Here is a 57671-nt window from a genome sequence, read left to right as displayed (position 1 = left end):
CAGGAGACGGAGAAGGTTCTGCGGATCGGGGTTGTTCGATCGCCGGAGACTCCTTCTGTGAACCGCTGCTCGGTGCCGCAGGCGCGGTTTGAGGGGCTGGAGCGACGGGTTTCGGAGCCTCAATTTTTATGTTTGGAGCGGGAATGACAGTCGGTGAACTTTGCTGCGGTTGCGGTACAGGCACAATGCGATCGCGCTCGATGACTCGTTCTTTCACTTCGGGAGAGGGGGACGGGGAAGGTGCCGCAGAGGGAACGACGATTGTGCGTTGAACAGGAGTCTGATTGCGCTGAGTTGCAAAATACGCCAGTGCAGCACCACCTAAGACTAATCCTGTGAGCAAAATGCCAATCAAGAAACCAGTTGCACTGTTGTTTTCGTCTCTGGTTTGCTGGGTAGCTTCGTAGCGTCGCCGTTCGACCGTTTGACCATGTACATAACCACTACCATAGCTTTCTGGATTCGGTTGAACGCCGGGAGTTTCGTTAGAATTTGAGCCAGTATAATTTGTGCGATCGTGTTGATCACCAGGATTTGTATTCGCCATTTTGAATTTTCCTTTAAGTAATTTTGTCGATCGCTCAGCGATCAGGGGTGTGATAAAAATTTCGGTAGATGCTCTGATGTGACCAAATTAACCGAAGCCTATCGCGATATCACTCTGTCCAGAGAAGGGAACGGCAGTATCAAAAGCGTCTATCCACTGATAGAGCTATTTCAATGCTTCTTCTAGTTTGTTTTGTTCCCAGAGCGATCGATACAGTCCGGCTTGGTTAATCAGTTCAAGGTGAGTGCCGATCTGCACAATGCGCCCTTGATCCATCACAAAGATGCGATCTGCCATTGCTGCGGCGGAAAGTTGGTGCGAAATGAATACCACCGTTTTGCGAACGGTTCCTTCAGAGAGGTTTCTTAAAATCCGCGTCGCAGTCTGATTGTCCACGCTCGATAACGCATCGTCCAAAATCAGAATTGGGCTATCGACTAAAAGCGCCCGCGCCAAGGCTGTTCGCTGGCGTTGTCCGCCGGATAAGGTAATGCCGCGCTCTCCAACGATCGTGTCGTACTGCTGCGGAAAGTTCAGCACTTCGCCGTGAATTTGAGCAATTTTCGAGGCAAGTTCGACCTCAGACTGATCCGCCATTGGCTTACCGTATCGAATGTTATTGCGGATCGTGGTGCTGAATAGGAAGCTTTCTTGGGGCACGTAAGCGATCGCGCCACGTAAGTCTTCTAATCGCAGTTGAGTAATGTCGTATCCGTCTACAAATAGCTGATTTGGTGAGATGTCTAACAGTCGCGGTAATGCGTTCGCTAAAGTTGATTTACCGGAACCGATCGCACCAACGATCGCAACCGTTTCACCTGGAGAAATTACAAAATTAATCTGATTCAAATTAGGACGAGACACGCCGGGATAGCGAAAGGTTAAATCCTGAGCGCTTAGCTTTCCTTTTACTTGCGCTAACGGTAAGGGAATCGCATCTGAAGCATCTTTAATCGTGGGTTCAACCGAGAGAATGGCTTCGATACGATCGATACTCACTTCTCCGCGCTGATATGCCGTAATCGTAAATCCAAGGAGTGCAGTCGGAAACGCCAATCGCTCGACGAAAATCAACAGCGCAATAAAATCTCCAACCGTGATTTCGCCCCGCGAGATTAACCCACCCCCAAACCACAGCAAAATTAATGCACTGCCATACGAGATCGCCTGCAAAATTGGGAATAACGTAGTCCGGGTCAGTGCCAGTTTGAGATTGGCATTCAACAGCGATCGATTGTATTCCCGGAATGCGCGGCGCTCGTTTTCTTCCTGACCGTAAATTTTAATCAGAGCGATGCCGCTCATGTCTTCCTGCACCAGTTCGCTCAGCGTCGAGAGTTCTTCCTGGACGGTTAACTGTTGCGATCGCAGTCTGTTACTAAACAAACTGACCAAGAGCAACATAAACGGATACACCGAAAGCGCTAATAAACTCAACTTAGCGTTGATTGTAACCATTGCAGGCAGCGTTAACGCATACGCGAATAGTGTATTTGCCAAACTGAGAACCGCAAAACCTAAAAGACGACGAATGTTATCGACATCACTAGTAGCACGGTTAATTAAATCACCAACGGTATTCGCTGCAAAGTATGCGGGTTCTAACTTTAGGAGGTGATTAAAAATCTTTTGCTTCAGGTCAAACTCAACCTGACGACCGACACCGAATAGCAGAATTCGGGATGCCATTCGCACTGCCCACATCACCGATGCCAGCACCAGGATCAGCACAGCGTAAAACAAGATCTGGTTCACGCTGAAGGCAACACCGAGTTTATCGACAGCATCGCGAATCTGGAGCGGAATATAAATCCCGATCGCATTCACCACCAACAGCGCCAAAACTCCTAAAGTTGCATCCCGCCAGTGTGGGCGAAGATATGACCCTAGTTTTTGCAGCGGGGAACGCGATCGCGCCATGATTCTACCTACCATCGAAACTTTCTCATGGTAGCGCGAATAAAAAAGCAAATTCCACGAGAAAAAAGGAGAAGCTTTCGCCTCTCCCCCTAGCTTTCAGCCTTTGGAGCGTTTAGAGCGTCGTCCGAACCGGACGAATCCAACCTCGTAAGAAATAGTAGATAGAAGTCAGATACTCGTTAATCACTTTAGAACTGAGCGATAGCGCATCAATACTGGGTAACAGATCGGCAATCTGCAAATTGCGCTCGACCACATCCCGCCCTTGCGCCCGACCTCGGAATGCTTCTCGCGGCGGCAGCGTAAAGAAATTCGTTGGACGGGGAATCACCGTGAGCGGCACGTTATTGCTATTGAACTCGCGATTAAACGTCAAGGCTGCTCGATTCATCTCGATCGCAGAACTAATTAACACCAACTGATTGCCGAAATTGATACCTCTACGCCGCAGCTGCTCACGCACATTCACAGCGCTATTTTGAACCGTTGGGCTGTTGGGGTCGGCAATAATATCTTCTGCCGGAACCCCCAATCCTTGCAGAAATCGCCGCGCATCTGCGGCTTCTGAAACATCATCGTTGGTTTCTCCAGCTTTACGCACCCGCTCCGGTCGGCTCCCGGCGCTGACGATGACGATCGGATCAGTTCCGCGTCCTCGCTCTTCTCGATAGACCTGATTTGTATAAGTCAAAATATCGCCGCGCTCGGTCAGTTGCACGGGCTGATCGGCGAGGACTGGAAATGCGCCCGCAGGAATCTGGGCAGGCGGCGGAAACAAGCCCGGAGTAGGAGGAGCCGGAGCTGCTGGAACGGGTTGCGATCGCGGTCGAACTTGCAGTTGAGTCGTATCCTGCGCTAGGGCAACGATGACGCGCCGCGCTCCCGGTGGTAGGGCGGCAGTGGCAGCAGGGCGGGCAATGTCGATCGCTTCAGCTTCGGCGCGTTGTGCCAGAAAATACGACACGGCTGGAATACTCAGAATTAACAAGGCTGGAATCGCAATTCGCAGCAAGACTAATCCGGTTCTCGATAATTTTCCACCCCGCAGCAGTTCTGAAAATGCGACTAGGAGCAAAATTAGGATAATTCCGAGGGGACTAAACGGAATCGCAATAATCCGAAAAATATCGCCAACTAGCCCTTCTTGGGGCGAACCCCGATAAAACGTGAATGCTGCTACGCCCACTAGCAGCAGCAGCACCAATCCACCGAGAAAGGGTCTGGGTAGCACCCGTAAGAGAACATACCAGGCAAATAGACCCACCACGACCCAGAGTAATACCTGAGTCAATAAAACAAATACATCAGTGACTAATAGAATCATCTATTCAATCCCTTATATCGCGCTACTCCTCCTCACCCCTAAATACGATCGTTAAACGATTAAATTTAGGGACACACTTTATCGCTTCAAGATTACCCGTAAGTAGTAAATTTCATACGTAGAGTGGTTGATCTGTTGAATGATTCGATCGTCACCCATCGAACTCTCTAATCTTAGACTTGGGCTGGAAAATGAACTGTTTCAAGACTAGGATTGTACCTAAAATTGCTAGATTGTAGGAGGTTTTCGGGCTGAGCGATAGATTTCTTCTCGAATTTGCTGACAAGGGAACCTCTGTGTTCTGAAAATGAATCTAAACGGCTCTGAAACGATCGCAGCATTGTTTCAATCGGGTTGCAAGCGCCGAAGGGTGTATGGGAGGAATCTTCAAATGGAGCTAATTTTGGCAGGAATTGTATTTACGGTGATTTTGTTTTTGGTGACTCGCGATATCTTCAGATAGGACGATGGAGTAGAGAACCGGATGAAGTTTGCGTCTTTCTAGCTGAATCTGAAAGCGCAGTTTGAAATAAAAATAATTCTAAAACTGGGCGAGGGTTTATTATGTCATCTCAAAAGCCGATCGTATTAGTCACAGGGGGAGCCGGATATATCGGTTCTCATGCGGTTCTTGCTCTGCAAAATGCAGGGTATGAAGTGGTTGTTTTCGATAATTTGGTTTACGGGCATCGCGATATTGTGGAATCGGTTCTGAAGGTGGAACTGATCGAGGGGGATACGAACGATCGTGAGCTGCTGGATCAGGTGTTTGCCTCGCGTCCGTTTAGTGCGGTGATGCACTTTGCGGCGTATGCCTATGTGGGTGAGTCGGTGACGCAACCGGGTAAGTATTATCACAATAATGTGGTGGGGACGCTGACGCTACTCGAAGCGATGGTGGCGGCGGGAATTAAGCGTTTTGTCTTTTCTTCGACTTGTGCGACTTATGGAGTGCCACAGGTGGTGCCGATTCCCGAAGATCATCCCCAAGATCCGATTAATCCCTATGGCGCAACGAAGCTGATGGTGGAGCGGATGTTGGCGGATTTTGATCCGGCATATGACTTTAAATCGGTGGCGTTTCGGTACTTCAATGCGGCGGGGGCTGATCCAGAAGGTCGCTTAGGCGAAGATCACCAACCGGAAACGCATTTGATCCCGCTGATTCTGATGACGGCTTTAGGACAGCGCGATTCGATTTCGATCTACGGCACGGATTATCCGACTCCGGACGGGACTTGCATTCGGGATTATATCCATGTGACGGATTTGGCTGAGGCGCACGTTTTGGGCTTGGATTATTTGCTTAAGGGCGGCGATTCTCAACTGTTTAATTTGGGGAATGGGAATGGGTTCTCGGTGCGGGAAGTGATCGAAGCAGCGCGATCGGTGACGGGGAAACCGATTCCGGCGATCGAGTGCGATCGTCGTCCGGGTGATCCGCCTGCATTGGTCGGGAGTGCAGAAAAGGCGCGATCAATGTTGGGATGGAATCCTCAATATGCAGATATCGAAACGATCCTGACCCACGCTTGGGCATGGCATCAAAAACGACACGGGTAAGATTACCGAAACTTAGATTCCGCACGATCGCTCTCGATGAGCAGATCTGCGGATTTTTTGTGCGATCGCGATCAAAACTGTGCCGCCTACAGTTTCTCTCAGTACACTGCTAGTGTTCATCAGCACAACGCTCTACCCAACCTCGTTGACAATGGGGATGACAGCCACGGCGAATGCACTTGACGATAACACTAAGGAGAGACGATGAGATATGCAATTCTAGGCGCAGTCGCGATCGTCCGCCCTGCAAGCCCAACGATGAACTAAAATTGCTCATCGGATCACTAAAAGAGTTCATCGGATCGCTAAAACTGCTCAGTGATGAACTGAAATTGCTCATCGGATCACTAAAATTGCTCGTTGATGAACTGAAATTGCTCATCGGATCACTAAAATTGCTCGTTGATGAACTGAAATTGCTCATCGGATCACTAAAACAGTTCATTGATGAACTAAAATCACTCATTCAACGAAAAAAAATCCTCCGCTCGCGTTTGCCGCAGCGATCAACCCATTCGATCCGGGGAACGATAGATTTATCGTTTAGCGATGCAAAAGCTTGCATCTACCCGAATGACCCTAGTAAAAACCGACAGCAGCACCAACAGCAAAGAACTGAGTACCCCTTCGATTTCCCTTCAATTGATTGAATCCAGCGCTTCTGCCATCCCTGAAGGCTTAAGTCAACCCGATCGCGATGTCATTCTCAACGTGATTGCCGAGATCCGCAAGATGATGCCCTATTTGCGGGACATTAGCGCCGAAGAGCGCAAAGCGATGCTGGGGATGGCAGATGCTAATCGCGTCTTTGCCGGAAAAGTCTTAGAAGTGATTCAGCAAAATGCAGATTTTCTGCCACGATCGTTTGATGTCGCAAAATTCGATCGCGACTTAAGCACCTACGATCGCCTCAACACCGTCTTGATGGCATTGACGCAACTACGCGATCTCGTCGATGCCACCACCATTGCGATCGGCTCAGAAGCCTATGAAGATGCCCTCACCGCTTATCGTCATGCCAAAGCCAGCGGTCAAGGAGCCAGCCTAGAAGCGATGGTCGCAGACATGGGGCAGCGCTTCCGCAGAACCAAAAAGAAAGCCACTAAACCCAGCGAAACCGCCTAGAAATGACACCAGGGATCGAGCTTCGATCCCGATCGACTGTTCCCCTGCAAATCGCGAAAACACCCCCAGAATCTTACCCCCGTTTTCATCATCGATTCCTCACTTTCCCGGAGATGCACAAAACAGCGAAGTAGAAAGACCCCAGTACAATACAGATACGAAATTTGTGTGAGAAGAGGAACCAACGTGGAAACCGCAGCATTAACAACGATCGTCCAAGAACTCGCAGAAACCACGATCGCTGCCACGGAAACGATCGAGCAACTGTCAGGGCGCATTGACACGATCACCACGCAAGTTGATCAGCAAGGTGAACAAATCTTTGCATTAACCAACGCGCTGCAAACCTTAACCGACAACCAATCCACGCTAGTTTCCCACATTGCCCACCTCACCGAAACCCTGGAGCGAATCGCCACGTCGTTAGAGTCAAGAAGCATGTCGTAAGTGAGTAGAAGCCCCTAAGAAACGTTTTATACTAAAAACCTCAGTCAATGGGTCAAGCTGAGCGAATTTAGATCACAGCCTTACCCGATCGGGTAAGTGATTTTAGGGTCAACTCTGCGGCACACTCTATATCAGGGTAATGAGGACGGCAACCATGACACGAGCAGAACAAATCGCATCCGACTTGCGATCGCGGCTACAAACCGAACTTCCACGCAGCAACGAAACCACCCGCGAGAGCATTATCCGATGGTTGCTCGGTGAGGATCTCGATCGCTTCGATAGCTACACGCCAGAGCGCCTTGATATCGAAATTCAGGCAATGGATTACCGCTATCGCATTCTAGTGCAGCGCTACTATGAAACGCCCCCCCAGCGCGCTTATAAGAACTTAATCCAGCGTCTAGGAAGCATCTTTGTCATCAGAAATAAAATTAGTACCTGGATTGCCTTATCCCGCGATCGTCAAACCACCGTGATCGATGTTCTGCAAGAAGTGATTCAGGACTTATTGCAGAACGATAAATATATGCAGGAGCAGGTCAGTTGGATTGCTCAATGCACCAACGATCCCCGGCTTCGCAACGCGATCGTTCTCACCGCCACCGAGGAATATTGTCTCCGTCCGATTCGCAATCAGCCGCTACTCGTCTATCGCTTTGTCAATTACCAGAAGCGCACCCAGCGCGGCGGCATGACTCAAGTTCCAGCCGCCGACTTTATCCGCCTAGTCTCCGAAGAGATTGCACCGGATGATTCCGAAGGTTCAGTCAGCTTGCTCGATGGGCAGGCGGTGGCTCAGTTTCAGGAAGAGCAGAGCCTCCAGCAGCAGCAAGAACTCCGAAGCGAGATCGTGCTGCAGTTTGAGAGCTATCTCACCGAAAAAATTGGAGCGGAAGCGGCGCAGTGGCTGCGACTGTATTTGCAGGGTAAAACGCAAGAAGCGATCGCGCAGCGTCTCGATATGCCGATTAAGCAAGTGTATCGATTGCGCGAGAAGGTGAATTACCATGCGGTGCGAGTGTTTGCCCAGAAGAGTCAGCCGGAACTGGTCACAGAGTGGCTGGGGCGTTGAGTCGATCGAGGGGTTCGCTGCGGTTGCTTCGGCTAAATGCCTGTTAAATCCCCCACTCGTGGAGGGCTTTGAAGAAAGGAAACTTGCTTGCAATTCAATGACAAACCCCTGAGTCAACAAACGAGTTGTTTCCCAGGGCCTTAGGAACAAGGTATGCCTTTCGATTAAGGTATTTTCTCTTCCTCAAGGTCCCCCACGAGTGGGGGATTTAGGGGGCAGCTATCCGCCCCAATCGCAGCGCGCTAAATATCCACAGGTTGCTTCCCAGCCACCACAGGCGCGATAGCGCTCAGCTTCAACTCCGGATGATCCCCTTGAAGCTGCTGACAATTCCACTCGTTGCGGAAAAGCAAGACCGGACGCTCCCAGCTATCTTTTACAGCAAGCGTGTTAAAAATCCGCCCCACTTTTTGCAGGGCTTCCCAACCGCCATCCACCCAGCGCGCCACCGTATACGGCAGATACTCAACGGTCGTCTCTACCCCGTATTCGTTTTGCAGCCTGAATTGCACCACTTCCATCTGCAACTGTCCAACCGCTGCCAAAATCGGATCGCGTTTCGCTTCATCCGCCGAATACATGATTTGAACCGCACCTTCTTCGCGCAGTTCAGAAACACCCTTACGAAACTGCTTGAACTTCGACGGATTCGGATTTCGCAAGAACGCAAAGAGCTCCGGTGAAAAGCAAGGAATGCCCTCGTACTCTAGTTTCTGTCCCATGTAAATCGTGTCCCCGATCGCGAACACCCCCGGATTATTCAACCCGATCACATCTCCCGGATACGCTTCTTCGATCACCTCGCGATCTTGAGCGAATAGCTTCTGAGGACGCGATAACCGCACCGTTTTCCCGGTTCGCGCATGGCTCACCACCATATCTTTCTCAAACTTGCCAGAACAGACCCGCACAAAAGCGACACGATCGCGGTGTTTCGGATCCATATTCGCCTGAAGCTTAAACACAAAGCCAGAGAACTCCGGATACGTTGGTTCGATCTCACCTTTGGTACTGTGATGCGTTCCCGGTTTCAGCGCATAATCCAAGAACGAATTTAAGAACAACTCCACCCCGAAATTCGTCATCGCACTCCCGAAAAAGATCGGAGTCATTTGACCGCTGTGAATCGCATCGAGATCAAATTCTGAGCCGATCCCTTCAATCAGTTCCAATTCGTCCTTGAACTGATAATAAAGATCCTTCTCCAAAAGCGCTTCGATATTCGGATCACCTAAATCAACCACCGTATTCGCCGCTTCTCGCTTTCCGTGCAGACTGCGCTCAAACAAGTGAATCTGTCGAGTGCGACGATCGAACACGCCCTTAAACTGATCGCCCATACCGATCGGATAATTCACCGCATAAGTCTGCATCCCTAACTCTTGCTCAATCTCATCCATCAGTTCGATCGGAGAGCGTCCAGGACGATCGAGCTTATTCACAAAGGTAAAAATCGGCAGCGATCGCATCCGGCAGACTTCAAACAACTTGCGGGTCTGAGGCTCCAAGCCTTTTGCCGCATCGATCAGCATCACCGCATTATCTGCTGCCGCTAGAGTGCGATACGTATCTTCACTAAAATCTTGGTGTCCGGGCGTATCGAGCAAATTAATCTGACACGCCTGATACTCAAATTGCAGCACCGTTGAAGTGATCGAAATTCCCCGCTGTTGTTCCATCGCCATCCAGTCGGAGGTCGCGTGGCGTTGAGCACGACGCGCCTTGACTGCGCCCGCTTCGTGAATCGCTCCTCCGTACAGCAGCAGCTTTTCGGTCAGAGTCGTCTTTCCGGCATCTGGGTGAGAGATAATCGCGAAATTTCGTCGCCGCTCTACGGCTTTTTGCAATTCGGATTCAAGTTCGATCGCCATGCTGTTGTCTCTAAGTTAATGCGGGAAATGTTAGTGCGGGAAATGTTAGTGCGGGAAATGTTAGTGCGGGAAATCCCAGTACATCACAATACTTTAAAGATAGCGACAAATTCAGCGCGATTGTAGCTAGATTCAGAAGCGATAAGTTGAATCTGAACTCATGCAAACCACTGATCGCCAAAAACTCCTCTCTGCACTCTGTCACGGCTCGATTTTCTTCAGCGCCACGATCGTATCCATTGGCATCCCGATCGTCATTCTGCTCATCACCGACGACTGGGTAATTAAAGACAACGCCCGCGAAGCACTAAACTTTCATATCAATTTGTTCGCTTATGGCATTCTGGCAAGTCTTTTCTTCGCCACTGTCATTGGCATCCCGATCGCGCTCATTATTGGAGGCGGACTGCTGATCTGTAGCTGGCTACTGCCGATTCTCGCGATCGTTAAGGTGCTTGATAATCCAGGTCAACCGTATCGCTACCCATTTATTCTCCGATTACTGTAACTTCACCTACTATTTGTAATCACTTCGTGAAATCTTCATCGAGTGAGCTTAAAAACTAAACAGTTTTGCGAATAGAATGTTCGCCAAGGGTACGTGAATCTACCAGCCTTCTTTGGTTAATTGTTAAACCTCGCAAAAAACTAGGTCGTGGAGATTCCGAACGATCGCGCTCCAGCGTGGTTTCTCTTGGTCAGTTATGAGTAAACGAGTGAATAACGGGATTGGGCAACGGTGTTGCCTTATTTTTAGTGAAAATATGTCCGAACGGAAAAACCTGAGCGGTAGGAGAAGCAACCATGTGTACTAATTCTTTGCCGAATCTGGTCGATTCGTCGGCATCCCTGCTGGGTTTAAGCTCTACTGCTGAAAAAAAAACGTTGCAGACCTCGATCGCGCCACAAAATCAAGGACTTCGATCCGCGCTCCAACTCAGCAGTGCTTCTACAGTTGCGACTCTACTTTCTCGCAACGCCGCAACGGGCGCATCGCAAATCTGGTCGGTGAATGGCTCTACCCCCGTCATTCGTCAAGACTTGCCCACCGAAACCGATGACAACTGGCAAGTTTCGGGCATTGCTGATTTTAACCGCGACGGACAGCAAGACTTACTGTGGTTTAACTCCCAAACTGGAGCTGTCAGAATCTGGCAACAGAATAACGGGGCAGTTCAATCGATCGCGCTTGGCACCGCCGGAGGCGGAGGTTGGTACATCGGAGGCTTAGCCGATTTCAACAGCGACGGCTCTACGGATATCATTTGGCACAATCGACGTGACGGACAAGCAGCCCTTTGGTTTCTCAACAACACAAGGCTTGCATCTGGAGCATTTATCGGCTCCAGTGGAGCAGGCGACTGGCGGGTTCAAGGCATCGCAGATCAGAATGCCGATCGCGCTCCCGATCTAGTTTGGTTCAATCCCAGCACAGGAGAAACCGCGACCTGGTTACTCAATCAGGGAAAACTGGCTCAGGGAGTATTCTTGAATCCGGCTCCCAGCAAAGATTGGAAGCTGACAGGCTTGGGAGACTTCAACGGCAACGGCAGTTCCGACTTGTTTTGGCGTAACGATCGCACCGGTGAAACACAGTTCTGGTTATACAACGGCACACAGCGCACGGGAATTAGAACCGGAAACTCAATCAGTTCCGCTTGGCAGGCCTTAGCCGCAGCCGATCTTAACCGCGACAACACGATCGATTTACTCTGGCGCAATTCCTCGACCGGAGAACTACTTGCCTGGTTTGTGCAAAACGGCAGTGTAAGCAATTCTGCGACCGTCCTGACCGAATCCGAATTAAACTGGCAGCCGATCGCCGCGCTCGAACGCTCGACCTCCCCGCTCATCACGCCCACACAAACGGTTTCGCCCCCCAAAGCCCCCATCAGCAACAGCAGTCTAGCCACCGCTGAAAACCAAGCGCCAACCTTCTCTCGCCGCGATCGCGTCGATGCAAATAACCTCAATGATTTCTATCGCTTTACGATCGGTCAGTCTGGCATTTTCACGGCTGGGCTGACTGGACTTACAGGCGACGCAGACGTGCGTTTGATTCAAGACGCAAATGGCAATGGCGCGATCGACAACGGCGAAATTCTGGCATGGCAATGGGAACGCGGCTTAAAAGACGAATCAATTCGCAGATTCATCGCCCCCGGCGCTTACTTTGTACAGGTGCTGAGCTACAACAATCAAGCCGCTGATTTTACCGTTTCTACAAACTTCACCGCCGCTGCCAGTGATGATCAGCAGTTTCGCATTCAGCTCAATTTTGCCGACTCTCTGAACGGACTCACCTCCGCAGCGCGAGATGCGATTAATCAAGCCGCAAAGTTTTGGGAAAGCGCAATTCTCAGCCGCAGCGCCATCACTCAGTCAAATATCCTGCCGATCGCGCTCATCGGACAGAACCTAATGGCTCAAGACGGCACAGCAGATGCCGGAACGCTAGCGCTATCTGGGCCTTCGCTGACACTCGATGCCGCAAATAATCTTGTAATCACTCGCGGCAGTAGCACCTTAAACACACGCAGACTCGCCGAATTTAACGCCAATCCGCTCTATCTGCGTGACATCATGATTCATGAATTCGCGCATGTTCTCGGCTTCGGCACGATTTGGCAACCGTTACGCTTCTCGTTTACGGACGGCTCAACCGAAACCGCTGGAAAAGACTGGATCGATCGCGCCACTGCCACCTATCGTGCAGACAGCTACGCAGGCGCAGCATATGGCGACCTGATTGGCAGCTTTACGCCGACTGCAATTCCGATCGAGCCGCAAATCTTCTACCACTGGGATGAAACGCGATTTGATACCGAACTGATGACCCCATTCGCTGAAGTCGCTGGCACATTAATGCCCTTGAGCAGTTTGACGCTCGGATCGCTGCGGGATTTGGGCTGGAACGTGAATTTTGGCGCAGTCCAACCCTATTCACCACCCATAAACGCCGCAATCACCGCCTCTACCCCTGGAACTCAATCTACTTCTCAAAAACCCTCTGCCCGACTTGCTGCTTATAAATGTGGTTGCGGTCGTTGTCTTGCCGCAGCCCGGACAGAATTGATTGCACCGAAATTAACCGACCAGATTGCGGCTTAAAACAAAACTGCCCTGCACTCGAATGAGCAGCAGGGCAAGGGACAGTTAAACGCTGGGTTTATTATGGCTAGGCAAAACCCGGATCAGGCAGGGAATCTGGGACGGTTATTAGAGTGTCCATTCTGCGCGGGGAATTGCTTCAAGAGAACGCACACTAGAAATCGCCAGTGTGGGCTGGAGTCCTGAAAATCCATCATTTTATTGACGTGACGATCGCGCTTTTAGCAGCGCTGATCTCTTTATTTAGACCATTCTTGATATCTGAGATCGCAGCTTTCGGGCTGCTTTTTTTTGGCAAATTGTACTGACCTGGAACTTTACCAGTACACTAGACGCGAATCGAGTTTTCGGGCGCTATGCAATTTCTTTCCCCGCTGTACGCCGTTTTTCTGCTGTGTGTGATCGGAGTGTTTTGGTCGGCACGATCGACGTGGCTGCGATCGTGGCTGCTGTTTCTCACCAGTTTGGTCTTTTATGCGTCGCTGCAAGCGCAGTATATTCCGCTGTTGCTGGTGGCGACAGGGGTTAACTACTGGTTAGGGCGAGCGATGTCCGTGCCGCTTGATTGGAGAATCGAAGATTGGCAGTTTGCTCAGGCAGATTGGAGTCGGCGGCGACTGCGGGTATTGTGTGGCGGCATCTTTCTCAATGTACTGTTGCTGCTTGGATTTAAGTATGTGCCGTTTATTTTTTCGACGATCGGCACGACGTTTAACCTTCCGAACCTCCAGCAGAACGCAAATTGGGCAGATGTGCATTTGATCGCGCCGCTGGGAATTAGCTTTTTTTGTTTTGAGTGTATTGCTTACCTAGTGGATGTTTATCGTGGTGCGCCTGCGGCAAAAGGATTTCTCGATTTTGCAGCGTACAAACTATTCTTTGCGAAATTAATCTCAGGCCCGATTACGCGCTACCACCCATTCGCAGCTCAGTTCAGCGCGATCGCAGCGCCAAAAATGCCCCAAATCACCGAAGGACTCTGGCTCATTGCCTGCGGTGCGATTAAAAAGGGGTTGGTTGCTGATCGTCTGAATGGGTTGGTCAACCTCAGTTTTGACAACATCCAAAGAGCCGGGAGTACAGACTTGTGGATCGCGATCGTCGCCTATGGCTTTCAGCTTTACCTCGATTTCAGCGGGTATGTCGATGTGGCGCGGGGGAGTGCGTTGCTGTTAGGGATTGAGCTACCGGAGAACTTCAATTTTCCTTACCTAACCACAAGTTTGGCTGACTTTTGGCGGCGTTGGCACATGACGCTGGGCGATTGGCTGCGGAACTATCTTTATTTCCCGCTGGGTGGATCGCGTCAGGGATTGATACGGACTTGCCTGAATTTGATTCTAATCATGCTGATTGCGGGAGTTTGGCACGGAGCAGCCTGGGGATTCATTGCTTGGGGTGGAATTCATGGCTTAGGACTCGCGATTCATCGGATTAATCACACGATCGCTAAACAGTTCACCTGGATCGAGGTGTTCTGGTCAAGTTTGCCTGGTGTACTGGTGGGATGGGCACTGACACAAGGATTGGTGTTTGTGTCCTGGGTGTTCTTCCGCCTGCCGAATGTCGATTCAGCTTGGCAAGTGTTGCAGCGCTTATGGGGCTACACTGCCGACGTGCAGTATGCCCAGAAGGTTTACGGGGAAGCAGTCGGACTGTATCCACTGCAAATTGCCATTCTGTTTGCGGCGATCGCGCTGGTAATGCTGCTGACTTATACCTTGCAGCGGGGATTAAAGCTAAATCTGACTTGGCATCTGAAATTGCTGCTAATTCCGATCTACTTCTACATCGTTTGGCAGCTTGCCCCAGAGGCAGGAAGCCGATACATTTACTTCGACTTTTAGGCGGATAATGCTGTTTTTTGCTGCATGATTTAGACAGTGGAGTACCTAGACATTTCTATTTTCTATGAAGAACCAACGCTCTGAAGACACAGTGAGCGATCGCGCTGCTGAGGACGTAACGGAAATTCGGCATTGGGGAACGGTGACGCTTTTAGAAGATGCGAAGCGCTATCGGATCAACCGAATTGAGATCAAGCCGGGAGCGCACATCAGCACTCAAATGCACTATCACCGCAGCGAACATTGGATCGTGGTTTCTGGAACGGCAAAAGTAATCTGCAACGGCGAAGAGAAAATGGTGATGCAGAAGCAGTCCACCTACGTACCGATGGGAACGCCGCATCGAGTGGAAAATCCAGGTGTGATTCCGCTCGTGATGATCGAAGTGCAGAACGGTGAATATCTGGGTGAGGATGACATTGTTCGATTTGAAAAAGACTCGAACGTTTGATGCGCCTGAGCAATTGAGTTGCTCGGTTGATTCGTCGAATATGCTTGTAGAGCGGGTGGCACTGAAGCGGCACCTAGTTTTTTCGATCGCCAATCCGACAAAATAAAATAATGTCTTTAGGGTGGCTAAATTAGAATGACTATCTTCATATCGTCGCTCCTTACACAACGGTCTACTACCTATGGTTTCTACTTTTTTGAGTTCACCTTCGGTTGATCTCTCTCAGATTCGACTTGAGATTCGATCACTCCAAGCCCAACTGGTCACTTGGCGCAGACAATTACACCAGCGTCCAGAACTCGGTTTTCGAGAAGAGTTAACCGCCGAGTTTATCACCGAAAAACTCAAGCAGTGGGGGATTCCCCACCAAACCGGAATTGCAAGAACGGGAATTGTCGCAACGATCGCGGGAAATCGCCCCGGTCGCGTGTTAGCGATTCGCGCCGACATGGATGCGCTACCAATTCAGGAGCAGAATGATGTTTCGTATAAATCACAGCATGACGGCGTGATGCACGCTTGCGGACATGATGGGCATGTGACGATCGCGCTTGGAACTGCTTATTACTTGTCTCAGCATCGCGATTTTCCGGGTACCGTTAAGTTCATTTTTCAGCCTGCGGAAGAAGGGCCAGGTGGGGCAAAACCGATGATCGAGGCAGGCGTTCTCAAAAATCCAACGGTTGATTCGATTATTGGATTGCATTTGTGGAATAATTTACCGCTCGGAACGGTTGGCGTTCGGACAGGCGCATTAATGGCAGCCGTTGAGACGTTTGAGGTGATTATTCTGGGTAAAGGTGGACACGGCGCAATTCCGCAGCAAACGATCGATTCGATCGTCGTCGGGGCGCAAGTGGTAAATGCGCTGCAAACGATCGTGGCGCGAAATATTGATCCGATCGAGCCTGCGGTTGTCACGGTGGGTGCCTTTCACGCCGGAAATGCTTGTAATGTGATTGCCGCCTCAGCCCACCTTAAAGGAACTGTGCGCTATTTCAATCCGAACTATGCAGGCTACTTTAAGCAGCGGATTGAGCAGATTGTAGCGGGTATTTGTCAGGCGCATGGAGCGACTTACGAATTGAATTATCAGCCGCTGTATCCGCCCGTGATCAATGATGGTGCAGTTGCGGACAGGGTGCGATCGGTGGCTGAAACTGTAGTCGAGTCGCCGATCGGCGTTGTGCCAAACTGTCAGACGATGGGCGGCGAGGATATGTCATTCTTTTTGCAGGAAGTTCCAGGCTGTTATTTTTTCCTGGGTTCTGCCAATTCAAAAATTGGACTAGATTATCCACATCATCATCCGCGATTTGATTTTGATGAGACGGTCTTGGGAATGGGTGTTGAAATCTTTGTCAGGTATGTAGAGCAGGGTTGAAACTTGAAGATTTCGCAAGAGGGGCAGGAAGCCCCTTTTTTATTGTATTCCTTTTATTGAGAATAGGACTCAATAATATTAACGTGAGATCGATGCAAATTCTTGACTACGTTTAGATCTGCGCGTTGCCCCCTAAATCCCCCAAAGTGGGGGGCTTGGAGAAGCAAAATTTCCCAGTCTCATGAGTTCTCCCGACCGTCTAAATTACCCATTCTGGGGAATTTAGGGGGCACGACCGAGCCTAAATGCAGCGGGAAAATCCGTCGAATTGACGCTAATATTAATCTTCGTAATAAAAGAAAACCGAGGATTCAAGCGCTGTTTTGTACGGTTAACCCACTCAAGTTATACGGATTCTCTAATGCAACCTAAACTCAGAATGACTATGATTTGAATATTGAAGCTGAGACGACACACCAGCTAGACAAGTTTCCTCACAACTCATTCTGGAGAACTTTCACATGGCTTTTGAATTGCAACCGCTCCCTTATGCTTACGACGCTCTAGAGCCTTACATCGATGCCACTACGATGCAGATTCACCACGACAAGCACCATGCTGCTTACGTGAATAACTTGAACGCTGCGATCGAGAAATACAGCGATCTGCAAAGCAAGTCGGTTGAAGAACTCGTGACTGATCTAAATCAAGTTCCTGAAGATATGCGGACTGCGGTTCGCAACAATGCCGGGGGGCACGTCAATCACACGATGTTCTGGGAAATTATGGGGTCGAATGGTCGAGGTGAGCCGACAGGTGCGATCGCCCAAGAAATTAATAATACGTTTGGTAGCTTTGATGCCTTCAAGCAGCAGTTTAATGATGCGGGCGTGAAGAGATTTGGTAGCGGTTGGGTTTGGTTAGTTCGATCGGCTCAAGGCGATCTCAAAATCATTTCCACACCGAACCAAGATAGCCCGCTGACTGAGGGACATGCCCCGATTATGGGTAATGATGTCTGGGAACACGCTTACTATCTGAAATATCAGAACCGTCGTCCCGAATACCTCAATGCTTGGTGGAATGTATTGAACTGGGAAGAGATCAATCGCCGATTTGATGCAGCCTTTAGCGGTCGATAAGCTGCCTGTGATTATGATTACTGCCTTGTATGATCCTAATCACTCAAGGTATGATTGACCGCAGACATACTGTAGAAGACTCAACTTTAGCCGAGTCATCAACAGGGAACACACGACTGACCGACAGGTTTCTCAGGAAGCTGTCGGTTTTTATTATTGTACAGTGACCCATTTTTTGTCAGGCGAGATCGCTGACGTGCGACAAATCCATCGTCCATGCAACAATAGACTGCGATGATGAACTTCTCGATAGAATAACGTCTCACCTGCTTTTGTCGTTTGGTTTCGATCGAAAACTTAAGAATGGAGTTTTCCTATGCTGATCTGAAAGTTGCACATCGCCTAAGGTTGCCTTCTAGCGCATTGCGTTTGCGATTGCCTCCTTTAAGGTCGAAACCACATCACCGATCGCAACCTCTTGTACTGCTTTGGTCGATCGTGCCACCAGTTCAACTTTGCCATCTTTCAAAGATTTACCTGTCACAATCCGGTAAGGAATTCCAATTAATTCCGCATCTTTGAATTTGACTCCTGCTCTTTCATTGCGATCGTCGAGCAAGGTTTCAACGCCTGCTTGATTCAACTCGGTATAGAGCTTTTCTGCTGCGCTGACTTGATCCGCGTCGTTCACATTCGGAATCACCACGATCGCATGATAAGGCGCGATCGCAACGGGTAAAACAATTCCATCCTTGTCGTAAGACTGCTCGATCGCAGCCTGAGCCAACCGCGAAACGCCAATGCCATAACAGCCCATGACTAAGGGCATCTCTTCGCCTTGTTCATTCGTATAGGTTGCATTCATCGCTTTGGAATACTTGGTTCCAAGTTGGAAGATGTGCCCGATTTCGATGCCGCGTGCAGTTTTTAACGTTTGGGTTGGATCGTGAGCGGCACGATCGCCGACTTTCGCTTTTCGCACATCCACGACCCGATCTGGTTTCTGAAATTCTTTGCCCCAGTTGGCACCGACTACGTGATAGTCAGATTCATCTGACCCTGTAACAAAGTTCTCTAAATCGACGGCAGTTTGATCAATGAATCGAACAAACTTCGGTGAAATATCTTTGCTCGGTTGAATATAGCTATCAGAAATCCCAGGAGAAATATAGCCAAGCGGTAGCGATTTTGCTGCCCACTTTTGCTGAGTTTCCGCATCAGGAACCGTGAGCGAAATGATCGTTTTTCCACCGAAACGATCGGCGATCTTTGTCAGTTCATTCTGCAATTTCACATCATTCACATCTTGATCACCTCGGATGTGAACTAATACTAATGCCGTCATGCCACTATCGAATACAGCTTGATAGAGAACATTTTTAACCACATTAGTCGGAGAACACTTCAAGAATTGGCAAAGCTTCTCGATCGTTGCCGTTCCCGGTGTTTCTAATTTCTTGTAGTTTGTAAACGGTGAAGCTTCCGCATCGGGGGGAAGGGCGATCGCTTTCTCTACGTTTGCCGCGTATTTGCCATCATCGGTGTAGAGAACTTCGTCTTCTCCTGCTTCTGCTAACACCATAAATTCTTGCGAACCAGAGCCACCGATCGCGCCTGAGTCTGCATCGACCGCACGAAATTCTAAGCCTGTTCTGCGAAGAATATTGCAGTAGGCATCGTGCATTTTTTGATAGGTTTTCTTCAGCCCTTCTTCATCAGCATCAAACGAATACGCATCTTTCATGATGAATTCCCGCCCCCGCATCAAGCCAAATCGAGGACGAATTTCATCACGGAATTTCGTTTGAATCTGATAAAGATTTTGCGGCAGTTGACGATAAGAGCGAATCATATCGCGAGCGATCGTCGTAATTACTTCCTCATGCGTGGGGCCTAAACCCAGTTCGCGTTCCTGACGATCGACCAGCGCAAACATAATTCCTTCCGCTTTCGTATAAGTATCCCAGCGCCCCGACTCTTTCCACAATTCCGAAGGCTGCAACTGCGGCAATAAGGTTTCTTGTGCGCCTGCTGCATTCATTTCCTCGCGCACAATGTGAGAAATTTTTTGCAGCACCCGCCACATTAGCGGCATATACGCATAAATCCCGCTACCAATCCGCCGAACATAACCCGCTCGCACCAAAAGCTTATGGCTGGGAATTTCTGCCTCTGCTGGATCTTCCCGCAAAGTGACCAGTAGCATCTGAGATAGCCGCATCAATCGTGCCCTTCGTTTCAAAAAACCACACTCTATTCTAAAGGGCATTGGCGAATTAGACTGAAGCACGATCGAGCGCTTGATCGCGTTTTTTCACCGTCCGCCGTTGCTGAGTCGGATTCATGCGCCGTTCTAAATAGCTAAAGCCCTGAGACGAAAGTAGCGTTAATGCAAGATAGATCAGCGCAACGATCGCATACAGTTCAAACGGTCGATAGTTCTCAGCCACAATCAATTGCCCGCGTCGGAATAGTTCTTCAAATCCGATGACTGCGACCAAACTGGTATCTTTCAGCAAAGTAATGAACTCATTCCCCAACGGCGGCAGCATCCGACGAAACGCTTGCGGAAAGATAATATGTCGCAAAGTTTGGGTCGCATCTAAACCGAGCGATTCCGCCGCTTCGGTTTGTCCAACGTCGATCGACGCAATTCCCGCCCGCACAATCTCAGCAATGTAAGCCGCACTGTTCAGACTCAAAGCGACCACCGCAGCAACAAAGCGATCGAACGTAAATTCCAGTCCGAGATCTTTGACCACCGCAGGAATACCAAAATAAATCATGAAAATCTGAACAATCAGCGGTGTTCCCCGGAAAAAATCAATGTAAGCCCTTGCTAACCATCGCAGCACACTAACTTTAGACAATCGAACAATTCCAATCAGCGATCCTGCCACTAAGCCGATCACCACTGAAATCGCAGCCAATTGAATCGTGACAATCGCTCCCGTGAGTAAGGCTGGCAGCGCATTTTGCATCACGGTGAGCCAGTTCGATCGCGCTTGTTGTTCCCCGGTCGCAATCGTCTCAGGCAACGCTGGCGGTTCAGCGTTAAACCATTTTCGATAAATCTCAGCATAGGTTCCATTGTTTAGAATCGTTCCCAGCCCTTGATTGATCCGGGCTAAGTTCGGCGAATCTTTTGGAGTTGGAATACCGTAATACTCAGAAGTTAAAAGCTGATTGCTAACTCGCAGATTCTTTAAGCTCCCAGTTTTAAGTGCATATTGCAAAATTGGGGCATCGTGAACCACTGCAACCACATTCCCATTGCTCAGTTCTTGCAGTGCTGACACAGCTTCATTAAATGTCCGAATCTGAGCATTCGGAACCTTCTGGGCGGCGAGAGCACCTGTCGTTCCGATTTGAACCGCGATCGATTTACCTTGCAGGTCTTCAAGCGTATTAATATTCGGCGTATTGGTGCGAGTGGCAATCCCTAAACCTGCCTTGAAATAAGGACGAGAAAAAGAAACAACCTGAGATCGTGCAGGCGTAATCGTGATCGCTCCGACTGCTGCATCGACAGTTCCCGCTTGCAAAGCTGGAATAATGCCATCAAACGAGATGCTTTGAAAGTTCACCCCAAATCCGGCAGCTTTCCCCACCGCCCGAATGATATCAATATCAAATCCCTGTAGTTCTCCCGACTGGCTGCGAAATTCAAACGGCGCGTAAACAGGCTCAACGGCAACCGTTAACGTCGATTGACTCAGTGTGCGAACTGGATGCAAAACCACAAGCAATGTACAAATCAAAGCCAGCCAAATCGATCGCGCTCTCAGCATAAACATTACTTTGAATGATCTTTTATTAATCAATCAGTTTGAATCGATCTAACTCTGTCTAAAGAGATATGTATCGATCGCAAAACGCGGATACTCTACGTCTTATGACACACGCGATTCAGTTCGACCAGGTTGAAAAGAGCTTCGGTGCGCTGCAAGTGCTAAAAGGTATTAGTGGCTATGTTGCTGCGGGCGAAGTGCTATCCATTATCGGGTCGTCGGGCTGCGGAAAAAGCACCTTACTACGCTGTTTAAATCGATTAGAAGTCATTGATCGGGGACGAATTGTGATCAATGAGCTAGAAATCTCGCGATCGGACCTCTCAAACCATGAATTAAAACAAGTTCGATCGCGCATCGGCATGGTATTTCAGCAATTCAACCTCTTTCCACACCTCAGCGTTTTAGAAAATCTCACTCTAGCGCCACAGCAAGTCCTGAAACTATCGCGTCGAGACAGCATCGATCGGGCGCGATATTATCTCCAAGAAGTCGGACTCAGCGACAAAATCGATGTTTACCCCGAACAGCTTTCCGGTGGACAACGGCAGCGCGTTGCGATCGCCCGTAGCCTTTGTATGGAACCTCAAGCCATGCTGTTTGATGAACCGACCAGCGCCCTTGACCCCGAATTAGTCGGCGAAGTTCTATCCGTTATGCACCGACTTGCAGAACGCGGAATGACGATGGTCGTGGTCACGCATGAAATTCAGTTTGCGCGAGAGGTGGCAAGTCGAGTGATGTTCCTCGACCAAGGTCGCGTGATGGAAGAAGGATCAGCGCGAGAAGTCCTGACTAATCCGCAAAGCGATCGTTTAACCGCTTTCTTAAGCCGAATGCGCCAGGCTCAAATCGCATGAAGACGGATATCCCTACACGAATTAGATGATCTTCTGAGAGTTTAGTTTTATGTTAGGGAGTGGTCGCGCAATTTTCTGAGGAAATCATTATGCTAGAGCTATATCAATTTGAAATGTCGCATTTTGCAGAAAAGGTGCGATTGATTCTTGACTATAAAGGCTTGCCTTATCGCAAAATAGAAGTAACCCCGGGAATCGGACAAATTGAACTCTTTCAACTGTCAGGACAGCGCAAAGTTCCCGTACTCAAAGACGGCAGCGAGATTATCCCAGATTCCACAGCGATCGCGGAATATCTCGATCGAAAATATCCCGAAAAGCCAATTATCCCAGCCGATCCGAAGCAAAAAGGACAAGTCTTACTGATAGAACAATGGGCAGACGAATCCCTGGCGATCAATGCGCGTAAAGGTTTGATCGGTTCACTTTCACAAAATCAAAGCTTCCGCACCGCTGTTCTACCCGCTTCAACACCAGATTTATTGAAGAACTTAGTCGGCGCAATTCCAGGTGAATTTCTCGGTGTACTCGGATCGGGTGTTGGCATGGGGCCTGATGCCGTGAAAGAAGCAACAGACGCACTAAAACGCAGCTTCACCGCCCTTTCCCTCATCCTAATGGAGCAACCTTATTTAGTCGGAGACAGTCCAACTTTGGCAGACTTTGCAGTTGCCGGATTATCAATGTACGCCAAATTCCCGATCGGGGGCTATCTAGATATTCCAGCATCGCTTAAGGGTAAAGGTGTTGCGGGCATTGCCGACGTTAGCATTTTCGATCCATTCTTCAACTGGCGCGACAAGCTCTACACTGATTTCCGCAAAGTTTCTGTCAGTAGCTATACATCCCCAGGTGGCTCAGCTCCAACCTCAATTAATATCGAGTAGAGCGATTGCTCGTCAGGCTTCTTAGGTTGCCTAGATCGATTTTGCCTGACTGTGCAGGGAGAAAACACGGGTTCATCTTCGCAGTCTACTGTTAATTTAGACTAAAATTCGGTACTTTCTGTGAGGGGATTCCCTCTTCGGATGATCGACAATGGGCTTAAATCTGAGGAACGCGATCGGAGACGCTAAGCAACTAGGGGGCAACTAAGCTTGTTTAGTCTATCCGGCTAAAAGCGTCCTTACAGGTAGACTGCCTGACTCTGGGGGCTTTTAAGAGTCAGGCAATTTTTTCCATTTCTTCGACAAGCCCTATTGTCGAATAACACTTTATTTGTCATCGTTAACAAATTGATGTCCTTGTAACAGACTCTTGTCGTCGAAAATAAAAAATCCTTTGTTAACAAATTCTTGTCATTAGAATTTCAAGCGATTGAATGTTGATTCAAATTCTTATCTACTTCAGCATTTTACAGTTACAGTACCGCCTCTACCCAAGTTCAGACGAACGCAGCTCTGCTCATTACGACGAGAGGCAACTGTTTCTAAATTAAATCCCAGGGTCAGGCAGTCCTTTCAATCCACCTACTATCAATTGTGTCTATAAAGTCGCCAAAAGATTAAGTTACTCTTCAATCATCCCCTTGCCGCAAACCTGGATGAAACCAAGGCGTCGCAACACATTTGACTGCTTCAGAAGAGGTTTTTTTTCAATCATCCCCTTGCCGCAAATCTGGATGAAACGATGCGTCATTTTTCAAAACCATGTATTATCAAGTCTTTCAATCATCCCCTTGCCGCAAATCTGGATGAAACGATGCCATTCAAAGTGCAGCCATAGTATGCTCTTCAAACATAGTTTTGGCAAACCCCTTTAAAGCGGATACTTTCTGCAGCCTAAGGCTGTGGAAAGCTGCTGAAGGGATTGATTTGCATGAATTGTCAAACTTCTCAGGGGTTTTAACCCCGCTTCGGTTCGCCAACAAGTTAAAAGTTAGGGGTGGATTCCTCCTTGCTCGGAGGTGAGATGGGCTAACCAGCATTGCGGTAGACCCGCACCCTTTTGCTGGGAGCGCACCCAACTTCGAGGTAGACAGTTAACCTGAGCCAGAAAGCAAGACCATCTTCCGATAGTCAAACTAGCTCCTAATTGTCGATGGCACAGAGACTATTGCTAGCATGAACCACGGCGCACTCTATTTATAAAATACACTTGAACTAATTGCAAGTAATTTTTATTTTCGAGATTGGTATGCTGCGATCGCTAGATCTCTTGCTTTCTCTTGAGGAGTGCCTGAAAGAGGTTGTTTCGTAATCTCAATCGAAATGCCAACTTGAGCTGCTTGGCTTTGAATAAATTGGGTTAATTGAGCGTATCTCCAACGATGAACACTTGCTCGGTACTGGCGAGCATACTGTCGCTGTTGTTCTATAGAACCCGGAATTCTTTGCTCTGCTCTTGCTTGAACCTCGCTTTGAACAATCTCTCGAATCTCACCAAGGTCAGGAAGTGCGAGGCTACTTACCTGATATTCTTGAGCGATTGCTACAATTTCATGAGCGATCAATCGATCTAGATATTGTCCTTGGTTAGATTCTCTGAGGTGGTTAGAACCTCCTTTTCTTTGGTTGTTGTGACGCTTGTGAGCGTTACGTTGCTGTGTTAGGCGATATCGATTGAGGAGTTTGTAATTCTTGCCTAGAATTTGACGGATGCTCCTATAGGTGATAGCTTTACCCGTCTGGATATCAACAATGGCTAAAGTGGCAGGTTTATCAAGTCCATAGCTTACTCCAGCAACAATTGAAGGCTGACCTTTGTAGGGAGGATGGCTCGGACGTGGAAATTGATTCTCCAGCAACTCCAGCATTCTTTCTCGCCCTCTGATAAAAGCATCTTGGTTCTGGCTTCGATTTTCTTTAGCTTTTGTACTAGCAATCACTTTTGCACATTCGCCCGCCTTTTTTTGACGGATTTTCTCTGTTCCTTCTTGAGTCCAAGTATCAGTATCTACGGAACATGATAAAACTAATCGATGAATTACCCAATGTTCTGCATCACCTGTCCCTTCTTGCCAAGCAATCCGTCCAGAACGTAAGGAGAATAAACTGCTTGAATGCTGATTTTTGCTGGCTTTTTTAGTTTCTTGATCTTCTAAAAACCGATTAAACCAATGGAGATCCCTTTGATCGCAGTAGACCTCAAAGGAATGCTCGCTCAAACCGTTAAATCTGACACACAGCCTGCCCTTGTAGTTTAGTGACCAGTGAAGATCTTCGTTAGTTTCATAATTGATAGGAAAAGGCAAGATCGCGGGCTTAGTGAGGAGACTCGCTTGCCAATCAGCTGCTTGCTCTTCGTTTTCAGGAACATGACTTGTTGCCCTCTCTAACGCTTCTATCCAGGTATGCCAGGATAAGTACCGTCCTCTTGGAATTCTCGTGTTTTGGAACGTATTCATCAATCGTTCAAGGCGAACCTCTGTTTTACGACGACGATTGGCGAATTTTTCGGGGTCTTCATTTTGTTCAGGCAGTTTGCAACCGTTTTTGAGTAGGTAAGCGATAGCACATCGAGTCAGGCTATTTTCTGTCTCGTCATAAAGCTTGAAAAGAGTGCGAGAAATATTTGCTCCTGCTTGATTCGATGTTTGTTTATTTTTCTTACTTCGGTTTTCTTCTTAACTTCAGGTTGGTCGCTCTCCAAAACTGATTCATTCAGTTGTGCGAGGAGTTCGCTGGCTTTCGATCGGAGTGTATTGATATCAGTCTGACTAGCGATCGTTAACTCATCATCGCTTTGAAGCATCACTAACCATCGGGTCTGACCAGCAATCTGATTTCTGAGTCGTGTTTGAAGGGCTAACCAAGATGTGAATATCCGATGCACAGTTGAGATTGCTGATGAATAAAACCTTCCTGGTTGTCCTGCAAATTGAGGATCTTGCTTTAGTTGATTGCACGCTTCGCTGACAACTAAACGAGAAAGTCTTCCTGTAAGGCTCCATTCCTCAAACTGAGAATCCTGAGCAATATGCTTGAGCAACTCGTTGATCAGAGGAGTGTGCTTTTCTGCCATTAAGTGCCATAAAGCACGACGGGTTTCTTCAGTTGCCACCAGCTTGCATTGGATTGTAATGACACTCATAAGATAAGTTCCTAATTTTGGTAAGGCATAAGACCAGCATGATGAGCATAGATTCAGAGATCGCAGCGTTGACCAAGTTTAAATATTGATTTGAGAATAATACATTAGTTCTAAATTCTTGCGAAGATATAGTAGCTTAGAATTTTGCCATCACGACAATTAATCTGGCTATGCCTCTTGCTCCTCGCCTACCTACTCATCGACACTGGAATGCGTTAAAGGCATATCTTCAACCGTTGGACGATGAGCAGATGGAACTCGACGAGTTTCTTAAACACTGGGAGGTGTCGCGCGAGGAGTTAGCGTTTATCTGCGACTGTTCGTTGACTACCGTTAATCATTGGTTTTCTCAAGGAGAGCATCGTAGAATTCCAAGCCATAAGCACAAGCAGCGATTAGCGTTAGCACATCATATTTGGACGACGATCGAGTCCGAGCCGGAATATTTACAGACGTTACGACAGATGTATCACAAAGGAACTCGACGGAAACCGCGATCATAGGAATTGCCGAATGGCAAGATTTTCTTGTCGCTTCTAATAATTCAAGCGTACTATTTTGCTGAATTCCACCGTAGATCGAAAGGGCAACTGTCCACGCAGATCACGGTCATTAAGTCATGAGCAAATTAGGAGTTGAATGATGATTGGAGTACCGAAGCCGTTTCCATCTGTTTGGGTAACATGGCTAGCTCGATTGATGGCGGATGAGATTCAGTGCCATTGGGCAATTTGGTTTCGCACTCGCTACAACTACGAGAAGCTCATTTCAGGTTTTGACTCGGCTCAATGGAATGCTAATCATCAGGCTTTGTTGCGGAGCCGTGTCGCTGACTTGGAGGCAGAAGGATATGCAGTGTTTTTGGAGGGGGAGAATTGGTTTGAGATTGCAGGGAGAAGCTTTCTAGTTAAGGTATCGGGGAAGCCTGATATTGTCGCAACCGTGGATGATCAAGGATTTGTCGAGGACTGCAAAACCGGACGGCGAAAGCATTCAGACTTTTATCAGGTGCTAATTTATCTGCTGCTGCTTCCGGTCAGTCATCCCAGATATCGAAGGCTAAGTTTAGCAGGTCGCCTCATTTATCCGACTGAGATCATTGAAATTCACGCCATTCAGGTTAATGAGGATTTTAAGGCACAGTTCCGAGCAGCGATCGCGATTCTGAGCAGCACTACCCCAGCGCGGAAGGTACCCAGTTTACACGAATGCCGTTTTTGCGATATTCCATTCCAGTACTGCCCAGAGCGAGTAGAGAAGCGACCAGATCAGCTGTTAGAAAACCATGACCTTTTCTAACAGCTAGAAGTTAGTCTCGCTAAGGGCTGTTCTCTAAAAGGTTTGAACTTTTGCCCCTACTAGCTGATTCAGTATTTAGTCTGAGATTCCTCAAGATGCTGTCCTAAACTCTGCCTCAACGGTTTCATTGAACGATCGCACGATCACCACAATCTGATCAGCGGTAGCATCCCGAAACATCCCGTCTAAACCATCGGGGTGAGCTTCGGTAAAAGGAGGCTCATAGAGCTGTCCGGGGTCCATCACCCCGTTTTGAGTCAGGTAGTCGATGATGGTTTCGATGAAGCGGATTTGATTAGCGCTGAAGGTGCTGCCCTCCAAATATTGGACGAACGCCTGCTTTGCAGCATTGCGATCGAGGCCAACCAGTTGGCGAATAAACAGCTTCAGGCTCAGATTTTCGCCAAAGACTTTCTCAAATTGCTCCCGGCTTCCAACTTCCGCTGAACTAAAAAGCATGATTTCCAGGGATTCTAGATCGGATTCGGTGAGCGGTGCGTTGCGCTTGAGTTTCGCGATCGCGACATGATTCTCGTTTGCTCGGATATAGGCTTCTACCTTCTTGCGGTACTGATAGGGGCTGAAGCCAGTTTGCTGATTGGGCACGTTCACTTCCTGCACTTCTCCCATCTGATCTTCAAAGTTGGTGTAGACGATGCGCTGCTCTCGGCGATCAATGAATTTAATGAGATCGCGCAGGTGAAGTCGCACGTAGTCAATGATCCAGGGGGTTACGTCTGTCCACCAGTCTTCTGCTTGAACTTCTTCAATCAAGGAAAGTTGATCCTTGACCATTGGAATTTCTCGTTTGGCTTCAAGCTGGCTCAACAGATCTCGTACCTGATCTCGGAGCCGAACGAAGCCGTTAGTGCGTTTGAGGATTGAGAGTTGTAGCCTGAAACAGAGCAAATCAAATTCCTTGGCTAGACGGTCTTCGGTGGGGAGACCGTTCGGGAGACTGGATAGAGACTGAGAAATCGTCTCGGCATCTGCTTCACTCAATTGCTCCCACCGTTCGCGATTCGAGAATTCTTCGACCTGTTGAAGGTGACGACGCACCAGAAAGTTTTCCCGCTCCATAGTCGCCACATGCTGGTGGAGGTCGTTTAGGAGACAGGATCGGAGTTCTATTTGTTCAGGATCAGAGTTTTTTTGCTGGTTCAGGAGTTGAGCCAGTTCCAAGCGAGTGTTGACGAGGCGAGTGGTGAGAGTTTCCGGTGGCTTTTGGTTTGTTTCAGGAATCGTTTGCTCGAAGAAGTCGAAATTGCCGCAGAGGTCGAACACGAGGAACTCGGTCTTGTGTTCGTCTACGCCAAACAGGTTCGAGCATAGACGGGTGCCGCGCCCAATCATCTGGTTGAATTTGACCCGCGAGTAGACGGGTTTGAAGAAGACCAGGTTGACCACTTCGGGCACATCCACGCCAGTGTCGAGCATATCGACGGACACTGCGATCGTCGGTTGTTTGACCGCGATCGAGAAATCATCGATCAAGTTCTCGGCATAGGAGATATCGCTATGAATGACTTGAGCGAATTTGCCCTTGTAGTGGGGGTAGTTGGCATCAAATCGATCAACGATAAACTGAGCATGTTTTTGCGAACGAGCGAAAATGATGGTTTTGCCGAGACGATCGCCGCCCTCCACTTTCAGACCTCGCCGCATCAGCAGTTCTAACACCTGATCGACTGTGTTGATGTTGAACAGCCACTTGTTGAGGGCAGCGGCATTGACTTGATCGGGGATGGCTCCGGTTTCAGCATATCGAAATCGTTCTTCGTATTCCTCTTTTTCTTCAGGTGAAAGGTCAGCATATCGGATGCCCCTGCGGAGAAATTTGAAGGGAACATCTAAGCCTTTGGCGGGCACGAGGTAGCCGTCTTTGGTTGCATCTTCGAGTTCGTAGGCAAAGGTTGGGTTGCCTTTTTCGAGTTCAAAGATGCGGTAGGTGTCGCGGTGAACTTCGGCACGGGGGGTGGCAGTTAAACCAACCAGTAGGGCATCGAAGTAGTCAAAGAGAGCGCTGTATTTTTTGTAAATCGATCGATGCGCTTCATCGACAATCACCAGGTCAAAGTAGCCGGAACCAATGACGCGATCGCTTGACCCGTTGATAAAGTTGAGCATCGTCGGATAGGTCGAGAGAATGACGTTGCTGCCTTCGATATTTTTATCTTTGGTGAGGTCGATCGGGGTGACGGTGGGGAGATGGGTTTTGAAGGCGCGGAGGGCTTGAGTCAGGAGGGTATTGCGATCGGCGAGAAAGAGAACGCGCTTGACCCAATTGGCGCGAATCAGTAGGTCAACTAGGGCGATCGCAGTTCGCGTTTTTCCAGTTCCGGTCGCCATCACTAGCAGGGCTTTGCGGCTGTTCTTCTGGTCAAAGGCTTCGGTGATGCGGCGAATGGCTTCGGTTTGGTAGCTGCGTTCGACGATTGCGGGATTGATTTGCACCAGATGGAGCCGTTTGCGGTTGGTGCGGCGGAAGATGAGGCGTTCGAGTTCGTCTTTTTTGAGAAAGCTGTGGATGTCGCGGGGTGGGTAGCGTCGGTCATCCCAGATGCAATGCTGGTAGCCGTTGGAGTAGAAGATGATCGGGCGTTGACCGAATTGGACTTCGAGGCAATTGGCGTAGAGTTCGGCTTGGGGTTTGCCGTCTCTCGCGTCTTTGGTGGTGCGTTTGGCTTCGACTAAGGCAAGGGGCTTGCCATCATCGCCCCAAAGTACGTAGTCCACATAGCCCTTTCCCGTTGGGGTCCGCATTCCTTGGACTTCGTATTCTGTCCACTGCGGTTGATTGATATTCCATCCTGCTTTCAGGAGTTCGACATCAATCAGGTTTGAGCGGGTTTGAGCCTCGTTGAAGTCGTGGGGATCTACAACGGCTTCGACGATCGCTTTACGGGCAGAGACTTCAGCTTTGGCGGCGGCGAGTTCTTCCTCGGTTTGTCGCTTGCGGTCTTCTGCAATTTTCCGCATCTCCTGTTCTTGGGAGAGTTGCGCTTCTAACTCTTGCAGGCGTTTCTGGGATAGTTCTTGCTGGCTTGGTGCGCTGGGGTGGGGGATGAGTTGGCGATCGAAGTGGAGATCGGAGAGCGATCGACCATCGGGGGCATAGTAGCGGCAAAGCCAGTACAGGAAGTGAAAGAGTTCCTCGATGAGGTAGAGGGATTTCTTTTCGGTGATTGGGGCGGATTGATGAACGGCGATATTTCCTAGCTCGTGGATGGCTCGGACTTTTTGAAACAGGCTGGGAGGGTTGAGGTTGTCTTTGAAGGTTTGCTCGTGGATTAACGCTCCTAGCTTGTTGTCCTAGGGAAGCTGGAGGTAGGGATCGTTTTTGTAGAGCCAATGCACAGCTTGCTCTAGGGTGAAGCGGGCATAGAAGCAACTGGCACGAGGGGCGGAATAGACAAGGCTCTCGGCTTGGGTGGCGTGTTTGAAGAGGTCGGGGTAGCGATCGCCGAGGAAATCGAAGTTGGATGCCATTAGTCTCTTTAAATTTAGAGAAATTCTTACTCCATTGTTCCCCCGGTTTTCAAGTCTTTCTGGGTATTGGGCGATGATTTACTCAAAAATTATGTACTTGTGTGGCAGTCATAAATAATTTATGAGATAGACAGTTGTGGGAACTCCATCCTCAAGAGGGGTCTCGTTAACTCATTGGAGATTTAGTGTGTCTGAGAATATTGATGTTGAGAAGCTTGCCAGCGTTTTAAACAACACGGGTCAACAGGGCAAAGAAAACTTTGTCAAAATGCTTTAGAATAACCAGCCAGTAGACGTACAAATCCAGCTCATGCCGCTGTTGAAAGCAGAGACACGGCAGGCAATTGAGACTTCCTCAGATGATTCTGAGCAGCAGTCAGGGGATGCTTAAGTGATGCGAAGCTGTTTGCGGTTGTTTACCAAGCTCTGAGCTGAAGAACGCAACACACTCGAACAGTTCAGCCGCACGGAGAAAGCTGCTGCCTATGTCATCACTTAGGCTCGAATTCTGCTAGAAGCAAATGTTGCTCAACCTGGTGGCGGCAGGATCTCAATGCCATACTTAGGAGCCGCAGCTTGGATTTTGTCTAAGTCTGCCTCGCTAACTGCTGGTGCAGGTGTGACCGACCCTGAGATCGCAGTTCCTACTTCCGCCACAAATTTCTCAAATCCGGCTGGGGTCACCCAGACTAATAGTGTTGCAGGGGTTGAGCTGATGTTTGTGAACTGATGCTGTTGACCTTTGGGAGAATGAAGGAACGTGCCAGCAGAGGCGATGATCGTCTGCTCATCGAGATGAAACTCAAACTCCCCGGATTGAACATAAAATGCTTCGTCTTCTCGACTGTGGCGGTGAGGAGGTGAGCCGCTTTGAGGTTGAACAATCACCTCACAGAGGGTATAGGCTTCGCCGGTTTCTTCACCGATGGCTTTGAAGGTATATAAGTCACCGAGTAACCAGTAGGATAAACCTTGACCGGGGTGCCTTAAGATTTCTGAGTGATGCAGGGTCATGGGAAGTCTCCATTCAAGCAACTACTCTTATGCAAGCTTAAGATGGGTCAATCAAGATGAATTGAGCAAAAAACTTCATCAGGATGAGTCCAGGAAGAGATGATGATTTTTCTATGACTCAAGCTCTCAAACTGATTGAATCGCTCAAGCAGATCTCAGACTGTTGCAAAGGCAAAGGTAACCCTTTTCTTTAGGCGACATTGCGATGATTTCCCGGCTTGTCTGTCCCTGTTTTGACATTCCGCCGCGATCGCTCATATTCTCAGCTTAAAGCTCTCCCCGAAAGGCTCTCTGTATAAGGGAGTTGAAGAAATTATCCGATTGCTGCACCGTTCGTGAATATTGATCTAAAGTAGATACAATTTTTTCTTCAATATCAGCAAACTTTTCTTGTATTTCTAATGGTGGAACTGGAATAGTTAGGTTTTGCAATTCGTCTTTTGTTAATGCTTCTCTTGTTGCTCCTTTACTACGTGCAAGGCTTAAGAGCTTTTCTTTAAACGTGGTTGAATTAATGAGGCTTACTAAATACACTGAATTGATTAGGTCGGCTTTAGTTCTAAGAATTGCAACGTGCTGATTCACTCTTGCAGGTGTCAATGAAGGAGGAACAATTGTGCAACGTGCAACCGAAGCGCCTGTGATATTTAGCAAAACATCGTTTTGAGTTACTGTGACGTGACCGAGTGCCTTAGCTTGTTTTTCATCAATGTATGCTAGTCCAGTGTAAGCAAAAGAATAGTTATATACATTCATGCTTCTGATCAAGGGAATACCTGATAGTTTGTAGCTTGCTTCACCGCCCCTTGGAGTAGAGCCGCTACCAATCTTGGATGTTAAATTCCCTAATTTATTTAGTGTCCAACCTTTTGAATTAATTAAAGGATCGCCAAACATTTCCAAGAAAGCCGATCGCAGTAATTTCTCAGTCAGTGCGATCGCTTCTTGTCGTTTCCGTCGAACTGCATCAGTGCGATCGAGGATGGCAGCGATGCGGCGTTGTTCGTCGATCGGAGGAAGGGGAATTTCAAGATCTTGAAATGCAGGTGTCCGAATATGAATCTGTGTACTACCAACGGCATGGCGTTTCATATAAAGCCGGAATGGCTCATAGTTTGAAAGCCAAACTAAATAAGCAGGATGCAAGCGCTTTTTATCAATACGAAATCCATATGCACCTTGAGCCAAGATATATTGCTGACCCGGTGATTGCGCTAAATCTGCAACCAAACCAATAGATGGACCAGAAGGCACAAGATCTCTCAGCGTTACCGCAGTGTAGGACTGATCGATGACTGATTTTTGATGACTTTGAACAAAACTTTCAGTTGTAAAAGTCTTCTTCTTAGGATCAATTACAACTTGCCCGTTTTTCTGAATTGCACCCTTATGTAGAACAGGAAAACCCTGGTCTGTAAAATCTTCAGGTTCAAAAGGTGCACCTCCTCGCCAATCAGAGGTTACATCTTTAATAGCGACAGTCTCTCAATGCTTCGGAACTCTTCGGTGTAATCCTGATGGAATACTCATTTCAGCAATTTTTCCAACTCATCTAAGTCAACACGAATCTCATCTTCGAGGAATCGCCCTTCATCGCTCAAATACGATCGCTCCCCCACGACATTTTTTTACTCACGGCTGAGTATTGATCGCTCATGCGCGAGTATTTTTTACTCATCGTCGAGTGTTTACGACTCGTGCATGAGTATTTTTTGCTCGTGCACGAGTTATTTTCACTCATGCTTGAGTATTTTTTGCTCATGCTTGAGTATTTTTTACTCGTGCTTGAGATATTTTTACTCACCGTTGAGTGTTTACGACTCGCGCTTGAGTGTTTATGACTCGCGCTTGAGTGTTTTTTGCTGACGATCGCGCCTCATTGCTCAAGCTGCGATCGCTCAGTCGCCGTTCAACCCGCCAGTCTAAAATCAGCCGCGATCGGCAAATTTAGCAATGTTGAATCTTCTAACCGCTTCGAGAAAAAAAGAATCTCCAAATTTTCGATTTCTCCGGAGGTTGGATTAAGACGAGCAATCACCTCATCTCCGACCTCCTCAGATTCTTGTTCTGCATAGGGCGGACAAATATCAATGTAGAGAATATCGCCCACTTTGTCGTAGCGAAACTTTAGGCTTTTGTCCATATCACCGTTCCCCCTGTAATTTTTCGTGCCGTGTAGGTTGTCACAATCCAATATCGCTCTGTCTCTGTTTGCCTCACCACAACCACGACCAAATACCGTCCTGTCCGAGTCGTATCAAACCATTTCGAGAACAGCATTGCATCGAGATCGAGATCGCTCCGACGAATTTGATCTGGCTCCGCCAATGTTTCAGCCAATTGCTCCAAGTAATCCGGCAACGTCCCCGGGTGGGTTTCAATGATGTGCTGTTCTCGCTCATCCGTCAATTCAACCTCTGCATTGACGAATGGACAGTTAAAATTTCTCAAAGAAGCCGCTCCAATTCGTCTAAATCATTTTTGATCTCAGCTTCAAGCGATCGTAGTTTCTGCAAAATCACCTTCGGCGGCTCATACTGCACTGTCGTCGCTGCATTTAAACCATATCCGATCACCACTTTTGCAACCAGATTTTGAATTAGTCACTTCGATTAATTGTTCGATTAACTGAATGCTCGCGATCGCTTCATCGCTGGCTTACAATTCGCTCTCTAGACTGATTCGCTCGATTTTGTGCCAAATTGTTAAGAGAACCTGCCTCTTTTTCCCCACTTAATGCAGATGTTGTCTATAAACAAATTGGAAATCCTGGATCATAGAGACTCATAACGTCATTTAAAGTCAACGACTTTGAATCCAGAATGACTCAGAGATGCCGAAATTGACTACTCTGGTAATGTAAAGAACTCTTAACTTTAGGCGCGAGTGATGGAACCGATATATCAGTACGCCTGGCTCATTCCCGTTCTGCCATTGGCAGGGGCGATGCTTGTGGGTTTAGGGCTGATCACCTTTAACAAGGATGTCAACAAGCTCAGAAAAGCGAACTCTATTTTCATCGTGTCCTTGATTGGCGCGGCGATGACCTATGCGCTTGCTCTATTCTGGAGCCAGTATCAAGGACACGAACCTTATACACAATCGATCGAGTGGGCAGCAGCCGGAGACTTCCATCTGTCGATGGGATACGTCATCGATCCCCTGTCCTCGCTGATGCTCGTGATCGTGACCACTGTAGCCTTTCTGGTGATGATCTATACCGATGGCTACATGGCGCACGATCTAGGCTATGTACGTTTTTATGCTTATTTGAGCCTATTCAGTTCCTCGATGTTGGGCTTGGTTATCAGTCCGAATCTGGTACAGGTCTACATCTTCTGGGAATTGGTGGGGATGTGTTCATATCTGCTGATCGGCTTCTGGTTTTACCGCAAGGCGGCGGCAGATGCTTGTCAGAAAGCGTTTGTCACCAACCGAGTTGGTGACTTTGGCTTGCTGCTTGGGATTTTGGGTCTGTACTGGTCTACCCGCAGCTTCGAGTTTAATGAAGCTGGGGCACGACTCCAGGACATGGTCGCAACCGGATCGCTGAGCGGTTTCGTTGCCGCATTGTTTGCGATTTTGATCTTCCTGGGTCCTGTGGCGAAGTCGGCGCAGTTTCCGCTGCACGTCTGGTTACCGGATGCGATGGAAGGCCCGACTCCGATTTCAGCCCTGATTCACGCAGCAACGATGGTGGCAGCAGGAGTATTCCTGATTGCGCGGATGTTCCCGGTGTTCGAGGGCATTCCAGCGGTAATGAATACGATCGCTTGGACGGGTTGTTTTACGGCATTTTTGGGCGCGTCGATCGCGATTACCCAGAACGACATCAAGAAGGGCTTGGCGTATTCCACAATGTCGCAGTTGGGCTACATGGTGATGGCAATGGGCGTTGGAGCCTATAGCGCGGGACTATTTCACCTGATGACCCATGCTTACTTTAAGGCGATGCTGTTTTTGGGATCGGGATCGGTGATTCATGGCATGGAAGCGGTTGTCGGACATGATCCGGTGTATGCCCAAGACATGAGAATGATGGGCGGTTTGCGGAAATATATGCCCGTCACCGCGACTACCTTCTTGATTGGAACATTGGCGATTTGTGGAATTCCGCCGTTTGCTGGCTTCTGGTCGAAAGATGAAATCCTTGGCTCGACGTTTGCCGTAAATCCGATCATGTGGGCGATCGCTTGGGGAACTGCCGGGATCACTGCTTTTTATATGTTCCGGATGTACTTCAGCACGTTTGAAGGCGAGTTCCGGGGCACAAATGCCGCTATGAAGCAAACGCTCAAAAACGAACAGCTTCAAATGGCAGGATTAGCATTTGGGCCAGGGGCAATGGATCCGCGTGAACTGACGATGGAAGCTCCAGGCGAAGAAGTTGATCCTGGCAACGACGAACATCACAGCCACGAACCGCACGAATCGCCGATCACGATGACGTTACCGTTGATGATTCTCGCGGTTCCGTCGGTGCTGATTGGCTTAGTCGGAACGCCGTTTGCCAACTACTTTGAACACTTTATCCACGCTCCGAGTGAAGCGGTTCAAGTGGCGGCGGAAGCAGGCGAAGAAAGCCTGACGGAGTTCCTGATTATGGGTGGGAACTCAGTCGGGATCGCGCTGATTGGAATTACGTTAGCCTCGTTGATGTACCTCCGAGGCAAGATCGATCCAAGTGCGATCGCCGAAAAAATCCCTGCTTTCTATCGCCTCTCGAAAAACAAATGGTACTTCGATGAAATTTACAACGAAGTCTTTGTTCAAGGGAGCCGTCGTCTGGCGCGTCAAGTCCTGGAAGTCGATTCCAAAGTCGTCGACGGTGTGGTGAACCTTGCAGGTTTAGTCACGTTGCTGACAGGCGAAGGACTGAAATACTTTGAAAACGGTCGCGCTCAATTCTACGCGCTGATCATTTTCGTGGCGGTTCTAGGATTGGTGGTCTTCTCCGGTGTGACCTGATTCAATCATCCTTCTCAGGGTGGGGGCGACCTCACCCTTTCATCTGAAGACTCTGTTACGATTTCTTATTTTCAATAAGAACCGTCTAGGATCGTCCTATTACTCCCCGCGTGTTATCTTCACCGCAGTATAAACAAAACTTAACAGTAATGATTGAGAACTTTCCCTGGTTGACTACGATCATTTTGTTTCCGATCGTGGCTTCCCTTGCAATCCCCTTCCTGCCCGACAAAGACGGAAAAACCGTCCGCTGGTACTCCCTCGTTGTCGGTCTGATTGATTTTCTGCTAATCGTTTACACCTTCTACACCCAGTACGATTTCTCCAACCCAGAAATGCAGTTGGTGGAGCGTTATGCCTGGGTTCCTCAAATCGACCTGAATTGGTCAGTCGGAGCCGATGGTCTGTCGATGCCGTTGATTATTCTGACTGGGTTTATTACAACGCTGGCAATTCTGGCGGCTTGGCCCGTTACCTTCAAGCCTCGTCTGTTCTACTTCCTGATGCTGGTGATGTATGGCGGGCAGATCGCCGTCTTTGCCGTCCAGGATATGCTGTTATTCTTCCTATCATGGGAACTTGAACTCGTTCCAATCTACTTTCTGCTTTCGATTTGGGGCGGAAAAAAACGGCTGTATGCCGCGACGAAGTTCATTCTCTACACGGCAGGCGGTTCGCTGTTTATCTTAGTTGCTGCTTTGGCAATGGCATTCTATGGGGATAGCCCCACCTTTGATATGCAAACCTTGGCGCACAGGCAGTTCCCGCTGACGTTTCAGTTGTGGATTTATGCGGCGTTCTTGATCGCGTATGCCGTGAAGCTGCCGATTATTCCGTTACATACCTGGTTGCCCGATGCTCACGGTGAAGCAACAGCTCCGGTGCATATGTTGCTGGCTGGAATTCTCTTGAAGATGGGCGGATATGCGCTGATTCGCATGAACGCGGAAATGCTGCCTGCGGCTCATGCGATCGTTGCCCCGGCGCTGGTCATCCTCGGTGTCGTCAACATCATTTACGCAGCGTTGACCTCATTCGCTCAGCGCAACCTCAAACGCAAGATCGCTTACTCTTCGATTTCGCACATGGGCTTTGTGCTGATCGGGATCGCATCGTTTACCGATCTTGGTTTGAGTGGTGCGGTGCTGCAAATGGTGTCGCATGGTTTGATCGGAGCGAGTCTGTTCTTCTTGGTGGGTGCGACTTACGATCGGACTCACACCCTAATGCTCGATGAAATGGGCGGTGTCGGTAAGCAGATGCCGAAAATCTTCTCGATGTTTACTGCTTGCTCGTTGGCATCGTTGGCACTCCCTGGAATGAGCGGATTTGTGGCAGAACTGATGGTCTTCGTCGGATTTGCGACCAGTGACGCTTATAGCTTGCCCTTCCGGGTGATTGTGGTCGGTTTGGCAGCAATTGGTGTAATTCTGACTCCGATCTATCTGCTCTCGATGCTGCGTGAGATCTTCTACGGGCCAGAGAACAAGGAACTGACCTCGCACGAAGTTCTGATTGATGCAGAACCCCGCGAAGTCTTCATTATTGCTTCGTTGCTGGTTCCGATCATTGGCATCGGGTTCTATCCAAAGATGCTGACGCAAATCTATGACTCGAAAACGCTGCAATTGACGGCGCGTTTACGTGATGAGGTGCCGACGTTGGCAAATCGTAAGGCAGATACGATCGCGGCTCAAGCCACGACTGCTCCTGCGCTTCGATAACTCATCTTGATTCACTCAAAAATCCGACCTCTTTCAAGAAGTCGGATTTTTTGTACTCACAATTTTGGTATTCGGCGCATATCTAGGGAGATTAATCAGACTTAGGCGCGATCGTCCCTCGCAATCCCACAGATTTTCAAATCTATCTGATTCCAGTGCTTTCGATCGCCGGCGTGAGCAGCTAGACGCTTAAACCGAAGACTCAAGATGCACCTGGTTTGGGCTTCACAGTAGACGCAACGTGCAACTCTTTCAATTGTTTGTCATCAACGCTAGAAGGAGCGCTGGTGAGTAAACAGCGAGCTTGCTGCGTTTTCGGAAAGGCAATCACATCGCGAATCGACTCTTCACCGGATAACAGCATCACCCAGCGATCGATGCCATAAGCCAATCCCCCATGAGGCGGTGCGCCATATTCAAACGCTTCGAGCAAGAAGCCAAATTTATTTTGGGCTTCTTCGGCAGAAATGCCGATCGTTTCAAACACTTTCGCTTGTAGTTCAGGCTGATGAATCCGCACACTGCCGCCACCCACTTCAAACCCGTTAAAGGCTAAGTCGTATGCCTGAGCGCGAGCGTTTTTGAGGTCATCGACATCATCGGGGCGCGGTGCTGTAAACGGATGGTGCAGCGCTTCTAAGCGTTTCTCATCGGCATTCCACTCGAACATCGGGAAATCGACCACCCAAAGCAAGTTCATCTTGTCGGGATCAATCATGCCGAGTTCGTTGCCGAGATACTGACGTAAGCGATCGAGTGTTTTATTGACCGTTGCCGCATCGCCTGCTGCAAACAATAACAAATGTCCCGGTTTTGCTGCGGTGCGGGTGAGAATTTCCTGCTTCTGAGCGTCGCTGAGGTTGTCTTTGATAGCTCCGATCGTATCAATCTCGCCGTCTTCGCGAACCCGAATGTATGCAAGTCCCCGCGCTCCGGCTTCTGAGGCTTCTTTGAACACATCGCCACCGGGCTTAATTCGCACATTCGAGATTGCATCATTACCGTTGGGAATCGGTAGGATTTTCACTAATCCGCCTTTTTTCACTGCATCCGCAAAGACTTTGAAGCCGCAGTCTTGTACCACATCAGACACATTCACAAGCTCTAAACCGAATCGAGTATCCGGCTTGTCGCTACCGTAGCGATCCATTGCTTCTGCATAGGTCAAACGCGGGAATGGACGCGGGATTTCAACCCCTTTGATCGTCTTGATAATGTGACAAACGAGCCTTTCATTTAGATCCAGAATCTCATCCTGGGTCATAAAGCTCATTTCCATATCAAGTTGTGTAAATTCAGGCTGACGTTCTGCCCGCAAGTCCTCATCGCGGAAGCATCGAGCGATTTGATAATAGCGATCGAGTCCCGACACCATCAACAATTGCTTAAATAGCTGTGGCGACTGAGGCAAGGCAAACCATTCACCCGGATTTACCCGCGATGGAACCAGATAATCCCGCGCTCCTTCTGGGGTCGATCGCGTCAAAATTGGCGTTTCCACTTCGACAAAGCCTTCTGTATCTTCGAGGAATCGTCGCATCGATTTGATTAACTGATGCCGCAGTTGCAGATTGCGACTCATGCGATCGCGTCTCAAATCCAGATAGCGATATCTTAGCCGTAACTCTTCGCGCACCGATTCGCTGTCTGCAGCAGACACTTGGAAGGGTAGCTGCTTGCGAACGCTGTTGAGAATTTCAATTTCGTCAGCGTAGATTTCGATTTCGCCAGTTGGAATCTTGGGATTGAGTGATTCATCTGGACGCTTGGTGACTCGTCCGACGATTTTGATCACATATTCATTTCGCAGATCGCCTGCTGCTTTGTAAGAATTTGGAGTGCGTTCGGGATCGCTAACGATTTGCACAATGCCTTCACGATCGCGCAAATCAATAAAAATCACATACCCGTGGTCGCGTCGGCGATCAACCCATCCGAAAAGAGTGACCGTTTCACCAATGTTGCTCGCTCGAAGTTGACCACAGTACAGGGTACGCATATCGCTTGAAAAGAGGGTTAAAAATTAGAAAACCTCCTAATTATGCCGTATTCACGACACAATCGCGATCGATATTTCGAGCAATGTTTTTCGGCTCAATCATGACTTCGGCAAGGTCGGAAATTACAGAATGCAACAACCTCCCGAAATCTCTCCGATTTAGCAGTATAAAAGATAGTGCTTTTGCCCTATGTAAAAGTGGTGTTTGGTAGAAATAGAATGATTAAAACCCTGAAATATCTTCCTGTAGTTGCTTTATCGATCGTTCTAACGGGTGGCGCAACGAAGGGGCTGACTGCCCAAACTACTAGAAGTCAAGCTTTATTGATAGCTCAAAACCAGTCCCTTGATCGATCAGACATTGATCAAGTGATTGATTTTTACGAATGGGTGTTTAGAGCAAAATTTACGCCTGCACAGCGCAGTGAATTTCAATCCATTACATTAAACCGCTTTAACCAAGATCCAGCAGGAACTAAAAAAAGCATTGACGAACTCATTGCCAATTACACAGAAGTCATTGCTCAACCTGAAGCAGCACAAAGCCGAGTTCGACAGGGGTTCACGCAGGAATTTGTCGAGCAATTGCGAAAATTGCCGAACGATGCCGAAGCCAAGCTTTTGCTGTCTGTTTACGAGAGTGCAAACTCGCAAACGGCTTCAACTCAGCCAGAAGGCTCGGCGGAAGGTGTTGGCAATGTTTCGACTCTCACGGGTAAATGGGTTTGGGCACGTACCGGAAGCGGCACGTATACTCAGGGCGGTGCGTATTTGGGGGCGAACGGCTCACGATTCACCTATCAATTTCAGCCGAATGGAACCGTTGAGTTTACTGGAATTATGAATGTTATGAGCGGTGGCTGCAATCAGCAAATTTTCCAGTCTCGAAAAGGAAGAGTGCGGCTCAGTGGCAGTACATTGACGATTAATTGGTCTCCGGGAACCTTTACTCGTGACTTTTCCTGTGACAGCGCAAACAACTACACGAAAACTGTACCCGCCGAAAACGAAACTTACCAGGTAAGATTCAAAGCTGATGTAGGACAGAGACAGCTTTGCTTAACCAGGAAGGATGAAACCTGTTACAGTCCGACAAACTAGAACAGCAAATAACATTTGTGAGGGCAGAGCAGCACGATCGAGCTTTAGGTAGTAAACTCGTTCTTGCTGCTTATCGTGAATTCTTTTGTGAATTCTTTGTTGTGAATCCTATGCCGCGATTTCTTCATCTTGCCGATGTTCACTTGGGTTACGATCGCTATAACAGCAAAGAGCGCACTAAGGATTTCTTCTTAGCGTTTGAGAATGCGTTGCTGAAGTATGCGATTGAACCCCAAGTTGATTTTGTCGTCATTGCGGGTGATTTGTTTGAACATCGCACCATTCAGCCGAACATTCTCAACCAAGCAAAAGTTTGTTTACAACTGCTAAAAGAGGCACATATTCCAGTGATTGCGATCGAAGGCAATCACGATAATCGTCCGTATGGCATTTCGACCAACTGGCTGAAATATTTAGCAGATGATGAATTAGTGATTTTGCTGGAACCCGATCGGGCTGAAACCGGAGGTGTGATTTATGAGATGTGGAATGGTGAAGTGGGCGGATACATTGATCTCGATTGTGGCGTAAGAGTGTTGGGATCGCGCTGGTACGGAGCCTCTGCACCTAGAGCCGTGGAGCAATTAGCCCAAGCGATTCAACAACTTCCACCGAGTCCGGGACATACCGTAATGTTGTTTCATCAAGGGCTAGAAGGTCAGATCGCACGCTATCAGGGCGCGATGCGATACACAGACTTATTGCCGCTTAGAGAGGCAGGGGTTGATTATCTTGCGCTCGGACACATTCACAAAAGCTACGTAGAGCAAGGCTGGATTTTTAACCCTGGATCAACGGAAGCAAACAGCGTGGAAGAAGCCAACTACGATCGGGGTGTGTTTCTCGTTGAACTGAGTGATCAGGGCATTGATGCTCAGTTAAAGAAAGACTATTATCAGCGTCCGTGGGTGCGATTGAAGCTAAAAGCACGGGGACAAGAAAACACCGAAGACATTGAACAAAGCGCGATCGTCCTGGTTGAAGCCGCAATCCGGTCTAGTGAACTTCAGCCAGAGGAACAGCCAATGGTAGAACTCCGCATCGAAGGGCAAGTGGGATTCGATCGCCTAGAACTAGATACCCGCAAGCTTCAACAAGACCTACAACAGTTAAGTCAAGCCTTAGTGTTCTTGCTCAAATATGAGGCAGATTCTGTAGAGTATGCGTCTCCGTTGGCGGAAGATGCGAGTCGGACTCAAATCGAACAGGAAGTTTTTACAGATTTATTAGCCGCACACAATCACTATAAAAATCGCGCTCCAGAGTTAGCCAAAGGATTGATTGGGCTGAAAGAAATGCAGCTAGAAGAACGATCGGAAGCTGAGCTTTATGAGTTTGTCGAGGAGCTTTTAGGCGCTTAAGCGAGTTCAGATTAAAAGGCTGAGCCGCTTCCTAATACCAAGTCAATTCGTGAATGCGACAGATCCTTCGCCCCCCAAATCCCCCATTCTGGGGGACTTTGAGAACCTAATCCTTCTTTGGCTTGAAGTCCCCCACTCGTGGGGGATTTAGGGGGCTTCCAAGATCTGTAGCAATTGAAGATCAATTTGGTATGACAAAACAGAAGCGGCTCGTCGATCGTTTCCCTATCTCTTGAACTTGAGATCATCGAGCAAGGTATACACCACAGGCACGACGAACAAACTTAGTAGCGTTGAAGTAATCAGTCCGCCCGCGATCGCGACTGCCATCGGAGATCGAAGCTCTGATCCCGCACCCAAACCAATCGCGATCGGAACCATGCCCAAAATCGTTGCGGCAGTCGTCATCATAATCGGGCGCAGTCGGATTGGAGCGGCTTTGAGAATGGCAGCGTTGCGATCGAATCCTTCGCGTCTAAGTTGATTGATGTAATCGACAATCAAAATTGCGTTTTTGTTGGTTAATCCTAAAAGAAACACAAACCCGATTAGTGAAATCATGCCAAAGTCGCTTTGAGTGATCAGTAGCGCTAACATTGCACCGACCAAAGCAAGCGGTAGCGACAGAGCAACGACGAGCGGATCAATCAAGCTCTTAAACAACCAAACCAGCACAATCACAATACACAGCGCAGAGAGTCCCAGCGTTTTGCCAAAGCTGCCAAAAATCTCGCGACTACTAGCAGAATCACCCCCCAAATCGAGCGTGACACCTGCGGGAAGAACAGATTTCGATTCCGCGACTAATCGCTCCGTTGCTTCTCCCAAAGACAAGTCTTCACCCAGATTTCCGCTGACATACACCACTCGTTGTCCAGCCTGTCGATCGATCTGTTGAATCCCGTTCCGATTGCTGCTACCGCTCACAGTCACATCAACAATTCCTGAAATCGGTTGCAGACGGTTCTTCAAATCGTTTGCTGCTTTCTCCAGCGTGGCTAAATCATCGCCTTTTAGCATTGCCTGAAGCGGCTTCTGGCTACCTGCTTCGACAAAGGGAATATCTTCTACACTCGTCGAAACGCCTGAAATTTGCGGGAGGCTCGATCGCAGTTGATCTTGTAGTGCGGCAGTGGGTGTGGTGTGGTTTTCTTTGAGCTTGACATAGAGTAAACCTTTATTCGGTTCTCCTTCACGCGATCCCACAGTCGTAAACACGGTTGCGACATCAGAAGATTTTCGCACGGTATCTTCTAGCTGTTTAGCAACATTTAGCGAGTCTTGTAGCGGATTGATTTGCGGCACCTGTCCACCTGCTGCCACAAGTGCTGCAATCTGCTCCTGAGAGGGAATCTGCGGTAAAGGTGCAGTGTATCGCACATTAAATTCACCCCGATCGAGCTTCGGAATAAATCCTTGAGGAATCAACGGAATAATCGCAATCCCCGCGGCAAAACTCGCTAGCGCAATTCCAACCACGATCGCTCGATGCCGCAATGACCACTGCAACAATCGTCGATAAGCCTCATTGAAACGAACCCAAATCATGCTGGTTTGAGTGCGAGGCTGTCCCGGACGCTTCCGCAATAAATAAATCGACAATACAGGCGATAATGTCCGCGCTACCAATAGCGACATAATCATCGCAGCAGAAACCGTAATTCCAAACGGTTTGAAGAACTGCCCAATCACACCTCCCATCAGCCCGATCGGCAAAAAGACCGCAACGGCTGTAAACGTTGCCGCCGTCACCGTTAAACCAATCTCGTTAGTAGCATGAAGCGCGGCTTGTCTTGGAGTCGCTCCGTCTTCGATATGGCGGCTGATATTCTCGACATCGACGATCGCATCATCGACCACGCTTCCAATCACCAGCGCTAATGCTAACAGCGTAATCGTTTCCAGATTAAACCCGAAAAACGCCATGACAATGAACGTTCCAAGCAATGAGATCGGAATTGCTAACGCCGAGATCAACGTCGCTTTCCAACTGCGGAGAAACGGGAAAATGACGACGATCGATAACACGATCGCTTCGATCAGTGCCTCAATTGTGGAATGCGTTGCTTTCTCGATATATTCCGCTTGCGTTGCTGCAAGTGTGATCTTGACGTTTGTAAGATTGTTTCTAAGTTTTGAAATCTCTTGCTCGACTGCATCAACCACTTCAAGCGTGTTTGCATCTCCGCGTTTGATCACTTGAATCGCGATCGCATCGTTTCCATTGAATCGCGTCAGTGTTGCTCCTGCCTGAGTGCCACCGCTGCCCAACACATTCACTTTTAGAACACCCGGATTTTTTGTGAGTTGTGGAACGATTTGATCAGTCGTCAGCGTCGCTAAATCCTGGAGATTGCGCGAAGTGCTTTCAATCGCATAGCTCACAGCCGCCGATTCATTCAAATTCAGCGCTGTCACCGTGTACTTTGTATCTTTGGGCAACGCGATCGACTTCATCGCCGCTTCAACTGTTTGGCTCGATGTCTCCAGGCTCGTCCCCACGGCAAACGATAAACTCACTGCTGTTTGGTTTGGATAGGTCGAAGACCGAATCTCGGTTAAACCCTGGAGCGATCGCAGCGCTCGTTCGATCGGCTGTGTGACCTGCTTTTCTGTTTCAGTGGTCGCGCTCAGAGGCGCTTCCGCATTTACAACTACAACCGGAAAGGTGACATCCGGGAACAGTGCATACTTCAGCGAACTAAATGCAAACAGCCCAGCCACAGTGATAAATAGCCAAACGCAAATCGTCAATACAGGTTTGGCGATCGCGAGACGTGAGATATTGAAACGCTCCCGTGATTTGGGAACCGGAGTGGGCAGATCCATAAGAAGTCAAACCTGGAAAACAGTAGGTGAGGGCAAAAAAGCGTGAGATACGATCGGAAATTTGAGATGATTGAGCGTGTCTCCTTAGAGCGAGATTACTTTATAAAACTTCATTCTTTCAATGGTCTCCGTCATTCTCGTCCCTCAAGGTGCAGAATATCAAGCCGTTTATCAGGGCGTTCGGTCGAGGATAAATCCACCAGAAGTAATACCTATTTCAGCAGGTGAAGCCGCTGTGCGGCGAATTGATCGCACTTTTGATGCCGCTGAAATCCTACTGATGGGACTGTGCGGCAGTTTATCGCCTCACTTTGACGTGGGCACGATCGCGCTGTATCGCGCCTGTATTAACGATTCAGGAGAAACTAAAGAGTGCGATCGCGCTTTAACTCAACGACTTCAAGCCCAGTTTCAGATTTCCCCGGTTTTGGGATTCACCAGCGATCGCGTGATTTGTTCGGCGATCGAAAAGCGCGATTTAGGCAAAACTTATGGTGCAGAAGTCGTCGATATGGAAGGATTCCCAGTTTTGTCTCAGTGTCCGGTGGCGATGCTGCGGGTTGTGAGCGATGATCTCCGGGGAGATTTGCCGGATCTAAGCGGTGTGATTGATGCTAACGGTAAGATTCAAGCGGTTCTGATGGCGAAAGCGATGATTCGAAGACCGATCGCCGCAGGTCGGTTAATTCGAGGATCGCTGACCGGATTGCGAAAATTGCGCCAACTTGCAGCGGAGCTACCTTGTTCATGAACGCTCAACTGATATTAGTTCTCTCTAGCGGTCTCGCGTTTTACCTCGCGTGGAATTTGGGCGCGAATGATGTCGCAAATTCGATGGGAACTTCCGTCGGCTCAAAAGCGGTCACACTAAAGCAAGCCTTGATTATTGCTGGAATCTTAGAGTTTACAGGTGCGGTTTTATTTGGCAGCAATGTTTCTCAAACCCTGATTACAGGCGTTCTTGACCCTAAGCAATTTACGCCGCAGATTTTACTCATCGGCATGATTGCGGTTCTTATTGCGGCGGGAGTTTGGATGAATGTGGCGACGCTGTTTGGCTTTCCGGTGTCGTCGTCTCATGCCACCGTTGGCGCGATCGCGGGAGTGGGTTCTCTAGCATTCGGACTGGATGCCGTCAATTGGAATACGATCGGAATCATTTCAATCACCTGGATCATTACTCCGGTGGTCAGCAGTCTGATTGCAGCAGCATTCTACAGTGTCATCAAGCGGTGGATTCTCGATCAGCCGAATGCGATCGCACAATTACAAGAATGGATTCCCTGGATCAGTGCCGTATTAATTGGAGCTTTTGGTGTGATTGTGTTTCCAGTGATCGCGCAACCGATTCAAAGCCTGATTAATTTACCTATTCAAAATATTGCTTTAGTTCTAAGTGCAATCTCAATTAGCGCTTTATCGATCTCAGCATTACAAAATCTGCAAACGGTAGAATCTACGATTGGAAGATTTCAGGTTGTGAGCGCGTGTTTTGTGGCGTTTGCTCACGGCTCGAATGATGTCGGAAACGCGATCGCACCCTTTGCTGCGATCGTTTCTGTGCTGCAATCGGGCAGCGTTCCGACAGCCGACTTTCAAATTCCACTCTGGACGCTGGTTTTAGGCGGAGTAGGGATTGTGGCAGGCTTAGCGGTTTTGGGTAAGCGGGTAATTTCAACGATCGGGGAAGGCATCATTTCACTCCAGCCTAGCGGCGGACTCTGTGCCGAACTCGCGACCGCAACCACAATTTTGGTTGCGTCTCGGTTTGGTTTACCTGTTTCGACTTCTCATGCGCTGGTTGGCGGTGTAGTCGGCGTGGGACTGGTGCAAGGCTTGAAATCAATTCAATTCCAGACGATTCGGTCGATCGTTCTCACCTGGCTGATCACAATTCCAGTTTCGGCAATCTTGAGCGGGATTCTGTTTTTGATTTTGCGATCGATCTTTGTGGCTTGAATACATCCGTGATCGTAGCAACGCGATGAATCGCGTTGCTACCAAATCCTTAAAACGATCGTTTCTGCAACACCCCCGATCGTCTCAATTCCTTGAGATCTTTCGTGCCTGTACAAAACAATACGGTCGTAATCTCCGCTTTCAAAATATCCACCAATAAATGCAATGCTTCTTCCGACTCGTTCGCCGCCTGCAAAAACGGCAACGCTAAACCCGCCAGATCTGCGCCAAGCGCGATCGTTTTGGCGATATCCAATCCGTTTCGCAATCCACCAGAAGCAATCAACGGAATCGTCGGAGAAACCTGTCGAACCTGCGTAATACAATCAGCAGTTGGAATTCCCCAATCTGCAAACGTCATTCCCAATCGACGCTGCTTCGGATCTTGAGCGCGTCCACTTTCGACCTTTGCCCAAGAAGTCCCACCCGCACCCGCAACATCGATCGCAGCCACACCCGCTGCAATCAGTTTCTCTGCCATCGATTTCGAGATCCCATTGCCCACTTCTTTCGCAATCACCGGAACGTGAAGTCGATCGCACAACTGAGCAATCTGATCGAGCAGACCCCGAAAATTCGTATCGCCCCGCGTTTGTACTGCCTCTTGCAGTGGATTGAGGTGCAAAATCAGCGCATCGGCTTCGAGTAGCTCAACCGCCCGTAAACATTGCTCAATGCCATAGGTGTAGTTGAGCTGAACCGCACCTAAATTCGCAAACAGCAACGCATCTGGCGCGATCGCTCTCAATGCAAACGAATCAGAAACACTAGGATCTTCGATCGCCACCCGTTGCGATCCGACTCCCATTGCAAAGCGATACTCTTGAGCGATCGCGGCTAAACGATGATTAATCGTTTTCGCCAAGTCAGTTCCGCCTGTCATCGAAGAGATGAGAATCGGAGCGCTGAGCGATTTTCCTAAAAAAGTTGTAGCAATCTCAATCTCTGCGCGATCGAGTTCCGGTAAACAACAGTGTTCAAAATGATAGTTCTCAAGTCCCGTCGTCGTTTGTTGAAATTGCACATCATCTTCTAGACACACTCTCAGATGATCCGCTTTGCGATTCTGAGTTTCCATCGCTCCATTCATAAAATTATTCAGCCCAGTATTTTCCTACCCTTTCACAAGCTCGACTCCATCCCGCCCGTCGATATCTTGCAGATACACCTTAATCATCTCCTCTTTTGCGGTTGGGAGCTGTTTACCAATGTAGTCTGGATGAATCGGCACTTCTCGATGTCCGCGATCGATTAACACTGCCAACCGAATCACTTCCGGTCGCCCATAATCATTCACTGCATCCAAAGCCGCCCGAATCGTTCGCCCCTTATAAATGACATCATCGATCAGCACCACTGTTTTCCCGGTTAAATCAAACGAAATCTCAGTTTTAGCAGGGGTGCGGACTCCGATCGTATCAAGATCGTCGCGGTAAAACGTAATATCGATCGCGCCCAATAAAACCTCAATGTTTTCTAGCGCATTGATTTGATCCGCGATTGTTTTTGCCAGGGGAACTCCCCGCGTATAGATTCCAAGCAAAACCAACTTTGATAAATCACCCGAGCGTTCAACAATTTGCGATGCAAGGCGATTTACCGTTCGGCGTAACTCTTCAGCAGACAAAATTTCAATTCGTTCCAGCGGCATGGCGCGATCGTTTCTACAGGGCATAGCGTTAGCGTACAAGGAATTTGATCCACCCTGCGCCAATTTTGTATTTGATCCAGCTTGCTCAGGGAGTTGATCATACCTCTACCTACCGAGTGACGATATTTATCAGTCCTGCACAGTTTTTCTTTGACAGGATTGAACGACTGTAAAAGTAAATTAAAAAAGGTTGCGAAAACCGGAAGAATCCAACGCGATCCCTGTGTTGGCGCTACGTTTAGAGAATCGCTCTAATCGCTTTGTATCGAAAACTATGAATAATATGCAACGGTATCGCTTAAGTTGTACGCTTTCATTCGGCGATATTTACGGTCAGATTATTGTCTGGCTGATTGTGATTTTCATCTCTCTTGCCACAGCAATGGCAATGATGGGTGCAAGTCGTCCAGTTTATGCGCTTGCCACCGTCGGACTCATTCTTGTTTTATCACTGCCTTTTTTACTTTTCGCCTTTGTCACCACCCTGTTAAATCACATCGAAATTACAGAAATCGATTCTGTCAAAGAAGCCCGATCGATGCCCAGCAATTCACCAACCGCTCCACCCCGAACTGCTCAAGCCTGATTCACAAAGCGGGGAGCCAGGGGAAAATAGCGCAGCCCTGCTGATTTCATCCCCACTCCCTACTCTCTACTTCTTTCCGCTCCCTTTTCACAACTTTGCGCTATCGTTGAATCTGCTAACTTCTGTCTTAGCCATTCAACGTTGCGAAAAATTGTGAGGTAATCTTGTGACCGAACTACGGAAAAATCGTTGGCTGCTGAATCTCGTTCTAATTGTGGCAACCGTCGGCTTATTGGGTGTCACAATGTTGCCTTTGATTACCTCTGCATTCAGCAACAATCCCCAAGCCAATAAACCGAGTCCAAATCCTTCTCAAACGGCGACTCCCCAGAAAGCGGATATCGAAGCACAAGCTAGAGGCTATGAAGAAGTTCTCAAGCGCGAACCCGATAATGCAACAGCTCTGCGCGGACTGGTCGAAGCTCGATTACAGCTAAACGATATTAAAGGAGTTGTTTCTCCACTGGAGAAACTCGCAAAGCTTAATCCAAATATGACTGAATATTCCGTTCTACTAGCTCAGGCAAAACAGCAGTTGAACGACCCAGAAGGAGCAGCCCAGGCTTATCGATCGATTCTTCAATCTAAACCTGGCGATCTCAACGCCCTCGCAGGTCTCTCTGATCTCTTAATCAAGCAGCAGCGCCCTGAAGCTGCGATCGGACTCCTACAAGACACCATTAAGCAAGCACCGACCGCAAATAAAACTCAGGCAAACAGCGTCGATAGTACAGCCGTACAGGTTCTGTTAGGAAAAGTATTCGCTTCTCAGAAACGATATGACGATGCTCTTGCTACCTTTGACGAAGCTGCCAAAACGAACGCCAATGATTTTCAGCCTGTTCTTTATAAAGCGCTAGTTCTGAAAGAGCAAGGCAAGAACGACGAAGCAAAACCTCTATTCGATAAAGCTGCTTCCCTTGCACCTGCTCAGTTTAAAGATCAGATTACCCGTCTAAGTACAACTCAACCTGCCCCGCCCAATGCCGTGAGTCCAACTACTCCTCCAACCGGAGTGACCCCAGCAAGCCCTGCTCCTAAAAATTAGTTTCATCACATCCCGCGAAAAAGCCAGGATTTCTCTAAATCCTGGCTTTTTCGTATTTTTGAATAAATAAGCGCAACAACATTAAAGATCCTCATCCCCTAACCTCTTTTCTTCCCAATGAACAAGCGAAAACGGATTTTAGCCTCCCTTTCCACAGCAGAAAGTTGAGGTGAGGTTAGAGCAGCAGTCTTAAATTTAATTAGGCTGCTCGGCTTATTAAAAATCCTGAACGCTAGAAATTCCGCACTGTCCTGATTGGTGCTCCAAGCGGCTCGTTTATGACCATAAATGAGCCAGATTCTTGCTGGGCATATGAGAATTAAGCAATAGTTTCTATCAACTTTGCTGTAGAAGCATCAAACTTCATTGACGAAATAAGCCACTTCATCTGACTTTAGATAGATACTTGGTTTTAATTAAAATATTTAATACTTTCGCTTGCTTCACGGTGCATTAAAAAATTGTATAGAACGGAGATGCTCGAACTTTCCTTCAAAGTTATATTGCCGCCACAACTTACTTTCTACTGCCTGATCCATGCCAAAAGTTGTTCTCGTTCATCCTCAAATTCCTCCAAACACAGGGAATATCGCTCGCACTTGTGCTGCAACTCAAACCGATCTGCATCTTGTAGCACCCCTTGGCTTTGAAATCAGCGATCGCTATCTCAAACGCGCTGGCCTCGACTACTGGAAATATGTCTCGTTGACTGTTCACACCTCGATCGCAGACTTCCAAGCCTGCTCGCAGAGTCAGGGTGGGCGCTGGATTGGCTTTAGCGCCAAAGCAACTCAGAACTACACTCAAATCGAGTACCGCGATGATGACTGGCTACTGTTCGGCAGCGAAACCAATGGACTTCCTGACGAAGTGATGCAAGCTTGCCCGATATTGGCTTATATTCCCATCAGCCAACCTGGTGTTCGTGGCTTCAACCTCTCCGTCAGCGCCGCAATTGGGCTATTTGAAGCTCGCCGCCAACTTGGATATCTAACCTAAATATCTATATATTGATGTGTCGAAAAAAGCCGCGATCGCGGCTTTTTTTACGATCATTTATCGATTACCTAATGACTTCAAACTAAGTGCAATACAAATTTATGCGGATAAATTAGTTATCTTGATCACCAAATACCCATTTTTAGATAAGAAATTTATATGATAAAACCTATATTTTGCCCACGTAATTTTGCCATTTTCCTATCACCTAGATTTAACAATCACAAGGCCACAAGTTGCTCAGAGACAGCAATAGCGCGGAATTTTAACGATTCTAATCATCAAGCTAAAAAAATCAAATCTAGGACATTTACATGAAATTACGGTTGAGCAATGGTATGGTTTACATTAATTTCTTGTCATCAGATATGAACAAGAGATACCTTGACTAAAATCTTGAATTTGTTCTAAAAGATTTCAGTCAGATCATTCCGCTCAAGATTACCCAGACAACTTCGTTAAGATGCTGATCAATCGACTAAGCTTCACTCCAAATCCCCTGATATTTCGGATTTCTCAAAATCCGCTTCAGGCCTATGGAGACTGGAATTTAGCCCAACAGTCCGACCGTGACGAGTTGACAGTTGCTCAAACAATCTGCTATCGATTTTTCTCGGATAGACAAACAATCGCTGAGCAAAACAGATTTTCCAAAAATCGTGAATTAGGGTACTCTTGCTTGGGGATCATCAGTGAACGTTTGTTAAATTGTCCGAACATAACTCAATCGAGTAACTGGCAACAAGTTTCGGACTCGATGACAGTTAAATGCTGCACACTTTAGGAGGTCGTTTTTTTGAAACGAGCAGTTCCGCAAGACTTAAACTCGGTTCCTTTCAGCGTACTCGGCTCCGAGACGACTGAAGGACACCCCCGGCAGACCCCAGAGGTCAATCGAACCGTTCGTACCTCTGCTGCCATGCTTGGTCTCGCTTTCTCAGTCGGCGCTTATGGTTTAGCCGCTCCGCGTCAAGCAGAAGCTGCAACCCCCACTGAACCTGCGACATCCGACTTGACTCCCAGCACTGCTACCTCGGCGGATGCACCCAGGGTGTCTGAACCTGCTGGTGCTGCCACAGTGACTCATACCGTTCAAGAGGGACAAACGCTGTGGAAAATTGCAGAGCTTTATGGCATTGAAGTCGCGAAGCTGGCAAACCTGAATGGGCTGCAAACCACTGCCGTTCTGTCGGTCGGTCAAACTTTGCAGGTTCCTGCTGCAAATCAAACAGCGCTCCGGGCAACGCCAATTCAGTCCATGCCCGACCTTAAGGCTGTTCCAGTCATTCCACCGCAAGCAAACGCTTCTCAAGGCGTTTCCTCAACGGTTGTTAAGCGCAAGCAAACTGCACTTGCAGAATTGAAGCAGAACCGCGATCGATTGAAGCAGAGTCTGGCGGAGTTAAAGTCTGAGGAGCCTTCTAAGTCTGAATCTAGCTCGAAAGTCGTAGCGACCCTACCGCAATCGGCGAATCCTAGTGTGGTCACGTACCGAGTGAATCCGGGTGAAACCCTTTCTTCGATCGCACAAGCACACGGCATTTCGGCTCGTGATCTGGCTAATCTGAACCAACTCACCAATCCCAATTTTGTCCAGGCAAACCAATTTATTAAAGTGCCTCAGAAAATGGCACAGGCACAGCCTGCTACTGTAGCTGAATCCCAAGCTCCCAGCGTGTCGCAGGTTCAAGTGCCGACAGTTCCGAGTCTTGCCTCGGCTCAAAATCCGATCAATCCCAGCGTTCCGTTGGCAGTGGGTGGTGCTGCTCGTCAAGTTGCCCTGACTCCATCGCGGAGCCGCTCCCCAGAAGTGCAAGCCGTTGATGTTCGGCGAGATGATGACCAGTATGTCAATACTCTGATGTCTGAAATTTCGCGACTGCGGGAACGTTATCAATCTCGGGAAGCCAAACGTGAGGCTCCTAAAGCTTCTAATGCTGGTGCTTCGTCTCGTCGAGTCAATCCGCAATTCAAATCGGCTAGCCAGGGTGGCGCAGCGTCTTTGGGTCAGACTCGGCTGGAGCGCATGTTAGCAGATGCACCCAAGCCAAAGTCTCAAGTTGTGGCAACTGCACCGCTGGGATCAGAATCCTACACCCCTATTCTGCGCTCTCCTGTCGGAAAGACGGTTTCACCCAATCTTCCCCCATTAGGTCGATCGGATGCGTATATGCCGGGTGATCGCTTTAAGGGCTATATGTGGCCCGCTAAAGGTGTGCTGAGTTCTCCCTACGGTTGGCGTTGGGGACGGATGCACAAGGGAATTGATATTGCGGCTCCGGTTGGTACTCCGATCGTCGCAGCAGCCTCCGGTAAAGTGATTACTGCCGGTTGGAATGATGGCGGCTATGGCAACCTGGTTGAAGTCGAACATGCAGATGGTAGCGTTACGCTCTACGCTCATAACAACCGGATTCTTGTCCGCGTTGGTCAGCAAGTTCGCCAGGGTCAGCAAATTGCTGAGATGGGCAGTACAGGCTTTAGCACAGGCCCACACTCACATTTTGAAGTGCATTTACCGGGTCGAGGAGCCGTAAATCCGGTTGCATTACTGCCCCAGTCTCGCAGCTAAGACGCAGCCGTGACAGTTGTGGATAGGGAAGGTAATTAGCCTTCCCTATTTTATTTTCTGGTGCGATCGCTTTATTCACGTTTCTAGTTGTGGTAATATAACTTTGTAAGGCTCAGTAGCTCAGTGGTTAGAGCAGGGGACTCATAAGCCCAAGGTCGCAAGTTCAAATCTCGCCTGAGCCATAGATTTTGGAGGCTGGGGAAAATCAAAGCCCCAGATTACCCCTAAATCCGCATACAGCTGAATAGCGTGGACGCGATATCTAGAGCGTATTCACAACTTTTAACGGGGGTAAATACCCAAGAGATGTCGTGAATATCGAGGCTGACACCGCCTTTTTTGCTGTGCGTGAGAAGCTGATTTATTAACTAGAACGCTTATACTCCGGTTCTCACACACACTAGAGTCGAAGCCCAAATTGGAGGTAGCTTGGCATGGGAATGTTCGATCTCATTAGTCGAATTGCGCGAGCTGAGGTGAATAGCCGTCGGTCTCAGCCGAGTCATAATGTGAACTCGCAGGCTAGAATTAGAACAGCAGGCGGATTCGCTTCGTCGTCAAATAGTGGATTTAGAGCCTACGGCACAATTGCTGTCTGAATTTGACCGGACTATTGTTAATGCAATAATTCGTTCAAAACCTACGGCATGCTAAGGGTAATACCTACTGGCTCCCAACCGCCAGCATTCGGCGTAGCGCTGGAAGCCTTTTCAGTGCCCGGAATAAACAAAAGACTCGCTTCACCGATCGCCTCTCCCGGCATCAGCCCAAAAAGCGGGTTAAACTTACGGTCTTCTTTCATCTTGAGCGCTTTGTCGCCCGTTGTAGCAGTGATTCGGTAGCGTCCAAGCGGAATATTGTGAATACTGAAATTACCCTTAAACCCGATCGGCTGGCGAATGACGAAAGTTCTTCCCGCTGTACCGTCAAGCATGTTGCCTTCGGGCGTTAAGGTGATTTCGATAATCGAATCTTCGACAATGCTGCCCGCAGCTATATTGGGGTCGGTCTTTTCGCGTGTGTAATAAGAGACGCGAATCGAACCCCCGTAATAACTTGATGAGACATACGGATTTTGGCTGACATTTTCAGGGCTGGTAATGCCATAAGGCAGCAGCACAAAGTTTTCCACCGCACCATCAACGGTCGTAAAACTTTCCAATTTTCCGTCCGTCGGATGCAGACCCATTGCTGCTATGCCGTCGCCCCATTTGAGCTGATAACCCGCATTGTAGTAATGCGCCGAACCTTTCGGAACGGCAAACTCATAATACCCGTTCGCGTCGGTTTGGCCCTGCGCACCTGAATAATGACCGGCAAAATACGAAGCACGAATCCCGATGGTCGCGCCCTTCAGAGGATTTCCCGACAAATCTTTCACATAACCGCGCACTTTTCCAGCCTTTGGCGCAAGCTGAGGAAAATTCGGCGTCGCTGGTGTTTTGTCGCCCATCACGTTGACGAAATGCGCATCACGCTCAACGTTCAAAACCGTCGGTGTGCCACCCGATGACGTCGAAGCGGTTTGGTTGTTCATCCGATTTGTCAAAGTTAAGTCTAGACTAGAAGGATCGTCAAACTGGGTATGGTCGACAGTGGAACCATCGACTGATGCGCCGTTTAAGACGACTCCAGCTTTCGGAAGCGATGCAAAAGAAAAAACACCTAGGGTAGTCAGGAGAGCGATCATGCAGAATTGACGGTTCATGGTTGACCTCTTGTTGTGTTCGTAAAGTTGAGATGCAGCGAAGTCCTGAATGTCAGCGGTTTGCCTGATATCGCTCAAGATAGAGAATAAATGGGGAGAACTAGAGAAGAAGCATGACAGCTGGTTTCAGAATAAACGGGGAGAACTAGAGGAGAAGCATGACAGCTGGTTTCAGACGAATGGTCGGACAACCACTCCTTACTCCGATGAAATAGACTTACACCGCTTCATTCGTCTATTTCACGGCTGAGAAATGGAAGCTATGCAACGGAGAGACTTGAGATACTAGATAACCATAAGCAGCCATAGCCTCTCATCATCCGCTTCGCTGCGTCAGGGAGGTGTGCTGTGATTCTGTCAACGGATTATTTGTCGCTGTGCCTTTAATCTCTAATGGTCAAGCCGCTTCGTCACTAGAGCATTCAACCACGGAGCCTGGCTCCGATGTCTGAGATCGTCAGTCTGTCACACGCTGACAATGTTCAACTGAGGATGAGCGCTCATCGCGTCACTAATCCGGGTTGTGTCTCATCTTTTAATCCTGAAACAGTGTCTTTGTGCTTCTCGATCGCTCTTGCGTATTCACTCAACCCGCCACAATCAAAAAGCCCTGACCTTTAGGATTGCCTTTATTTTTACGGCTCACCGTAAAAAGCCTGAGACTCATACGAGATTCAAGATAAGACCATTAATAAGCCTGGTTAATGGGTACATCTGCTCTGTCCCGGTGCGATGCGTTGATCGAATTTGGGAGAACGCAATCGCAACTTAGTCCAAAAGATCGATTTATACGCCATTTTTAGTCCAGACCTTAAGACGACGAATTAAAAAAGCGTATGACCCTTATTTTGCAAGCGGTCTTGATTTAGAGATATTGTTGAACTTCTGCATTCTACAGACTGTGTGAAAACTCAAGAGAAAGTACAGATGAGCTACCCTGAGAAAGTGTTTCTAATCAACAAATGAGATGCCCCACATCCAAGGGCGAGATCGG

The 57671-nt window shown here is 48.4% G+C and carries 41 protein-coding genes, 1 tRNA gene and 2 pseudogenes (1 of these 44 running past the window's edge); 25 read left to right on the top strand and 19 right to left on the bottom strand.

What is annotated here, in order from left to right; genetic code table 11:
* From NC980_RS15060 to NC980_RS15050, 3 genes are all read right to left on the bottom strand, one after another.
* Positions 1 to 547, bottom strand: the 5' portion of a protein-coding gene (locus tag NC980_RS15060; RefSeq protein WP_190379426.1) for a hypothetical protein. 50 nt of this gene lie to the left of the window's left edge; 547 of the gene's 597 nt are visible here — the first part of the coding sequence; it begins with the start codon at positions 545 to 547; the stop codon falls past the left edge of the window.
* 165 nt (positions 548 to 712) lie between these two features.
* A complete protein-coding gene (locus tag NC980_RS15055; protein ID WP_190379513.1) occupies positions 713 to 2467 on the bottom strand; it encodes an ABC transporter ATP-binding protein in 1755 nt (584 codons plus the stop codon).
* A 112-nt stretch (positions 2468 to 2579) separates the two neighbouring features.
* Positions 2580 to 3791: a YdcF family protein gene (locus tag NC980_RS15050; protein ID WP_190379425.1), complete on the bottom strand. Its 1212-nt coding sequence runs from the start codon at positions 3789 to 3791 to the stop codon at positions 2580 to 2582.
* A gap of 564 nt (positions 3792 to 4355) precedes the next feature.
* Between NC980_RS15050 and galE the strand changes: the two genes are divergently transcribed.
* The 4 genes from galE to NC980_RS15030 all read left to right on the top strand — a co-directional run bounded on the left by galE (position 4356) and on the right by NC980_RS15030 (position 8001).
* Positions 4356 to 5354: a UDP-glucose 4-epimerase GalE gene (galE, locus tag NC980_RS15045; RefSeq protein ID WP_190379423.1), complete on the top strand. Its 999-nt coding sequence runs from the start codon at positions 4356 to 4358 to the stop codon at positions 5352 to 5354.
* A gap of 573 nt (positions 5355 to 5927) precedes the next feature.
* A complete protein-coding gene (locus tag NC980_RS15040; protein WP_199298769.1) occupies positions 5928 to 6479 on the top strand; it encodes a hypothetical protein in 552 nt (183 codons plus the stop codon).
* A gap of 168 nt (positions 6480 to 6647) precedes the next feature.
* Positions 6648 to 6926, top strand: coding sequence for a hypothetical protein (locus tag NC980_RS15035; RefSeq protein WP_190379422.1), 279 nt, complete (start codon positions 6648 to 6650; stop codon positions 6924 to 6926).
* Between the two features lie 154 nt (positions 6927 to 7080).
* A complete protein-coding gene (locus NC980_RS15030; protein WP_190379421.1) occupies positions 7081 to 8001 on the top strand; it encodes a HetZ-related protein 2 in 921 nt (306 codons plus the stop codon).
* 242 nt (positions 8002 to 8243) lie between these two features.
* Here the strand turns inward: NC980_RS15030 and prfC are convergent, their stop codons facing one another.
* Entirely contained in the window at positions 8244 to 9872 is a 1629-nt protein-coding gene (gene prfC, locus NC980_RS15025; RefSeq protein WP_190379420.1) for a peptide chain release factor 3, read from the bottom strand.
* A gap of 160 nt (positions 9873 to 10032) precedes the next feature.
* On the opposite strand from prfC, the gene NC980_RS15020 reads away from it, so the two are divergent.
* The 6 genes from NC980_RS15020 (at position 10033) to NC980_RS14995 (ending at position 17747) form a co-directional block, all read left to right on the top strand.
* Positions 10033 to 10380 carry a DUF4870 domain-containing protein gene (locus tag NC980_RS15020; RefSeq protein ID WP_190379419.1) on the top strand — a complete coding sequence of 116 codons (348 nt, stop codon included), beginning with the start codon at positions 10033 to 10035 and terminating at the stop codon, positions 10378 to 10380.
* A 296-nt stretch (positions 10381 to 10676) separates the two neighbouring features.
* Positions 10677 to 12983 (top strand): VCBS repeat-containing protein, encoded by a 2307-nt coding sequence (locus tag NC980_RS15015; RefSeq protein WP_190379418.1) that lies wholly within the window; start codon positions 10677 to 10679, stop codon positions 12981 to 12983.
* 356 nt (positions 12984 to 13339) lie between these two features.
* A complete protein-coding gene (locus NC980_RS15010) occupies positions 13340 to 14830 on the top strand; it encodes an MBOAT family protein (protein WP_190379417.1) in 1491 nt (496 codons plus the stop codon).
* Between the two features lie 64 nt (positions 14831 to 14894).
* Positions 14895 to 15281 (top strand): phosphomannose isomerase type II C-terminal cupin domain, encoded by a 387-nt coding sequence (locus NC980_RS15005; RefSeq protein ID WP_190379416.1) that lies wholly within the window; start codon positions 14895 to 14897, stop codon positions 15279 to 15281.
* Positions 15282 to 15462: 181 nt separating this feature from the next.
* Positions 15463 to 16665, top strand: coding sequence for a M20 family metallopeptidase (locus NC980_RS15000; protein ID WP_190379415.1), 1203 nt, complete (start codon positions 15463 to 15465; stop codon positions 16663 to 16665).
* A 461-nt stretch (positions 16666 to 17126) separates the two neighbouring features.
* Complete coding sequence (locus NC980_RS14995; protein ID WP_190379414.1) at positions 17127 to 17747, top strand: superoxide dismutase; 621 nt, start codon at positions 17127 to 17129, stop codon at positions 17745 to 17747.
* A gap of 355 nt (positions 17748 to 18102) precedes the next feature.
* On the opposite strand, the gene NC980_RS14990 is transcribed toward NC980_RS14995, so the two are convergent.
* Entirely contained in the window at positions 18103 to 19908 is a 1806-nt protein-coding gene (locus tag NC980_RS14990; RefSeq protein ID WP_190379413.1) for a proline--tRNA ligase, read from the bottom strand.
* A gap of 55 nt (positions 19909 to 19963) precedes the next feature.
* Positions 19964 to 21478: an ABC transporter permease subunit gene (locus NC980_RS14985; RefSeq protein ID WP_348253936.1), complete on the bottom strand. Its 1515-nt coding sequence runs from the start codon at positions 21476 to 21478 to the stop codon at positions 19964 to 19966.
* Between the two features lie 104 nt (positions 21479 to 21582).
* On the opposite strand from NC980_RS14985, the gene NC980_RS14980 reads away from it, so the two are divergent.
* A complete protein-coding gene (locus NC980_RS14980) occupies positions 21583 to 22338 on the top strand; it encodes an amino acid ABC transporter ATP-binding protein (RefSeq protein WP_190379411.1) in 756 nt (251 codons plus the stop codon).
* An 89-nt stretch (positions 22339 to 22427) separates the two neighbouring features.
* Positions 22428 to 23225 carry a glutathione S-transferase family protein gene (locus NC980_RS14975; RefSeq protein WP_190379410.1) on the top strand — a complete coding sequence of 266 codons (798 nt, stop codon included), beginning with the start codon at positions 22428 to 22430 and terminating at the stop codon, positions 23223 to 23225.
* Positions 23226 to 24457: 1232 nt separating this feature from the next.
* Here the strand turns inward: NC980_RS14975 and cas12k (NC980_RS14970) are convergent.
* Both cas12k (NC980_RS14970) and cas12k (NC980_RS14965) read right to left on the bottom strand, forming a co-directional pair.
* Entirely contained in the window at positions 24458 to 25849 is a 1392-nt protein-coding gene (gene cas12k, locus NC980_RS14970; RefSeq protein ID WP_347273265.1) for a type V CRISPR-associated protein Cas12k, read from the bottom strand.
* A complete protein-coding gene (gene cas12k / locus NC980_RS14965) occupies positions 25801 to 26370 on the bottom strand; it encodes a type V CRISPR-associated protein Cas12k (protein ID WP_347273218.1) in 570 nt (189 codons plus the stop codon). Before cas12k (NC980_RS14965) ends, cas12k (NC980_RS14970) begins: the two co-directional genes overlap by 49 nt.
* A 170-nt stretch (positions 26371 to 26540) precedes the next feature.
* On the opposite strand from cas12k (NC980_RS14965), the gene NC980_RS14960 reads away from it, so the two are divergent.
* Together NC980_RS14960 and NC980_RS14955 are read left to right on the top strand one after the other, a co-directional pair.
* A complete protein-coding gene (locus tag NC980_RS14960) occupies positions 26541 to 26873 on the top strand; it encodes a hypothetical protein (RefSeq protein WP_199298768.1) in 333 nt (110 codons plus the stop codon).
* 136 nt (positions 26874 to 27009) lie between these two features.
* Positions 27010 to 27669 (top strand): PD-(D/E)XK nuclease family protein, encoded by a 660-nt coding sequence (locus NC980_RS14955; RefSeq protein ID WP_190379409.1) that lies wholly within the window; start codon positions 27010 to 27012, stop codon positions 27667 to 27669.
* Positions 27670 to 27759: 90 nt separating this feature from the next.
* Here NC980_RS14955 and NC980_RS14950 read toward each other — a convergent pair.
* The 6 genes and pseudogenes from NC980_RS14950 to NC980_RS14925 form a co-directional block, all read right to left on the bottom strand.
* Positions 27760 to 31158: pseudogene (locus NC980_RS14950) on the bottom strand (DEAD/DEAH box helicase family protein).
* 528 nt (positions 31159 to 31686) lie between these two features.
* Complete coding sequence (locus NC980_RS14945; RefSeq protein ID WP_190379408.1) at positions 31687 to 32172, bottom strand: cupin domain-containing protein; 486 nt, start codon at positions 32170 to 32172, stop codon at positions 31687 to 31689.
* Positions 32173 to 32439: 267 nt separating this feature from the next.
* Positions 32440 to 33645 carry a restriction endonuclease subunit S gene (locus tag NC980_RS14940; protein WP_347273263.1) on the bottom strand — a complete coding sequence of 402 codons (1206 nt, stop codon included), beginning with the start codon at positions 33643 to 33645 and terminating at the stop codon, positions 32440 to 32442.
* Between the two features lie 436 nt (positions 33646 to 34081).
* The gene (locus NC980_RS14935; RefSeq protein WP_190379406.1) at positions 34082 to 34315 is read right to left on the bottom strand and encodes a DUF2283 domain-containing protein; all 234 of its coding nucleotides are present in this window, start codon (positions 34313 to 34315) and stop codon (positions 34082 to 34084) included.
* On the bottom strand, positions 34300 to 34623 hold the full coding sequence (locus NC980_RS14930; RefSeq protein WP_190379405.1) for a hypothetical protein: 324 nt from the start codon (positions 34621 to 34623) through the stop codon (positions 34300 to 34302). Before NC980_RS14930 ends, NC980_RS14935 begins: the two co-directional genes overlap by 16 nt.
* Positions 34620 to 34715 (bottom strand): annotated as a pseudogene (locus NC980_RS14925) (N-6 DNA methylase); the annotation flags it as partial. The gene NC980_RS14930 and the pseudogene NC980_RS14925, both read right to left, overlap by 4 nt.
* Positions 34716 to 35061: 346 nt before the next feature.
* Here NC980_RS14925 and NC980_RS14920 point away from each other — a divergent pair.
* The gene (locus NC980_RS14920) at positions 35062 to 37140 is read left to right on the top strand and encodes an NAD(P)H-quinone oxidoreductase subunit 5 (RefSeq protein ID WP_190379404.1); all 2079 of its coding nucleotides are present in this window, start codon (positions 35062 to 35064) and stop codon (positions 37138 to 37140) included.
* A gap of 152 nt (positions 37141 to 37292) precedes the next feature.
* On the top strand, positions 37293 to 38864 hold the full coding sequence (gene ndhD1 / locus NC980_RS14915) for a photosynthetic/respiratory NAD(P)H-quinone oxidoreductase subunit D1 (protein WP_190379510.1): 1572 nt from the start codon (positions 37293 to 37295) through the stop codon (positions 38862 to 38864).
* A 202-nt stretch (positions 38865 to 39066) separates the two neighbouring features.
* Here ndhD1 and aspS read toward each other — a convergent pair whose 3' ends face one another.
* On the bottom strand, positions 39067 to 40863 hold the full coding sequence (aspS, locus tag NC980_RS14910; RefSeq protein WP_190379403.1) for an aspartate--tRNA ligase: 1797 nt from the start codon (positions 40861 to 40863) through the stop codon (positions 39067 to 39069).
* Between the two features lie 219 nt (positions 40864 to 41082).
* On the opposite strand from aspS, the gene NC980_RS14905 reads away from it, so the two are divergent.
* Positions 41083 to 41964, top strand: a complete 882-nt coding sequence (locus tag NC980_RS14905) for a hypothetical protein (protein ID WP_190379402.1) — start codon at positions 41083 to 41085, stop codon at positions 41962 to 41964.
* A gap of 110 nt (positions 41965 to 42074) precedes the next feature.
* Positions 42075 to 43325: a DNA repair exonuclease gene (locus tag NC980_RS14900; protein WP_190379401.1), complete on the top strand. Its 1251-nt coding sequence runs from the start codon at positions 42075 to 42077 to the stop codon at positions 43323 to 43325.
* 225 nt (positions 43326 to 43550) lie between these two features.
* Here the strand turns inward: NC980_RS14900 and NC980_RS14895 are convergent, their stop codons facing one another.
* On the bottom strand, positions 43551 to 46154 hold the full coding sequence (locus NC980_RS14895; RefSeq protein ID WP_190379400.1) for an efflux RND transporter permease subunit: 2604 nt from the start codon (positions 46152 to 46154) through the stop codon (positions 43551 to 43553).
* Positions 46155 to 46275: 121 nt separating this feature from the next.
* On the opposite strand from NC980_RS14895, the gene NC980_RS14890 reads away from it, so the two are divergent.
* Together NC980_RS14890 and NC980_RS14885 are read left to right on the top strand one after the other, a co-directional pair.
* The gene (locus tag NC980_RS14890) at positions 46276 to 46905 is read left to right on the top strand and encodes a phosphorylase (RefSeq protein WP_190379399.1); all 630 of its coding nucleotides are present in this window, start codon (positions 46276 to 46278) and stop codon (positions 46903 to 46905) included.
* Positions 46902 to 48113 carry an inorganic phosphate transporter gene (locus tag NC980_RS14885; RefSeq protein WP_190379398.1) on the top strand — a complete coding sequence of 404 codons (1212 nt, stop codon included), beginning with the start codon at positions 46902 to 46904 and terminating at the stop codon, positions 48111 to 48113. Before NC980_RS14890 ends, NC980_RS14885 begins: the two co-directional genes overlap by 4 nt.
* 49 nt (positions 48114 to 48162) lie before the next feature.
* On the opposite strand, the gene fni is transcribed toward NC980_RS14885, so the two are convergent.
* Both fni and pyrR read right to left on the bottom strand, forming a co-directional pair.
* Entirely contained in the window at positions 48163 to 49191 is a 1029-nt protein-coding gene (fni, locus tag NC980_RS14880) for a type 2 isopentenyl-diphosphate Delta-isomerase (protein WP_242027202.1), read from the bottom strand.
* Positions 49192 to 49227: 36 nt separating this feature from the next.
* A complete protein-coding gene (gene pyrR, locus NC980_RS14875; RefSeq protein WP_190379509.1) occupies positions 49228 to 49764 on the bottom strand; it encodes a bifunctional pyr operon transcriptional regulator/uracil phosphoribosyltransferase PyrR in 537 nt (178 codons plus the stop codon).
* Positions 49765 to 50038: 274 nt separating this feature from the next.
* Between pyrR and NC980_RS14870 the strand changes: the two genes are divergently transcribed.
* From NC980_RS14870 to NC980_RS14850, 5 genes are all read left to right on the top strand, one after another.
* Positions 50039 to 50350, top strand: coding sequence for a hypothetical protein (locus NC980_RS14870; RefSeq protein WP_190379396.1), 312 nt, complete (start codon positions 50039 to 50041; stop codon positions 50348 to 50350).
* Between the two features lie 166 nt (positions 50351 to 50516).
* Complete coding sequence (locus NC980_RS14865; protein ID WP_190379395.1) at positions 50517 to 51398, top strand: tetratricopeptide repeat protein; 882 nt, start codon at positions 50517 to 50519, stop codon at positions 51396 to 51398.
* Positions 51399 to 51935: 537 nt separating this feature from the next.
* Complete coding sequence (locus tag NC980_RS14860; RefSeq protein WP_190379394.1) at positions 51936 to 52397, top strand: tRNA (cytidine(34)-2'-O)-methyltransferase; 462 nt, start codon at positions 51936 to 51938, stop codon at positions 52395 to 52397.
* A 796-nt stretch (positions 52398 to 53193) separates the two neighbouring features.
* Positions 53194 to 54969, top strand: coding sequence for a peptidoglycan DD-metalloendopeptidase family protein (locus NC980_RS14855; protein ID WP_190379393.1), 1776 nt, complete (start codon positions 53194 to 53196; stop codon positions 54967 to 54969).
* A gap of 109 nt (positions 54970 to 55078) precedes the next feature.
* A tRNA-Met gene (locus NC980_RS14850) sits at positions 55079 to 55151 on the top strand.
* 458 nt (positions 55152 to 55609) lie between these two features.
* Here NC980_RS14850 and NC980_RS14845 read toward each other — a convergent pair.
* The gene (locus NC980_RS14845) at positions 55610 to 56677 is read right to left on the bottom strand and encodes a hypothetical protein (protein ID WP_190379392.1); all 1068 of its coding nucleotides are present in this window, start codon (positions 56675 to 56677) and stop codon (positions 55610 to 55612) included.
* Positions 56678 to 57671: the final 994 nt, after the last annotated feature.

Origin of the sequence: Leptolyngbya sp. AS-A5 (genome assembly GCF_039962495.1) — a bacterium.
Classification (GTDB): Bacteria; Cyanobacteriota; Cyanobacteriia; order Leptolyngbyales; family Leptolyngbyaceae; genus Leptolyngbya.
Note: the sequence above shows the minus strand (reverse complement) of the source record. Positions and strands in the feature narration are given on the sequence as shown.

Excerpts from the sequence above, each read along its gene's own strand:
- NC980_RS15030 (WP_190379421.1), top strand. The coding sequence starts at position 7,081 with ATGACACGAGCAGAACAAATCGCATCCGACTTGCGATCGCGGCTACAA.
- NC980_RS14980 (WP_190379411.1), top strand. The coding sequence starts at position 21,583 with ATGACACACGCGATTCAGTTCGACCAGGTTGAAAAGAGCTTCGGTGCG.
- NC980_RS15010 (WP_190379417.1), top strand. The coding sequence starts at position 13,340 with ATGCAATTTCTTTCCCCGCTGTACGCCGTTTTTCTGCTGTGTGTGATC.
- pyrR (WP_190379509.1), bottom strand. The coding sequence starts at position 49,764 with ATGCCGCTGGAACGAATTGAAATTTTGTCTGCTGAAGAGTTACGCCGA.
- NC980_RS14845 (WP_190379392.1), bottom strand. The coding sequence starts at position 56,677 with ATGAACCGTCAATTCTGCATGATCGCTCTCCTGACTACCCTAGGTGTT.
- NC980_RS14935 (WP_190379406.1), bottom strand. The coding sequence starts at position 34,315 with ATGGACAAAAGCCTAAAGTTTCGCTACGACAAAGTGGGCGATATTCTC.
- NC980_RS14945 (WP_190379408.1), bottom strand. The coding sequence starts at position 32,172 with ATGACCCTGCATCACTCAGAAATCTTAAGGCACCCCGGTCAAGGTTTA.
- NC980_RS14885 (WP_190379398.1), top strand. The coding sequence starts at position 46,902 with ATGAACGCTCAACTGATATTAGTTCTCTCTAGCGGTCTCGCGTTTTAC.
- NC980_RS15020 (WP_190379419.1), top strand. The coding sequence starts at position 10,033 with ATGCAAACCACTGATCGCCAAAAACTCCTCTCTGCACTCTGTCACGGC.
- NC980_RS15055 (WP_190379513.1), bottom strand. The coding sequence starts at position 2,467 with ATGGCGCGATCGCGTTCCCCGCTGCAAAAACTAGGGTCATATCTTCGC.
- NC980_RS15050 (WP_190379425.1), bottom strand. The coding sequence starts at position 3,791 with ATGATTCTATTAGTCACTGATGTATTTGTTTTATTGACTCAGGTATTA.
- NC980_RS15015 (WP_190379418.1), top strand. The coding sequence starts at position 10,677 with ATGTGTACTAATTCTTTGCCGAATCTGGTCGATTCGTCGGCATCCCTG.
- NC980_RS14960 (WP_199298768.1), top strand. The coding sequence starts at position 26,541 with ATGCCTCTTGCTCCTCGCCTACCTACTCATCGACACTGGAATGCGTTA.
- NC980_RS15000 (WP_190379415.1), top strand. The coding sequence starts at position 15,463 with ATGGTTTCTACTTTTTTGAGTTCACCTTCGGTTGATCTCTCTCAGATT.
- galE (WP_190379423.1), top strand. The coding sequence starts at position 4,356 with ATGTCATCTCAAAAGCCGATCGTATTAGTCACAGGGGGAGCCGGATAT.
- NC980_RS14895 (WP_190379400.1), bottom strand. The coding sequence starts at position 46,154 with ATGGATCTGCCCACTCCGGTTCCCAAATCACGGGAGCGTTTCAATATC.
- NC980_RS15005 (WP_190379416.1), top strand. The coding sequence starts at position 14,895 with ATGAAGAACCAACGCTCTGAAGACACAGTGAGCGATCGCGCTGCTGAG.
- NC980_RS14920 (WP_190379404.1), top strand. The coding sequence starts at position 35,062 with ATGGAACCGATATATCAGTACGCCTGGCTCATTCCCGTTCTGCCATTG.
- fni (WP_242027202.1), bottom strand. The coding sequence starts at position 49,191 with ATGGAAACTCAGAATCGCAAAGCGGATCATCTGAGAGTGTGTCTAGAA.
- NC980_RS14860 (WP_190379394.1), top strand. The coding sequence starts at position 51,936 with ATGCCAAAAGTTGTTCTCGTTCATCCTCAAATTCCTCCAAACACAGGG.
- aspS (WP_190379403.1), bottom strand. The coding sequence starts at position 40,863 with ATGCGTACCCTGTACTGTGGTCAACTTCGAGCGAGCAACATTGGTGAA.
- NC980_RS15040 (WP_199298769.1), top strand. The coding sequence starts at position 5,928 with ATGACCCTAGTAAAAACCGACAGCAGCACCAACAGCAAAGAACTGAGT.
- NC980_RS14975 (WP_190379410.1), top strand. The coding sequence starts at position 22,428 with ATGCTAGAGCTATATCAATTTGAAATGTCGCATTTTGCAGAAAAGGTG.
- NC980_RS14955 (WP_190379409.1), top strand. The coding sequence starts at position 27,010 with ATGATGATTGGAGTACCGAAGCCGTTTCCATCTGTTTGGGTAACATGG.
- NC980_RS14900 (WP_190379401.1), top strand. The coding sequence starts at position 42,075 with ATGCCGCGATTTCTTCATCTTGCCGATGTTCACTTGGGTTACGATCGC.
- NC980_RS14985 (WP_348253936.1), bottom strand. The coding sequence starts at position 21,478 with ATGCTGAGAGCGCGATCGATTTGGCTGGCTTTGATTTGTACATTGCTT.
- NC980_RS14890 (WP_190379399.1), top strand. The coding sequence starts at position 46,276 with ATGGTCTCCGTCATTCTCGTCCCTCAAGGTGCAGAATATCAAGCCGTT.
- prfC (WP_190379420.1), bottom strand. The coding sequence starts at position 9,872 with ATGGCGATCGAACTTGAATCCGAATTGCAAAAAGCCGTAGAGCGGCGA.
- NC980_RS14990 (WP_190379413.1), bottom strand. The coding sequence starts at position 19,908 with ATGCGGCTATCTCAGATGCTACTGGTCACTTTGCGGGAAGATCCAGCA.
- NC980_RS14905 (WP_190379402.1), top strand. The coding sequence starts at position 41,083 with ATGATTAAAACCCTGAAATATCTTCCTGTAGTTGCTTTATCGATCGTT.
- NC980_RS14995 (WP_190379414.1), top strand. The coding sequence starts at position 17,127 with ATGGCTTTTGAATTGCAACCGCTCCCTTATGCTTACGACGCTCTAGAG.
- NC980_RS14870 (WP_190379396.1), top strand. The coding sequence starts at position 50,039 with ATGAATAATATGCAACGGTATCGCTTAAGTTGTACGCTTTCATTCGGC.
- cas12k (WP_347273218.1), bottom strand. The coding sequence starts at position 26,370 with ATGAGTGTCATTACAATCCAATGCAAGCTGGTGGCAACTGAAGAAACC.